Consider the following 56,910-nt stretch of genomic DNA (forward strand, 5'->3'; position numbering starts at 1 on the left):
AGTACGCCTCGGCCACGGGCAGCAGCTGGCAGGTGACCACGCTCTCCGGCAGCATCGCGCCGGGCGGCTACTACCTGGTCAAGGAAGCCGACGGTAGCGGCGGCACCACGACACTGCCGACGCCGGACGCCACCGGCACCATCCCGATGAGCGGCACCGCCGGCAAGGTGGCGCTGGTCAACAGCACCACGGCGCTGAGCGGCACCTGCCCGGCCGGCAACATCGACTTCGTCGGCTTCGGCAGCACCGCCAACTGCTCGGAAGGCTCCACGCCGACACCGGCCCCGAGCAACACCCTCGCCGTGCTGCGCGCCGTCGGCGGCTGCACCGACAGCAACAACAACGGTGCCGACTTCGCCACCGGCACGCCGACGCCGCGCAACAGCGCCTCGACGGTGAACGTCTGCGGTGGCGGCGGCCAGCCCGTGCTGAACATCGCCGACGTCGTCCAGGCCGAAGGCAACAGCGGCAGCTCGACCTTCACCTTCATCGTCTCGCTCAGCGAGCCTGCGGGTGCGGGCGGCGTCAGCTTCGACATCGCCACCGCCGACGGCACGGCCAGCGCCGGTTCGGACTACACCAGCCAGTCGCTGACCGCGCAGACCATCCCGGCCGGTTCCAGCACGTACAGCTTCAGCGTCAACGTGCAGGGCGACACCGACAACGAGGCCGACGAGACCTTCTTCGTCAACGTCGGCAACGTGACCGGCGCGCTCGCTGGCGACGTGCAGGCGGTCGGCACCCTCGTCAACGACGACATCGTGCTGCTGCCGATCCACGACATCCAGGGCAACGGCGACAGCTCGCCGCTGGCTGGCCAGGTGGTCACCACCGGCGGCATCGTCACCGCGCGCCGTAACAACGGCTTCTTCATCCAGATGCCGGACGCCGAGGCCGACGCCGACCCACTCACCTCCGAAGGCGTGTTCGTCTTCACCAATGCCACGCCGCCGGCCGCCGCCACGGTCGGCAACCGCGTGCAGGTGCGCGGCACGGTGGTCGAATACGTGCCGAGCGCCGATCCGACCCAGCCGCCGCTGACCGAAATCGGCAGCTCGCCGGTCGTCACCCAGCTCTCCAGCGGCAATGCGCTGCCGACGCCGGCCGCGCTCACCGCGACCTTCCCGGATGCCGACGGCGCCTACAACCAGCTCGAACGCCTGGAGGGCATGCGCGTCACCGCGGCCAGCCTGACGGTGAACGCGCCGACCCTGGGCAACGTCAGCGAAGCCAACGCCACCGGCAGCAGCAACGGCGTGTTCCATGCCGTAGTCACCGGCCAGCCGCGCGCCTACCGCAAGCCCGGCGTGCAGCAGCCCGACCCGCTGCCCGCCGGCAGCGGCGCCAACGTGCCGCGCTGGAACACCAACCCGCAGGTGATCGCGGTGAGCAGCAACGCGCTCGGCCAGGGCCTCGTCAATGCCGCGTCCGGCTGCCTGGTGAGCAACGCCACCGGCCCGCTCGACTACAGCTTCCGCCGCTACACGCTGTATCCGGAGCAGGCGCTGCAGGTGCAATGCAACGGCGCCGACCAGCCGAAGGCGGCGCTGCTGCCGACCGCCGACGACGTCACCGTCGCCGGCTTCAACATGCAGCGCTTCTTCGACACGGTCAACGATCCGGCCATCGGTGAACCGGTGCTCACGCCGACCGCCTACGAGAACCGTCTCAACAAGGCCTCGCTGGCGATCCGCAACTACCTCAACACGCCCGACATCGTCGGCGTGCAGGAAGTCGAGAACCTGACCGTGCTGCAGACTGTGGCCACGCGCATCAACAACGACGCCGTCGCCGCCAGCCAGCCGAATCCGGACTACGTCGCCTATCTGATGGAAGGCAATGACGTGGGCGGCATCGATGTCGGCTTCCTGGTGAAGAACGCGAGCGTCGGCGCCGCCAGCCGCGTCGAAGTCGTGAGCGTGACGCAGGAAGGCAAGGCCACCACCTGGACCTCGCCGGACGGCAGCACGAGCCTGCTCAACGACCGCCCGCCGCTGGTGCTGGAAGCACAGGCGCACTTCACCGACGGCCGCAGCCTCCCGCTCACCGTCATCGTGGTGCATCAGCGTTCGCTCAACGGCATGGAAACCGACGACGCCGAAGGCCTGCGCATCCGCGCCAAGCGCCAGAAGCAGGCCGAATTCCTCGCCAGCCTGCTGCAGACGCGCCAGACCGCGAAGCCGGACGAACACGCGCTGGTGCTCGGCGACTTCAACGCCTTCGAGTTCAACGACGGCTATGTCGATCCGATGGGCGTCGTCACCGGCCATCCCAGCCCGGACGATGAAACCGTCATCGCCGGCGACGGCGCCGACCTGGTCAATCCCGACTACGACGACCTCACCTTCCTGCACACGCCGGATCAGAGCTACTCGTATGCGTATGACGGCAATGTGCAGTCGCTCGACCACGTCATCGCCAACGCGGCGCTGATGAATTCCGATCAGCTCGAAACGGTCGAGATCGACCATGCCCGCATCAACGCCGACTTCCCGGAGACCGCGCGCAACGACGCCAACACGCCGACGCGCCTGTCCGACCACGACCCCGCCGTCGTGCTGCTGCGCCTGAAGGCACAGCAGTTCGCCGATCTCGGCGTGGCGGCGAACGTGGCACCGGGCAGCGTGCAGCCCGGCCAGACCGCGACCTTCAGTGTCGACGCCAGCAATGCCGGTCCCAACGCGGCCGCGTTCGCCGGTATCGCCTTCGCCTTCGATCACGGCGTCTCGCCGGTCGTGGCCGCTCCGGCCGGCTGGGTCTGCGGTGCGCCCGAGACCAGTCCGACGGGTACGGTGGTGTCGTGCAGCAAGGACAGCTTCGCCGCCGGCGACACGCAGACGTTCACGTTGCAAGTCCTGGCCGACGCTGCGCTTGCGGGCGGCACGCTCACGCTGGCGACGTCGATCACCTCGCAGACGCCGGACACGAATGCAGCCAACGACAACGCCAGCACCGTGCTGACCGTCGAACTGCCGCCGACCGCCGACCTCGCGCTGAGCATCGGTGGTCCCGCCACCCTGCCCAGCTCCACGTTCAGTGCGCAGTACACGCTGACGCTGAGCAACGGTGGACAACTGGCGGCGGCGCAACCGACGCTCTCCATCTCCGGCAACACGCTGGTGACCACCTCGACGCTCGTCGCACCCGCCGGCTGGACGTGCACCAAGATCAAGAACGGTGCGCGCGCGGTCAGCTTCTCCTGCAGCAGCGCCAACGCGTTGGCGCCGGCCGCCAGCGTCGGCTTCACGCTGAAGACGAACGTCAAGCCGACGCCCGCCGGCGGCGTGGTGACCGTGCAGGGCACGGCCGCGACGACGACCACCGACTCGGATGCTTCGAACAATTCGGCGACGTTCTCCAGCACCGTGAACTGACGTTGTGAACTGAGGTTCCCGGCGCCGCGCAAAGCGGCGAAATGTGACAAAGGGCGCGGCGCCATCGCCGCGCCCTTTTTTGTCAAGTCCCATCGGCAACGACACTCCGTGCCACGCGACGGCTCGTGCCGCATTGCGCAATGGGCGTTAACACACCTGCGGTTATCATCTTTCGGACCCGGCGCCGCGAATCCTCACGATTCCCCCGACGCTCAGCCAGGTCCGACGTCCATCACACGTCGGCCCCAGCCGTCCGGAACGCCATCTCGCATCCCCCGATGCCCTGGCGCCCCGAGCCATCTCCCATTCCAGAATGTTCAGAATGTCCAGGATGCCGATGCGATGACAATCGCCGCCCAATTCGAAATCGAATACCTCCAATACCTCGGCCCCGACGGCAAGCTCGTCGCCGAACCGCCGGCCGCGTTCGCCGATGCCAAGACGCTGCTGCCGCTGTTCAAGCAGATGCTGTACGTGCGCACGTTCGACAGCAAATCGATCGCCCTGCAGCGCACCGGCAAGCTCGGCACCTACGCGTCCTGCCTCGGACACGAAGCCACGCACGTCGGCATCGGCGCTTCGATGAAGCCGGAAGACGTGTTCGCACCGAGCTACCGCGAATACGGCGCGCAGTTCATGCGCGGAGTGAAGCCGCGTGAAGTCTTGCTGTACTGGGGCGGTGACGAGCGCGGCAACGATTTCGCCGGGCCGCGTCACGATTTCGCCTGGTCGGTGCCGATCTCCACGCAATGCCTGCACGCCGCCGGCGCGGCGCTGTCGTTCAAGCTGCGCAAGGAAGCGCGCGTGGCCGTGGCCTGCTGCGGCGACGGCGGCTCATCGAAGACCGACTTCTACGCCGCGCTCAATTCCGCCGGCGCCTACACGCTGCCGCTGGTGTTGTGCGTGATCAACAACGGCTGGGCGATCTCGGTGCCGCGCTCGGCGCAGACCGGCGCCAAGACGCTGGCGCAGAAGGGTATCGCCGGTGGCCTGAATTCGTTCCAGGTCGACGGCAACGATCTGATCGCCGTGCTCGAAGGCATGCGCCGCGCGACCGAGCTGGCGCGCAGTGGCGGTGGCGGCAGCGTGATCGAATTCCTCACCTACCGTTTGCACGACCACACCACCGCCGACGACGCCCGCCGCTATCGCAACGACGCCGAAGTGAAGGAAGCCTGGACGCGCGATCCGGTCACGCGCCTGCGCACGTATCTCACCGCGAAGAAGCTGTGGGACGAGGCCGCCGAAAAAGCCTGGACGGAAGAATGCGCCAAGGCGATCGATATCGAGCTCAACGCCTACCTGGAAACGCCGGTGCAACCGGTGGAGGCGATGTTCGACTATCTCTACGCCGATCCGCCCCCGGATCTGCTCGAACAGCGTGCCGCCGCCATTGCACTGGAGAAGCGCGCATGAACGTCATGACCGAAGCCAACAACAAGGCCGCCGCGCAGTCGGCGACGCCGGTTGCGATCACGCTGATCGAAGCGATCACGCAGGCACTGGCCTACGAGATGCGCAACGACGACAGCGTCATCGTGCTCGGCGAGGACGTCGGTGTGAACGGCGGCGTGTTCCGCGCCACCGCCGGCCTGCAGCAGAAGTTCGGACCCGAGCGCGTGCTCGACACGCCGCTGGATGAAACCACCATCGCCGGCCTCACCGTCGGCATGGCGGCGATGGGCATGAAGCCGGTCGCGGAAGCGCAGTTCGACGGCTTCATGTATCCGATGGTCGATCACATCGTCTGTCACGCCGCGCGATTCCGCTATCGCACCCGCGGCCGTCTGCACTGCCCGATGGTGTTGCGCGTGCCGTGGGGCGGCGGCATCCGCGCGCCGGAACATCACAGCGAAGCCAACGAAGCCATCTTCACCAACGTGCCGGGTTTGCGCGTGGTGTTGCCATCCTCGCCCGCGCGCGCCTACGGCCTGCTGCTCGCCGCGATCCGCGATCCGGATCCGGTGATCTTCATGGAACCCAAACGCATCTACCGCCAATACAAGGAAGTGGTAGCCGACGACGGCGAAGCCTTGCCGCTCGATGTCTGCTACGTGCTGCGCGACGGCAGCGACATCACCCTCGTCACCTGGGGCGCGCAGGTCAAGGAAACGCTGGAAGCCGCCGACAAGCTCGCCGGTGAAGGCATCAGCGCCGAAGTCATCGACGTCGCCACACTCAAGCCGCTGGACTTCGCCACCATCGCCGAATCGGTGTCCAAGACCGGCCGCTGCGTGATCGTGCACGAAGCGCCGCGCACCGCCGGCTTCGGCGCCGAGATCGCCGCGCGGCTGGCCGAGGAATCGATGTACGACCTGCTGGCGCCGGTCGAGCGCGTCACCGGTTACGACACCCACATCCCGCTGTTCCGCCTGGAAATGAAATACCTGCCGAGCGTCGACAAGATCGTCGCGGCGGCCAAGCGCGCGCTCGCGGCATAACAAACAGAAGCACACAACCATGGCATCGGACATCGTCAATCTCGCCCAGAAGCTCGCCAAGTTCTCCGAACACTGGTCGCCCCGCGTCGTCGCCGAGATGAACGACTACCAGTTCAAGCTGGTGAAACTGCAAGGTGATTTCGTCTGGCATCAGCACGAGGACACCGACGAGGTGTTCATCGTCGTGAAAGGCGAGATGCAGATCGGATTCCGCGATCGCGAAGTGACGATCCGCGAAGGCGAACTGTTCGTGGTGCCGCGCGGCGTCGAGCACATCACCCGCGCGCAGGAGGAATGCCACGCGCTGATCATCGAACCGCGCGGCGTGGTGAACACGGGCGATGCCGGCGGCGCGTTGACCGCCGCCAACGATGCATGGGTGTGAACGCATGGCAATCAAGCGCGCACGCGTCGTTCTCCAGCATCGCGCGCCGGAACGCCCTGCGATCCGCGTCAGCACCGGCGATACGGTGACGCTGGGCGAACGCGACACCGATTGGCCGCAGTTCGTCTGGACCTCGCTCGTCAGCGGTCTGGGCGGCTGGATCCCCAGCATGCTGTTCGACCGCGACATCGGCGAGGCGGTGGCGCAACAGGATTACGACACGCGCGAGCTGGATGCCGATCCCGGCGAGGTGCTCACGCTGCATCACGAAATGGCCGACTGGTGGTGGGCCGAGAACGCACAAGGCGCGAGCGGATGGATTCCGGCGCGCGCCATCGAATTCATTGACTGAACCCTTAAACGCATGAGCACGACCGTAGAGGACACCATGGCCGACCAGAAAACCTTCCTCCTGCCCGATCTCGGCGAGGGGCTGCCGGATGCCACCATCGTCGAGTGGTTCGTCAAAGTCGGCGAAGTCGTCCGGCTCGATGAACCGCTGGTCTCGATGGAGACCGCCAAGGCGGTGGTGGAGGTGCCCTCGCCGGTGTCCGGCAAGGTGCTAAAGCTCGCGGGCAGCGCCGGCGATGTGATCGTCACCGGCACGATGCTGGCGGTGTTCGAGGTCGACCCGAATCTGCCGCAGCGCTCCGAAGGACAGGACACCGGGCACCACCACGGCGCCGGCAGCCATGCGCCGAGTGGCGACGACAAAGTCGTGACCTCGGATGAAGGTGGCGCGATCAGCGATGCCGCGCAGCCCGCGCCCAAAGGCACGCCCGCCAGCGAACCCGCTCAGCGCGAGGACAGCGGCACCGTGGTCGGCGCGATGCAGTCCTCGGACGCGGTGCACAGCGAACAGGCCGTGGCCGTGGGCGGTGTGAAGGCGATGCCGGCGGTGCGCGCGCAGGCACGCAAGCTCGGCGTCGATCTGACGCGCGTGCGCGGCAGCGGCCCGGACGGCGTGGTGACGATGGATGACGTGAAGCGCGCCGCCGCCGATGGCAGTGCCAAGGCTGGCGCACAAGCACCGGCTGCGCCCCGCGCCGCCGCGAACGGAAATGCACAAGCGCCTTCGGCGGCACCTGCTCGCAGCCTCGACAACCGCACCGCCCTGTCCGCCTCCGGCAAGCCCATGCGCACGCAGCCGCCGGGCGTTTCGGCCAGCGGCCAGCCCGAGCAGCTCAAGGGCGTGCGCCGCAACATGGCACGCGTGATGGCGGACGCGCACAGCAAGGTCGTGCCGACCACGCTCAGTGACGACGCCGACATCCATGCCTGGACGCCCGGCAACGACGTCACCGTCCGCCTGATACGCGCGATCTGCGCGGCCGCGCGCACCGTGCCCGCGCTCAACGCCTGGTTCGACGGCGACAAGCTCACCCGCACGCTGCATCCGCAAGTGGACATCGGCATCGCCGTGGACACCGACGACGGCCTGTTCGTGCCGGCACTGCGCAATGCCGACGTGCTCGACGCGCGCGGCGTGCGCGAGGGCGTCAACCGATTGCGCGCCCAGGTCGAGGACCGCAGCATTCCGGCCAGCGAACTGAGCGGCTACACCATCTCGCTTTCCAATTTCGGCATGTTCGCCGGCCGCTACGCCACGCCGGTGATCGTGCCGCCGACGGTGGCGATCGTCGCCGCCGGCCGCAGCCGCCACCAGATCACGCCGGTGATCGGCGGCTTCGAATCGCACAAGGTCATTCCGCTCTCCCTCACCTTCGACCATCGCGCCTGCACCGGCGGCGAGGCGGCGCGCTTCCTGAAGGCGATGCTGGACGATCTGGCGCTGCCGCAGTGATGGGCGCCCCTTCCGCACTGCATGGCCTGACCCCGACACTGCGCACATGGGACATGCCGGGATCGATCGCGTTCTACACCGACACGCTCGGCTTCGCGCTCGATGCCGGTGGAATCGAGGACGGCTGGGCCGCGCTCAGTCGCGACGGCATCGAGATCATGCTCGCCGCGCCGAACGCGCATGAGGGTGACATCGCGCCCGCGTTCACCGGGTCGCTGTACCTGCGCACCGGTGCGGTCGACACCTGGTGGCGACGCCTGAAGGATGCCGCGCGCGTCTGCTATCCGCTCGAGGATTTCCACTACGGCATGCGCGAATTCGCCATCTACGACAACAACGGCTATCTGCTGCAATTCGGGCAGCCGCTCGCCGCTCCCACCAAACACTGACACACAGGAGCACCGACATGTCGCATCACAGCCGCCTGTCCACTTTCGTGCTCGACTGCAACGTCGATGACCTCGCTCCGCACGTCGAGTTCTGGAGCAAGGCCCTGGGCAAGGGCGTCGTCAGCGCCGACCAGGACGGCGACGGCAAATACGCCGAGCTGAAGACCGAGCGCGATGAACCGATCCTGCTGCTGCAACGGGTCTCGCATCCTTCGCGCATCCATCTCGACATCGAAGCCGATGACGTGGACGCCGAAGCCGCGCGCCTGGAAAAACTCGGCGCCAAGAGAATCGAGAAGGTCCACACCTGGTGGGTGATGGAAGCGCCCAGCGGCCACCGCTTCTGCGTGGTGCGCCAGCAGCGCACGCCGTTCGGCCCGCATCTGAACACCTGGGACGATTGACCTTCTGCTCTCTGCTCCGCGCGGTATTCAGCGCCGCGCGCGATCGAGCCAGACTTCCAGCCCCTGCGCGTTGAGTTCGATATCGATGGGCAGGATGTCAGATACCGTCGCCACCACATCGGCGACGCCATGGCGTCGCGCACGATCGCTGTAATACCCCGTCAACGCTTCCACCAGTCGCGCGTGGCGATCGGCGTTTCCATCGCAGGCGCGAGCGATCGCCGTCATCGCGTCGACCTGCTCAATCAACTCCGCACCCAGGCGCTGCACCTCGGTCACGCGACCGAAATGCGTGACGTACACGGCCTCCGGTTGCTCCGCCAGCATGCGCCGGATCGAAGCCTGCATCACCTCGGGCTCGAACTGCACCGGCGAACTCGTCGGCAGCACGAACGCACCTTGCGTCGTGTCGAACTCGCGATACGACAATCCGAAGATGTCGCCGCTGAACCAACTGCGGCCGCGCGCATCCCACACCGCCAGATGATGCCGCGCATGGCCCGGCGTATCGACGCACAGTAACGGCCGGCCGGCGAGATCGACGACGTGGCCGTCGTCCGCGACAACCACACGCTCGGCCGGCACCGGAATCAGCTCGCCATAGCTGCGCGCGAATTCGGCCTCGCCGTACACCGCCTTGGCGCTGGCGATCAGGCGCGCCGGATCGATCATGTGCGGCGCGCCGCGCGGATGCACCACCAGCCGCGCGTTGGGCAATTCCCGCAGCAGCGCGCCGGCGCCGCCGGCATGGTCGAGATGCACGTGGGTGAGGATCAGCCAGTCGACCGTCTCGCGCGGCACGTCCTGCGCCGCCAGCACGGCCAGCATTCGCGGCACGCAATGGTTGGTGCCGCAATCGACGATCGCCGCGTGACCGGCTTCCTTGATCAGATAGGCCGCGCAGAACTCGGGCCGATGGAAGCCGGTGTCGATCGTGAAGATGCCGTAATGTCCGGTCATGTACTCTCCCGGCGCGTCGTCGTGCGCTTGCAATGGATGCCCGCAGGATACCGGCATCGAACGGGCAAAGAGAGGCCCGGCAAGCCTGGGCGACCCTGGCAGTTCGCGTTGTTGTCCGTTCGCGTTGTTGTTGTCCGAGTTCTCGCAACGTCCATTCCATGAGGGGATCATTCGCATGAGAGGCATCGTGAAGCATCGCATTCGTCGATTGTTCGGGCTGGTCGCGGCCCCATTTATCCTGGCGTTCGTCCTGCCCATCGCCACGGCGCAGGCCGCGCCCAATTTCCAGCTGCCGTTCCCGTGCGGCCAGACCTGGGTCGGCAGCACCTGGGACGGGCATAGCCCCGCCTACGCCGTCGATCTCAATCGCGGTCCGAATCCGGACTCCGACCTCGGCGACACCGTCGTCGCCTCCTACGGCGGCACCGTCAAGACCTCCACGTATTCCACGACCACCGGCTACGGCAACTACATCGTCATCGACCACGGCGGCGGCTGGGAAACGCTCTACGCGCATCTCAACTCGCGCTCGGTGTCGGCGGGCCAGAGCGTCAGGATCGGTCAGAAGATCGGCACGGTCGGCAACACCAGCGCCAAATACAACCTCGCCCCGCATCTGCACTATGAACAGCGCTATGGCGGCACGGTGAAGAAGATCGTATGGAACGGCGTCGCCATTCCCTACTACGCCAAGCAGAGCTACACCAGCCACAACGCATGCAGCAGCGGCACCGCCTCGGGCACCGTGAACACCAGCGGTGCCAATCTCAACGTGCGCTCCGGCCCCAGCACGACCTACAGCATCGTCGGCTCGCTCGCGGACGGCGCGCAGGTCACGATCTATTGCCAGATCGCCGGCCAGTCCGTCACCGGCACCTACGGCACCAGCAATCTCTGGAATCGCATCGGCACCGGTCGTTACATTCCCGATGTGTACACCTATACGGGCTCCGACGGACGCGTCGCACCGGATTGTTAACCGGCAAAAAAACAGCAAATCGCGTGTACAAACAACGCCGGTCACACACGTGGCCGGCGTTCGTGCTTGTAAGGTGCCCACCGGAATGGCGACCATAGGCACTTCGGGCCACCCGAGGCACAGGATCGCAGCGACATGACAGGACTTCGACTCGGCATCGCATTGCTCGCCGCCGCCATCGCGGGCGGCATCGCCGGTGCGTGGATTACCGGTGCGCGGCATGAACGCGTTGTCGTCACCGCCGGGAAAACCGAAGTGCGGACGAACACGCAACTCCCCGCAGCGCCCGCGGATCTGTCCGCATCCGCCACCCCACCCGTCTTCGCACCGTTGACCGAGGACGGCAAGGATTTCGGCGAGGATGCCGATCGCGCCAAGAAGGATCCGGCGTTCCTGCGCGAGCTGATCAAGCGTTATCTGAACGAAGCCGATTTCGACGCGCGCGGCGCACTCCTCGCCACCCTGCAGAACGTGGCCAACGACGATGTGCTGCGCCTGGCGCAACAGCTTCTCGCCGATCCGGCCAGGCATCAGGACGGTCTGGCGCTGCTGCGCGTCTTCCCACTCGACAAACCCGAGGCGCGCTCACTGCTGATCTCGGAAATGCAACGCGAAACCGATCCCGCGCAACTGCGGCAGCTGGTCGACATGCTGACGCCAGCCGTCATGTCCACCGACGATTCGGCGCCCGTCCTCGAACGCCTCGCGGCGCTGCGCCGCAACGCCGACCCCAACGTGCGCGCCAGCAGCGTGACGCAGACCATCCAATGGGACAAGAGCGGAAACCTGGAAGACGTGCTGTACACCGCGCTGCTCGACCCCTCGCCGCAGGTGCGGCAGGCGGCGATCGGCGCCGCCGGGGTTTCCAGCGTGCGCTCCGAGCGTCTGAAGACCGTCCTGCTGGACACCCTCAGCAATCCGCGCAGCGGGACGGAGGAGCGCAACGCCGCGCTGTTCACGCTGCAGAATTTTCCGCTCACCCGTGACGAGTACGCCATCTACAAGCAGGCGTCGATGGCCGCCAACGCCAACGCTTCCGAGATCACGTACTGAACATTCCTGGTGGGAACCGGATCGGGCCGCAGAGGATCAGGCGCGCTTCAACCAGCGCCAGCGCACAATCAACGCCAACGTGAGCACGGCCAGGAACGCACCATAACCGAGCGAGGTCGCCAGGACCTGCCGCCAGATGCGCCCCGCACTGGCATCGGCGATCGCCTGCGCCCAATGGATCGTGACCAGGAACGCAATCACCGACAACGCGATCGCGCCCAGATCGAACAGCCTGCGCGCAGCATGGCGCGGCTGCCGCGGATAGATCCAGTACAACGCCGTCAGGATCAGGAACCACGGCAGGAACAGGATCAGCGCGAGATTGCTCTCGACCAGGGCGCTCATGCCGCGTCTTCGGCGAACCCCGCCAGCGCGGCGACCACGTCGTCGATCATCGCGTCCTCCACGAGTTCGCCCAGCGACACGCCATCGAAACGCAATTCCCGCGAGCCTTCCACCGCCGCGATTCCGGCGCCGGCGCCTTGCTTGAGCCGCGCGATCAATTGGCCCGCATCGCGCGCCGAGGCATGACCGGCGCTCTGCAACAGCAGCCGGCCGCCGGCATCGACGAGCTTGAAATAGAAGCGACCGTCGCTCTCGCGATACTGCTTGAACTGCGCCGCCGCTGCGCTCTGCTTGCCGGTCGCCTTGCGCTCGCTGGCCACCTGCGCCAGATCGCGCAGCCCCACCGCTTCGCGCAACTTCCGCAGCAACGGTGTCGCGTGCTGCGCGCGCAGGCGCTGCGCGCCCTCGCGCAAGAGCTGCTCGATCTTCTGCGGCTCGGCGATCAGCGTCTCGTAACGCTCGCGCAGCGGCGCGACTTCCGCGTCGATGCGCTCGAACAGCCGCTGCTTGGCATCGCCCCAGCCGATGCCGCGCTCGAACTCGCGCCGGAACGCCGCGGTTTCCTCCACACTCGCGAAGGCCTGGTACAACTGGAACACGTTGGAGCTGTCGGCATCCTTCGGTTCGCCCGGCGCCTTCGAATCAGTGACGATCGAGGCGATCAGCTTCTGCAGCGTCGCGCGCGGCGAGAACAGCGGGATGGTGTTGTCGTAGCTCTTGGACATCTTGCGGCCGTCGAGGCCCGGCAGCGTCGCCACCTGCTCGTCGATCACCGCTTCGGGCAAAGTGAAGTATTGGCCGTACAGATGGTTGAAGCGCTGGCCGAAATCGCGCGCCATCTCGATGTGCTGCACCTGGTCGCGCCCCACCGGCACCTTGTCGGCGCCGAAGATCAGGATGTCGGCGGCCATCAGCACCGGATACATGAACAGTCCGGCGGTGATGCCGGCATCATCGTCCTCGCCATCGAGGCGATTCTTGTCGACGGCGGCCTTGTAGGCATGCGCGCGGTTGAGGATGCCCTTGCCGGCCACGCAGGTCAGCAGCCAGGTGAGTTCGGGAATCTCCGGGATGTCGGATTGCCGGTAGAACCAGACCTTGTCCGGATCGAGCCCGCAGGCGAGCCAGGTGGCGGCGATCTCCAGCGTCGAACGCTGCACGCGTTCGGGCGTCTGCACCTTGATCAGCGCGTGCAGGTCGGCGAGGAAGTAGAAACTCTCGGCATAGGGCGCGCGCGAGGCGGCCACCGCCGGGCGGATCGCACCGACGTAATTGCCCAGGTGCGGCGTGCCCGAGGTGGTGATGCCGGTGAGGATGCGGGTCTTGCGGCCGGAAGCGGCCGTGGGGATCGAAGCGGACATGCCGCGAAGTTTACCCGTTGCGCGGCGGGCCTTCGCACTCGCCGAAGAGACTGAAGCGTCATTGAAACCGGGACAACCCCGTTCCCGGCGGACATCCGTTGGCCCTGTCACCTCCCCGGAGACATCGCCATGATCCGCAAACTGCTGTTGCTGACCGCCGCCCTGTTCGCCGCCTCCGCCTGCGCGCCTCTGTCGGCGCGGCCGCTGGTGGACATCTCCGTCATCGATCGCGACGACGGCCAATGGCTACCGCAGTATCGCGCCCGCGGCGACACCTGGGTGCCTGGCATCCCCGGCCATCGCTACGCCGTGCGGCTAACCAATACCAGCGCCGAACGCGTCCTGGTCGTGCTGTCCGTCGACGGCGTGAACGCTGTCAGCGGCGAGGACGCCGATCCGGCGCAGGCCGGCTACGTGCTCGCGCCGTGGCAGAGCACCGAGATCGCCGGCTGGCGCAAATCAATGGACGACGTCGCGCAGTTCTACTTCACCGATTTGCCCGACAGCTACGCCGCGCGCACCGGACGCCCCGACAACGTAGGCGTGATCGGTATCGCCGTGTTCCGCGAACGCCGTGCCTACGTCGTGCCGCTACCGGCACCGGTCTATCGCGAGAACGAGCGTCGCGAAGCCAGCGCGACCGCCGAAGCGCCAAGGGCCATGGACGAAGCACAGCCCTACGGCCAGAGCAAGCAGCGCATCGGCACGGGCCATGGCGCGCGCGAATGGGCGCCGGTCAGCCGCACGGAATTCGTGCGCGCCAGCAGCCGGCCCGCGCAACTGGTGCAGTTGCGTTATGACGCACCCGATCGATTGGCCGCGCTCGGCATCCTGCCGCGACCGACCCGGCGCTGGGCACGCGAGGACGAACCTCAGGCATTCCCCGGCGGCTTCGTCGCCGATCCGCCGAGCTGGTGAGCATGGCGTGCAATGACAAAGAGGCCGGCGACGGCCGGCCTCTTCTGCCTCGGATCGGAGAGCTCAGTTGAGCGTTTTCTCGAAATCGTGGATTTCGCGTTCCGCGCGATCGCGGTCCCAACCGTACTGTTCCTGCAGTTTTCCGGCCAGATACTTGCTGTCACCCACGGCGACATCGAACACATCGTCGGTAAGTTCGCCCCATTTGGCCTGGGCCTGGCCTTTCAGCTGCGTCCATTTTCCAGCAATGATGTCTTTGTTCATGGCTCGACCTCTTCTTTCGCTGGCGACAGAAAATTCTGTCGCGCCTCAAGGATGGGCGCCTGCGCCTTCACGACACATCAAGATTGCGTTGCGATCGAGTGACTGTTTGAACGGTTCATGTGCATCTCACGACTTCGCTAACAAATCGATGACATCCACTGCTCAATTCCAGGGTTTCGCTGCAGATTCGACGCCGAGCCGCGCCATCAGCGCGGCGAGGGGAGCAACCTCGCAAGGATGCGTTCGCAGCGAGCGGGCCGGCCCAATGGCCGGCCCGTTTTTATTCTCGAGATCGTTGATGCCTCTCTTCATCCGATCACGGATCACGATCGAATCATCAAGAGCATGAAAACAAACGGGCCGGAAATCCGGCCCGTCTGGTCACGCCTGACAAAACGCTCGAATTACTTCGAGTCGGTGCCCCCGGTTTTATCGGCACCCTGCTCGATCTTCTCGCCGACCTTCTGTACATCCTTGCCCGCACCCTTGATGGTGTTGCAAGCGGACAGCATGCCAACCGAGAACATCGTCAGCAGCATCAGGACAATCAAACGCTTCATGAGGCTCTCCTGTGAATAATATGTGGGCCACGATTAGTCTGCGTCCCACAGGATGAATGAAAGCGCACCTTGGCGTGAAAGCCAAGTGGTCGGGAGCCGCGCATCACCGATGCCCTATCGACGCCGGCTCCGAACGCCCGGCCAAGGTTGGCCGGGCGGGACGATCCGAAGCCAATCACACCGCACCCTGGACGGCAGGCCCGGCACTTCTGGCTTAGTCACGCATCAACGTCGATTTTCCGAACAGGCTTTCCACCAGGTCCACGACCAGCTTGGCGGTGCGGTTGCGCCGGTCCAGCGCCGGATTGACCTCGACGATGTCCAGCGAGCCCAGGCGCCCAGTGTCGGCGATCATCTCCATGATCAGCTGCGCCTCGCGATAGTTCACGCCACCCGGCACGGTGGTGCCGGTGCCCGGCGCGATGCTCGGGTCGAGGATGTCGACATCGAAGCTCACGTGCAGGTGCGTGTCCTCGTCGACGCCTTCCAGCGCTTCCTCCATCGTCCGCTTCATGCCGACTTCGTCGATGTAGCGCATGTCGTAGATGTCGAGCGCGTGCTGTTTCACCAGACGCTTCTCTTCCTGGTCGACGGAACGGATGCCGATCTGGCGGATCTGCGCGGGTTCGATCGCGGGCACGTGGCCGCCGATTCCGGTGAGCGCGTCCGGCCCGATGCCGCACAGGCAGGTCACCGGCATGCCATGGATATTGCCCGATGGCGTGATCTCGTGCGTGTTGAAGTCGGTGTGTGCGTCGAGCCAGAGGATGCGCAGTTTCTTGCCGGTCGCGCGGCAATGGTTGGCGACTGCCGCGATGGAACCGATCGCCAGGCAATGATCGCCGCCGAGCAGCACCGGCATGCGTCCCGCCTGCAGTTCCGTGTTCGCCGCATCGAGCACGGCCTGGTTCCAGGCGACCACTTCCTCGAGATGACGATAGCCGTCGACCGGCCCGCGCCAGGGATTGCGCGGACCGTCGAGATTGCCGTGATCGATCACGTCAATGCCGCGTGCCGCCAGCGCTTCCGCGAGTCCCGCGACGCGCAGGGCTTCAGGCCCCATCGAGGCCCCACGCGTGCCGGCGCCCACGTCGGTGGGAACGCCAAAGATCGATACGGGCGGATATTGGCGATTCATCGTCATCACACTCCGGAATAGCGCGACGCCCGGCGTCACGACACCGGGCGAACGGGTTGTTTCGGTGCAGTGCAACGAACGCGCGCGAACCATGTCCGATCACGCACGCCGCTGATGCAATGCACCAAAGGCACGGCGCGAATTCTAACATCGATACACTGGATACCCGGGACGCAAGGCGTTTTCCGGCCTTCACCGCCCCGGAAAATCAACGGGATCCGACATCAGTCCATGCACATCGAACGCCTGACACGATCGAGCACCACGCCATATCGCGACCTCATGCTCCAGGCGCACGCGCACGAAAGCGATGCCTTCATCTCCACGCACGCGGAACGCGCCCTGCTTCCCATCGAGTGGTGGGAGACGCGCATCGCCGGCACGCACGGATCGAGCATCACTTTCGGCGCTTTCGCCGAAGGCATGCTGATCGGTTCGGCCGGCATCAGATTCGAAGCAAGAGAACGCGAGCGTCACAAGGCCACGCTGTTCGGCATGTATGTGTCGCCGCCGCATCGCAGTGGCGGTGCGGGGAGAGGTCTGGTGCAGGCCGTGCTCGATTGCGCGAAAGAGCACGAACATGTCGCCGTGATCCAGCTCGCGCTCATCGAGGGCAATCTCTCGGCACAGCGCCTTTACGAATCGTGCGGCTTTGAGACGTTCGCGGTTGAACCGATGGCCTTGCGCATGGGAACAAGCTACCGCCCACTGATCCACATGTGGCAGCGGCTGCGTTGACGGATCCGATGCATCAACATGATGCACTTGCCCGAACGCGCCGCCTGCTTCGCACGGTTCACCACGCGTTCGATCTGATTCGGAAAGTGGTGCCGGCACCCGGATTCGAACTGGGGACCTACCGCTTACAAGGCGGTTGCTCTACCAACTGAGCTATGCCGGCATGTTGCTGCTCATGCGAGGGGCCCGTGGGCCAGCCTGCCTGTGGCCATTCTACGCGATCGCGGGCCGGCGTCGGATTCCGTAGTGGAGAGACGGGATGGCCGGCCTGCCGCCCGCTTCCGTGCCGGTCGAGACAGGGCGCAGAATATCGGACGCTCTCGCGGGAATACGAAGTCAGCCCGCTGCCCAGTTGAATATGGAGATTCACGCATGCTTTTCGACCGTCGGGCGCCTGCCCTGAAATCGCGCCAGCCGCTGGCCTGGCTCGTTCTGCTGTTCGCGCTGTTCGTCATGCCCGCGGCGCTGGCTTCGGGCGACCTGTTCTCGTTCTCCGCCGAGGGGGATGACGAGTACTTCCAACTCCAGCTGATCGGGCGCGAGGATCCGGGCATGATCATGCTCAGTTGGAGCAGCAGTCCGGGCTCGAGCTCGCTCCCGGCCAAGTCCTACACGATCGAGATGGATCGGCCCCGGAAGACACTGACCGTCCGCTACAAGAATCCCGGCAATTTGTCCGCGCCGCCCTCCTTCACGCTCAAGGTGAAAGGCGACAAGGGCACTCTGGAAACCGACGGGCACGAACTCTCTGGCGGCGCCGATTGGGGGCCGTTCTAGCCGCGAGCCAAGACAGGGGCCGCCTTCGGCCGACCTGCTTCAGGCGACTACGGCACCTTGGCGCAGTCGATCGCATCGGCGCGGGTGGCGCCGGCGACGCGACGCGCGGCGTTCGCCTCGAATGCGGTGGGCGCGAGGACGTCGATCCAGATCTGCGCCTCGGCACCGCCGCCGAGCGGTTCGGCACGGGCATCGGTGAAACCGGCGGCATGCAGGGCGGATTCGCGATTGCGCGCGGCGCGCTCGCTGCCGTAGCGGCCGAGCGCGATCACGCTGCTGGCATCACCGTTGGCGGTGATGAAGAAATCGTCGAACCCGGCCGCGGCGATGCGCGAGGCCACCGCCTGCGCGGCGTCGCGGTTGCCCGGCACCGCCATCGTCACGCGCCAGCCGCGCGCTGTTGGTGTGGAGGCGCGTTCGCGCAGGCGCATGACCTGCGATTGCAATTGCGCGCGTGCTTCCTTCGCCTGCTCGGCGTTCTCGAACGGACCGAAGGCGTAGCAGCGCGCCGCGGCGGGTGCGGGCACTGCCGGTGGCGTTGGTTCGGCGGGCGCTGGCGTCGCCGGTGCTGGCGCCGGGATCTGCGTTTGTGGCGCGGCAGCGACGGCGGGCTGCACTGGCGGCGTTTCCACGGCGGGCGGCGACGTGGCGGCGGCGGGTGCGGGTATCGGCGTCGGCGTCGATGTCTTGGCGATGGCGGCAGGCGCGCCCTCGCTCAGCAGACGCAACCGCGTCACGCCTTCGGGCTGCACGATCGGCGCTTCGCCGGCGTCGTCGCCGCGCGCCACCCACCAGATGGCGACGCCGAGATTCAGGACGATCAGCAGGATCAGCAGGGCACGGATGAGCATGGGCAGATTCTATTGATTTGGCATGCCGAAGGAACGGCGGCGCCTGGTGTCAACGCCCGCCGGCCGTTTCCCTGACCCAGACCGCCAGCCCTTCCAGCACCAGCGACGGCGCGGCGGCCGCCCGCGGCAGATGCGCGAACAGGGCCTCGCTGCCGCCACCGTGCACCAGGAGCTGCGGGGGTTGCCCGAGCAACTGCTCGGCCGCGTGCAGGCTGCGTTCCACCAGCGCCAATGCCGCGCCGTCGCAGCCGGAGGCCAGCGCATCATCGGTGTCGTCCGCGAATTCGGTGTAGTTGCCGCCCTGCTCGGGCAGGTGCGCAGCGCGCGCGTGCAGGGACGCGCGCATGAGCGCGGGCGAAGGCGCGATGCGGCCGCCGCGATGGCGGCCATCGCCGTCGAGCAGATCGATGGTGAGCGCGGTGCCGATGCCGGCCAGCAGCGTCGGCACCTTGTCGCGCGCGCGCGCCGCGAGCAACGCGAGGAAGCGATCGACGCCCAAACGTTCCGGATTCGCATAAGCAATCGTGACTTCGCCGAAACGGTGCTGCGTGCGCGCGAGCGAGATGCGCCCGCAGCGCTGGGTCAACGCATCGAGCAAGGCGACGCGCAACTCGGTGCGCGCCACGCTGGACACGTAGGCGGCCTCGAAACGTCCGGGCAATACCGCGGCCCAGTCCGCGCCGAACGCGTTGCCATCATGCGGCAGATGCACGACCTCGCCGATGCCGCCGTCCTCGCGCAACGGCGCGCACTTCAGTCGTGAATTGCCAAGATCGAACAGCCAGATGCTCATCGCGTGCGCACGCTCACTTCGCCTGCATGAAAATTGCGCTCGCCCTCGGGCAGACGGACGCGCAGCGCGCCATCCGCGGCGAGACCAAGCGCGACACCCGCGTGGGTGATGGCATGCGCGTCGGCGCCGCCACGCACGACCACCTCGCGTCCGGCCAACGCATCGAATGCGGCATGCCGTGACAGGAAGGGCGCCAGCCCTTCGCGATCGAACAATACGAGGGCCGGCAGCAATTGCGTCAGCAAGGCCGCGGTGATGCGATTGCGATCCGGTGCCTGCGACGTCAGCGCAGCGAGATCGATCCACGGCTGGTCGATGTCCGATGCACTCGCCACCGGCATGCGGACGTTGAGTCCCAACCCGATCACCGCGCGCACCGGACCGGCATGCTCGCCGCCACCCTCGACCAGCAGGCCGCCGAGCTTGCGCCAGCCCGCTGCATCCCCCGCCGCCCCGTCGTCGACAATGACCAGATCGTTCGGCCACTTCAGGCGCACGCCTTCGATGCCGAGCGCCTGCAAGGCCTCGGCCGCAGCGACGCCGGCGACCAGGCTCAAGCCTCCCAGGCGCGCCAGCCCACCCTCGAAGCCGCGCATCACCGAGAGATACAGATTCGCCGCCAGCGGCGAGGCCCAGCTGCGCCCGCGCCGTCCGCGTCCGCCGGTCTGGCGTTCGGCCAGCAGCACTTCCGCCTTCCCGGCTTCCGGCGCCGGCCGGCGCAGCAGTTCGGAATTGGTGGAATCCAGCGACCAGGCGACTTCCAGCGCCGCCACGTCGTCGCGGACGGCCTCGGGCAGCGCCGCCAGGATCGTGTCCGCCTCCAGCAGCGACACCGGCTGCGCCAGGGCATAGCCGCGCCCAGGCTGCGCATCGATCGCCACGCCGGCCTCGCGCAGCCCCTCGATGCGTTTCCACACCGCCGCCCGCGTCTGCCCGCTCTCGTGCGCCAGCGCATCGCCCGTGGCAGGGCCGGCGATCAGGCGTTCGAGCAAGGCGCGCTCGAGGAAGGCACGTTCCGCGTTCATCCCGCAATTATGCAGTGCGCCCTGAGCTGGGAGCCTTCCTGGGCGGCCGGAGCGGCGATGGGGCCGCCGTTCCCGGAACGGCCGCGCCTCCCGGAGCACGATCGCGACGCCCGTCACGCATCGCGTTTTTGCCGCTCCGCAGCATGCCTTCTTCTGCACGTGCGCGAATCTCAGGGTATAGTCACCTGTCGACCTCGGTTCTTCCAGGATCGGAATACCGCCATGTCCCCCCGCCTCGCCGCCTGCCTGCTGCTGTTCGGCATCAGCTTCCCGCTGATGGCGCAAGAAGCCCGCCGCCTCAGCCCGAACGGCAGTGGCGCCTGCATCGACACGCCCGCGCACAACGACGAAGACCGTGCGCCGGCCACACCCGCGGCGGGCAACAAGCCCGCGCCGGTCCGCAAGGTCGGCAAGACCAAGCCCGTGGTGCCGCGCGAATCCGGCGACATCGGCGACGTGCGTCCGCCGCGCTGGCACAGCTTCCTGCCGGGGATGTTCCGCTGAGGTTCGACGCGGGCCGCGCAGCGCTCGCGACGAAACACCGGCTCGATCGAGATTTCATTGATTGGCCGTGCGCAAGCTGATCCAGCGCCTGTTCGCAGGCACAACACCCGAACCGCCCTCCGCTGAACTCTGGCGTGAGGTGCGCGCACGCGTGCCGTGGATCGCCACGCTCGATGCCGAGCGCGATCAACGGCTGCAACTGCTCGCGGCGCGTTTCCTGCGCGACAAGACGATCACACCGGTCGCCGATCTGTCGCTCGACGAGGCACAGCGCGTGCTGCTCGCGGCGCTGTGCTGCCTGCCCTTGCTGGAATTCGGCGCCGAGGGCCTGCACGGCTGGTCGCAGCTGATCGTCTATCCGGATGCGTTCCGCGTGAACCGCACGCACGTCGATGCCGCCGGCGTGCTGCACCAATGGGACGACGAGCTGATCGGCGAGTCCTGGGAAAGCGGCCCGCTGATCCTCTCCTGGGCCGATATCGAAGCCGATCTCGACGAACCCGATGCCGGCTTCTGCGTCGCCGTGCACGAGATGGCGCACAAGCTCGACGCGCTCGACGGCGTGCTCGACGGAACGCCGCCGCTGCCGCGCACGTGGCAGAAGCAGTGGGCGCGCGATTTCCAGCAAGCGTTCGATGCGTTCGCCGATGAAGTCGACCGTGGACGCGAGACCGCGATCGACCCGTATGCGGCGGAGGCGCCGGAGGAGTTCTTCGCTGTCTGCAGCGAATATCACTTCAGCGACCCGCAAACGTTGCGTGCCGCGATGCCGGAAGTGGCGGAGCATTTGCGGAAGTTCTATGGAACGTTCGCGCTCGGCGAACGATAAACTTCTGCCCGTCATTCCCGCGGGCTACAAGCCCGGCGGCAACGTCACCTCGAAGCGCGCCCCGCTCAACTCCGACGAACGCCCCACATCGAGCACGCCGCGATAGCTGCGCACGATGTCCTGCACGATCGCCAGACCGATGCCGTGCCCCTGCACGCGCTCGTCGCCGCGCACGCCACGCTGCAGAACGTGGGCGATACGATCCTCGGGAATGCCGGGGCCGTCATCATCCACCGCCAGGATCAATCCCGGACGCCGGCCGGCCGAACTCGCGCCCGCCTGCACCGTGAGCAGCACGCGCGACTTCGCCCACTTGAAAGCATTCTCCAGCAGATTGCCGAGCAGTTCCTGCAGATCGCCCGGTTCGCCGTGGAAGCGCGCACTCGTGTCGATCTCGAATTCGCAGATCACGCCCTTCGCCGCGTAGATTTTCTCCAGCCCGCGCACGATCTGCTCGGCATGCGGCTCGATCAGGACCGGTGCCGCGAACAGCTTGTGGCCACCGGACGCGGCACGGCCGAGCTGATAGCCGACCATGTCGTTCATGCGGCGCAATTGCGTGGCGACCTCTTCGCGCAGCTCCGCCTCGCTGGCATCGCCGTCCAGGCGCGTGCGCAGCACCGCCAGCGGCGTCTTCAGGCTGTGCGCGAGATCGGACATGGTGTTGCGCTGGCGCTCGAGGTTCTCGCGCTCGCTTTCGATCAGCGCGTTGATGCTCTCGGTGAGCGGTGCCAGTTCGCGCGGGTGCTGGTCGCTCATGCGATTGGCCTGCCCGCGCTGCACGCTCTTCAGTTCGGTGACCACGTTGTCGAGCGGACGCAGGCTCCAGCGCAGGATCAGCAGCTGGAACAGCAGCAATGCGAGACCGGAAATGCCGAGGCCGGTCCACAACGCGCCGCGAAACAGACGAATCTGCCGCGCCAGCGTGCCCTCATCCTCCATGATGTAGACGCTGTAGGGGATTTCGACCTCGCCGCCGCTGTCGGACTCCTGCACGTAGGTCAGGCCGATGCCGTAGCGGAACACCTCGCCGCGCGTACCGTCGGTATTGGTGATCTTGATCGGCCCACGGAACTCTTCCTGGTTCGGCCCCAGCATGTCCACGTCCGGCAATTGCGGCCCGCGCGTGGACATCGACTCCCAACGCAGATCGCGCGAGATGATTACCGCATAGAGTCCGCTGCCCGGCCGGTCGAAGCGCGGATCGGGCGGCACTTCCGGAACATAGATGTCGCCGCTGCGAAAGAACTCGATATCGGCGACGTACTTGATCGCGTAGGCGTGCAGGCGATCGCGCTGCAGCTGTCCCGCCACGTTGACGAAGGCGAGATAGAGCACGTAACCGGTCAGGGCGAGGAAGGCGACCAGGACCACGCTCGCCGTCAGCAGCTGGCGAGCCCGCAGCGAACGCGGACGCCAGGCCGGCAGCAGGGGTTTGCGGGGAGTCACCATGCGCTCTACCAGTCTACCGGGCTGGACCCAGGTGCGAACACGCCGCGCGCACCGCCACATGGAAGCGACACACCAAACGCGGAGCCATGCGTTCTGGGGAAAAGCCCCCTTGAGTTAAGGGGGCGCCGCGACAGCGGCGGGGTTATGGCGCCCACGGGCCTGGGACCCAAAGCTTGCTCGGCAAACTTTGGGGAGCTGTCGTCGGCACGCCGACAACGGCTCAGCTTTCGCCGCTGCGCGGAATCGCGAAGCGATAGCCGCGACCGCGCACGGTCTCGATCGGCTTGAGGGCACCCTCGGGATCGAGCTTCTTGCGCAGGCGGCCGATGAAGACTTCCAGCACGTTGGAGTCGCGGTCGAAATCCTGCTGGTAGATGTGCTCGGTCAGGTCGGCCTTCGAGACCAGTTCGCCGGCATGCATCATCAGGTACTCGAGCACCTTGTACTCGTAGCTGGTGAGGTCGACGTTGGCGCCGTTGACGGTCACCGTCTGCGCGGCGAGGTCGAGCACCACGGCGCCGCATTCCAGCGTCGGCTTGCTCCAGCCGGCGGCGCGGCGTACCAGGGCGTTGATGCGCGCCAGCAGTTCCTCGACGTGGAAGGGCTTGACCAGATAGTCGTCGGCGCCCTGCTTCAGACCGTCGACCTTGTCCTGCCAGCTCGAGCGCGCGGTGAGGATCAGCACCGGGAACTGCTTGCCTTCGTCGCGCAGCGCCTTGACCAGCTCCATGCCCGACATCTTGGGCAGGCCGAGGTCGATGATGCCGACGTCGAAGGGAACCTCGCGGCCCATGTACAGGCCTTCCTCGCCGTCCTGCGCGGCATCCACGGCGAAGCCTTCACGCTTCAGTCGCGCGGCAAGGGTCTCGCGCAGTGGGGCTTCGTCTTCGACGAGCAGAATTCGCATCGGCTACTCCATTCTGGCGGCGGTTGCGGGGGCAACGCCCGGATCGGTGTGGCTTGTTTCCAAGCTTGGAAGCTCAATCGTCATCGTCGCGTGTAGGCGACAGACGACGCGGCTGTTGCGGATCATCCATATAGGTGCGGACACGTCCGCGTTCGTCCATGATTTTAATGCGATTGACCTCGCGGCCGTCGTACTGCATGCGTTCGGCGCGCAGGATCTGGCCACCCGGGGTGGTGCGCTCGGCGTTGCGGACCGAATTCGACAGCGTGTCGTCGCGACGCGACGGCCGCACCTGCGGCCCCATGCGGCCACGATCCGGCATCCCCTGCATGCCCGATGCCGACATCTCACCACGTCCACCTCCGCGTCCGTCGCCGCCACCACGACGATCCTGCGCCCACGCGCCGCCCGACGCCAGCACGGCGCAGACGACGAATATCGACAGTAGGCGGAGCGACCGGATCATGGGCAGCGGCAATTCCTTCGTAGGCCGGCCCTTGGGGAGCCGACGGCGGATTACGGTTTTGGACGATGATTCTCAAAATTCGGCGGTGAATCCGTCCTTAACTTTTTCTTTGCGTGATGGCCCTCATTCAGATGAGGCCTTGCCGGAGGCCCAAACGGTCCGGCAAAACCACATCGGAAAGACATCCCTGCGGCGCCGATCCGCCAGCGGATCAGGCCGATCTCCAGGGTGCCCTCAATAGATTTCGGCCACGCAACAGCGCAGGGAACCGCCCGCCGCCTCGATCGCATCGAGCGCCACGCCGCGCACCGCGAACCCGGCCGCCGCCAGCGCGGAACGGTTGGCGGGCGTGAGGCCAGCTGTGGCAGCTTCGCTCATCCATACCACATCTTCGGACAATGCGATGGCATTTCCGGCGAACGCCTGCTTCTCCCGGGATGACAGCAGCACCGCGTGCGGGGCGTAGAACGCCGCGATCGCCTCCACCACGGCGGCATCGGCGAAGCCGTCCGGGCACAGCAGGGCCGCACGGCCGGCCAGCACCGCCAGCACTACATTGGTGTGGTACTCCCCCGGCGCCAGGTCGAACAACAAGGTCGCCCGCAGACCGAAGGCCGCGTGCATCAGTGCCGCGCCGGCCTCGTCACAGCGCTCGGACAGGCCGCAGAAGCCAAGACCGCGCGCACGGTCGATCACCAGGGCGCCGGTCAGCTCGCAGGGGTGCGGCTGGTCCGAGAGGTCGATCTCGGCATAGCCCAGGGTGTCGCGGAAGAACCCGCGGATGTCGGCACGTCCAGCCTCGCGCTGGCGGACCGGGTGGCGCATGCGGCCGACGATCAGGCGCGGCGGCGCCTGCGCGGGCGCGCGCGCATCCGCCCGCGCGGTGGCGAAGACATTGTTCGGGAACAGCGCGTCCGGTGTGTCGTCCGCGCCCGGAAAGCATAGCGTGGGCACCGAAGCCGACAGCGCCCGCTGCAGATCGCGATGCTGCCGCGAGGCGCGCGTGGCATCGAAGGCCTCGGCCCCGGCCATGTAGCGGTTGTCGCTGGCCGACTGCGCGGCATGCGCGAACCCGTCGGGGGCCACCAGGAAGGCCGCCTTCGCGGTCGCCGGCCCGAAGTCGGCCGCGCTGGCGCGCACGATGCGCAGAAATTCGGCGCAGTCGCGGGTGATCAGGCCGGCGGACATCAAAGAATCCGCCGGCATCAGGCCGCGATCCGCGCGGAACCTTCCGTCATCGACAGCGCCGTCTCCACCAGCGACCAGTCCGCGCCCGGCCGGTGCGCACCCTCGCTGAGGATCTGCCGGAACGCGCGTCCACCACGCTCGCCATGGAACAGGCCGAGCACGTGGCGGGTGAGATGCTTGAGCGGCATGCCGCGCGCGAGTTGCGCCTCGGCATACGGGCGCAGCGCGCGCAGCAGTTCCGCGCGCGGTTTCGGTTCGGTGCCGGACAGCACGGCGTCCAGGCGATGCAGGACATAGGGCTCGTGATAGGCCGCGCGGCCCAGCATCACGCCGTCGGCGTGCGAGAGATGTTCGATCGCGGCATCCACCGCCGCGATGCCGCCGTTGACGATCACGGTCAGGTCCGGCCGCTCGCGCTTGAGCGCGTATGCCCATTCGTAGCGCAGCGGCGGCACCTCGCGGTTTTCCTTCGGCGAGAGGCCCTTCAGCCAAGCGTTGCGCGCATGCACCACGAAGACGCGGCAGCCGGCGGCCGCGACGGCATCGATGAAGGCACGGAACACCTCGTAACGCGTTTCGTCATCGACACCGAGCCGGCATTTCACCGTGACCGGCACCGGCTTCGGCAATCCCGCGACCGTCTCGATCATGGCGGCCACGCTTTCGGCCACCAGATCGGGCTCGCGCATCAGACAGGCGCCGAAGCGCCCGGCCTGCACGCGATCCGACGGGCAGCCGACATTGAGATTGATCTCGTCGAATCCATGCTCGACGCCGATCCGCGCCGCCTGCGCCAGCAGCGGCGGCTCACTGCCGCCCAGTTGCAGCGCCACCGGATGCTCGATGGCATCCATCGCCAGCAGCCTGGACCGATCGCCATGGATCACCGCGTTGGCATGCACCATCTCGGTGTACAGCCGCGCGCCGGGTGCGAGCAGGCGGTGGAAGACGCGGCAATGTGTGTCGGTCCAGTCCATCATCGGGGCGACGGAAAGCAGAAAATCACCGGAGCCGTAAGGCTGGCGGACCCTAGATCCTTCTACAGCAATGGTTTCTGGCTGATTCATTTCTACGAAATTTTCGGGGGTTTCCGAGCATTTCGACGCTCGAAGTGCTACGTGGATGCCACACAAATACGTATATAGCAACATGGGGAACGATCACTGCACGCCGCCGCAAGGACGGCAGCACAGCTCAGCTGAAGCTACGTCGATTCTGGCATTCAGCTCACTTTCTAATTCACGAGTTCGCGACTTGACGCTTGAGCGCCAGGGCGCTCAACCAGCCTGAGGCGGAAGTGGAAGTGGCGCTGGTGGCGCTGGCGGGGGAGCTAGTTTCTTCTCCACCTTTTCCAGATTGTCGATAACTCTGTATTCGAGAACCTTATAGTCATCGAGATACATGGATTCCTTCTTCTCGCCTGCCAGATCTTGGTCGACTGCCTTACCCTGACTGTTCTTTCTAGCAGCCCCCATCTGGAACAATCGCGCGAACTTGACTGGAGAGACCCCCTCAAAATGCCGAAAGTGGACCAAGGAGTAGTTCTGATACTCAGGCTTTGGCTCCAGCTCTTGAAGGATTGCATCATCGTGCAAATCTGCGGCGAGACTCTTTTCATAGGGCTCGATAAATACAACTGAAGCGATACCCGCAGCCACGATGTGGCGAGCACAGTTGTGACAGGGATACACAGTGGTGTAGAGCGTGGCTCCAACGATTCCTTTCGCTCCAGTTCGCGCCACCCCAACAATCGCATCCATTTCAGCATGGACTGCTCTGGAGAACTCAATCAGCGCACCTACTCGCGTGTTTTTGCGAATGGCGGCCGTTATCTTTGTTACTTGATCTTGCTCGAAGCCCTCTTTCGAGAGCACGTCAGCTATCTCGGAGCTCAACTTGTCTTTGTGCTTGTCGTTGTAGCAAAGGCCACCTTTATGGATGCATCGTTGATCTCCGGGCCCCGGCTCATACAGCCCACCACCACCTTTCGGGACGTCGTTGCACCCCGTGGATATGACGTTACCCGCGTCATCGACGATGGCGGCGCCAACCTGTCTAGACAGGCACGCGGATCGCAAGCCGGCACTGAAAGCGGCATACATTCCACGCTCTTCCGCACCAGGGGAAACCCGTGGGTCTCCATGAACCAGCGCGAGGAATCTATGCAGTGAAGTCAAGAGGTCAGGCAAGTTCTTCTTGGAGTTGTTGATGAAATAGTCAGCATGAAGCAAGGTCTTCTCTAGCTGTTGACCGTCACTGTCTACCTCTTTTCGATCTCGATCAATGAGCTTTTCGGCCTCAGGCGTACTCATGCCTAAGTCTTTTAGGAATGCCGTTCTCTGATCATGCGAACTCAGAACGCCAACCATATAGAAGAGGTCATCGTAGATTGCACGCAGCAAACGAACCTCACGCGGGTGTTTCAGCTGATCAACGATGTAGGCGACCCGTCGAGGCTCGATCTCATCCAACGCAACTGACGGGTGCTGACTGGCTCGGTGCACCGAGATTTGCTTCACAGCCAACTGTGCAGCCATGTCTTCGCCCAATGCTCCGCGAAGCTTGTTACCCATCCCCTGCAGCCTCCAAATCCGTTGGAAAGCTGCACTTCCGGAGACAGGTTCCTCATCCGGCAAGTTCAACTTGGAGACTTGCTGGGCAAACAGATCACTCAGCTTCACATGCACTGGCGTGTATTGGCGATCTCTAAGCGCCTTCTCAAGCTGCTCCCTGACGATTGGCAAACCTGCACCCACAGGCCCACTCAATGCGATAACAAGCTCTTTGGAGAGCCGCTTAGAAATGTAGCCGTGAGCGTCACTGCTAGATCCCATAGCACTCGCACCACCCGCACTTGGGGTGGGTACCGGCTTTAGATTAGTGCTCAAATGGCTGCTCCCCGCGCCACAAAGCGTTAGAGCTAGCTTAGCGTCCTGGCAAGCGACTTGCGAATTCAAGAATTCGCTTTAGCGCTTCACTCTCGCCCTTAGGCTTAGATGGGAACTTGATGATATCGGCCTGCTTTCGACTGGCAGTCTGAAAGGGCAATTCCATTTGGCGAATCAGTCCGCTCACAGAGGCATCTAATGCTTCGGTATTTCGATGCTTCTTGCTCATGCGGCCTCCGGTAGACGTCAAATTGTAACGGGTCGGATCGCGCCAGTCGCGACTAGATTACGTCATTTCAGTCCAACGGCACGCGTGATCGAAATCACTCTTTACGATCAAACGTCACTGAGCACACAAACCGGACGTTGTGACGAGCAGTGCTACGTCAAGGTTCGGCTTCATCCTAACATATTGATTTGTATCAATAGTGTTGACATGTCGGCCCAGTCCATCATCGAGGGCGACGGACAGGCATTGCATCGCGGCAGTGATGGCGGGGGAGGCGGTCATGCGCCTCTATAGTACGGCCCCCCGTCCAGCGCTCGTTCGCGCGGGCTCTACTTGCGGAATTGGCCATGAACCGGCCAACCCCTTGAATCGGGGCACATCAAGGCGTGCAGGACACGACCCGCTCCGCCTGATCCGCCGTCCCCAGCGCGATGCGCGAGACCGACAGTTCCAGCGCGGTATCGGTTTCGATCGACCACAGACGGTCGAGTCGGCGCAGGTCCGCGCCCGCGTCGGCGAAGCATTTCAGGGGGATGCCGACGCGCGTCCACTGCCCAGGCGTCAACGCCGCCAGGGTGGCGCGCAGCGGGAGGCGGGCGCCGCAGTCCTGGCCGCAGCCGACGCCGATCCAGATGTCGCCGGCCGGGGCGGCTTCGATTTTCAGCGTGGTCAGCAGCAGCACGTCGCCATTGCTTTCGCGGGTGAGGTCGAGCGGCGTTTCGGCGACGACGGCCGCGCGGCCCCAGGCGCCACCCGACCAGACGAAGCGGCGCGCATCTTCCTGGATCTGATGATCCTCGCTGCGCACACGCAGGCTGCCGTTTTCCGTCGCGGCGGGTATCGCATCCAGCTTGTGCGAGCGGCCGTCGGCTGTCTCCAACTGCATCTTCAATCCGGATTGCGGCTTGCCGCGCGCGTAGTAGACACCACTCGACGCCTGAGCGGCGGTGACGCCCGACACTTCCGACAATCGCGGCAGATCACCATCGTCGCCGTAGCGAAGCCCGTAGCCGAAGGCGAACTGCGGCCGATAACCGCGCCGGCCGACATTGTTGCGGTACTGCGCGGCAGTGCGCGGCCAGGAGAAACTCAGTTTTCCGGTGAAGTCGTACTGCACACCGCCATCGGGCTTGCGCAGCAGCAAGTCGGCGATACCGCCGCCTTCCGTTCCCGGCAACCAGGCGGCGATGAAGGCATCGGCGGCGTTGATCTCGCGATTCACCCAGAGCGGTCGTCCGCTGAGGAACACCGCCACGACCGGGATGCCCTCGCCTTTCAACCGCTTGATCAGCTGCAGGTCGGCATCGTTGCCGGGCTTGTACAGCAGGGTGGCGAGATCGCCGCGGAATTCCGCATACGGGTCTTCGCCGAACACGACGATTGCGACATCGGGTTTGTATTCGTAACGACCATCGACGGACAACGTCGCGGTGCCACCCGCGGCGCGCACCTGCTGCGCGATGCCTTCGAAGACCGTGTCGGCGTTCGGATAATCGGCGCGTTGGGTGCCCGTGCCTTGCCAGTTCAGGGTCCAGCCACCGGATTGCTTGCCGATGTCGTTCGCGCCATCACCCACCACCAGGATCTGCTGTTTCGGATGCAGCGGCAGCAGGCCGTTCTGATTCTTGAGCAGCACCAACGATTCGCGCACCGCCTGTCGCGCCACCGCGCGATGCTCGGGCGCGCCGAGCAATTCGAATCTGCCGCCGAGCGGACGTTGCGAGGGCTTGCCCGCCTCGAACAACCCGAGCCGGAACTTCACCCGCAGGATGCGGCGCACGGCATCGTCGAGACGCTGCGATGGGATTTCGCCCGACTTCGCCGCTGCCAGCGTGCTGTCATACAACCCTTTCCAGCTATCCGGCGCCATCGCCATATCGAGGCCCGCGTTGAACGCGGCCGGACAACGCAGCTTGTCGCAGCCCTGCACCTGCGCATGGGCGTTCCAATCGCTGACCACGAAGCCGCCGAACTGCATCCGCCCTTTCAGCACATCGATCAGCAACGGCCGGTGACCCGGCATATGCACACCGTGGACGCTGTTGAACGAGGCCATCACCGTTTGCGCACCGGCGGCGATCGCTGGCGGATAACCCGCTGCATGCACGCGCATCAGTTCGGTTTCGCTGACGCGCGTATCGCCCTGGTCGCGGCCGTCGACGGTGCCGCCATCGCCGAGGAAATGCTTGACCGAGGCGATCACGTGCGTGCCGTCGAGGAATTGCGGCGTACCCACCTTGCCCTGCAACCCTTCGACCATCTTGCCGGCGAAGCTGGCCACGACGTCGGGCGATTCCGAATAACCTTCGTAGCTGCGCCCCCAGCGATCGTCCCGCGGCACCGCCACCGTTGGTGCGAATGCCCACTCCATGCCGGTGACGCGGGTTTCCACCGCGGTCACCTCGCCGATGCGGCGCACCAGTTCCCGATCGCGCGTCGCGCCCAATCCGATGTTGTGCGGGAACACGGTCGCGCCTACGACGTTGCTGTGTCCGTGCACGGAGTCGATGCCGAACAGCACCGGGATCGCATGACCGCCGTCGCGCGTGTCCATCGACGCTTCGTAGAAGGCATCGGCCAGCGCCAGCCATTCCGCTGGCGGCGCATTGTATTTGCCGCCGGGATCGGAACTGCCGCCGGCCAGGATCGCGCCGAGGCGGTACTTGCGCACGTCTTCCGGCGTGAGGCTGGCGATGTCGCCCTGGATCAGCTGGCCGACCTTCTCCTCGACGGTCATCGCTTTCAGCAATGTATCGACACGTGCTTCCAGCGCCGCATCGTGCGGAAACGGCCAGACCGGCGCAGGCCAGCGCTCCGGATGGAACGTGACCGCAGGCGCACCGCCGCCCGATGCATCTCCGGCACCGCTCGTTGCTCCAACCGCCACGAGCAGCGCCAGCGCGACCAGTGCCGGTCGCATCAGAAATACAGGCCGAAGTTGACGCCGTACGTGCGCGGAGGCAGGTATTGCGACACCCACAGGTACGGACCGGTGCCATTGCCGGACGGATCGAAACGACCGGCCGCGGTCCGTGTCTTCTCATCACTGATGTTCTGCATGTACAGCCCCGCCCACCAGCGCTTGCCCGGCTCCTCGTAGCGCAGCGAGAAATCGCCACGGCCGTAGGACTTCTGCTGATCTTCCCGGCCGAGGTTGAACACGCTCAACCAGGTTTCGGTTTCGTAGTGGCCGGTCAGGCGCGGCGTGAGGGTGCCGCCATTGCCGAGATGGAAATCGTGTTCCCAGATCAGCGTCATCGCGAAGTCGGACGCATGCGGCAACTCGTTGCCGGACACGTTCATGCAGCGCTGGATGCCCGACTCAGGCGCGCAGGTCGGCAAGCCCTGGTAATCGTTGCTGCCGGCGTACAGCAGCGTACCTAGGTCCTTCTTCGGAATGCCCGAAACGGTCAAATGCACGCGATCGTTCTCGCCGAGCAAGGCGGACAGCTCGCTTTCGTAACCCCACACCTTGGTGCTGCCCTGCACGTTGGAGAAGCCCAGGCCGCGATTGCCGTCGGGGAAGGTGATCGGCGCGGACAGCTGGAAGTTCTTGAAGTCCATGTAGTAGATGGCGCTGTTCCAGGTCAGGCGTCCTTCCAGAAAGCTGAACTTGCCGCCGATCTCGTAGTTGGTCAGTTCCTCGTGCTTGTAGGTCGCGCCGCCGTCCTGCAGGCCGCCGGATTTGTAGCCGGTGGAGATGCTGGCGTAGAGCAGTCCGTTCTCGCCGACATCGAAATCACTGCGCGCCAGCCATGTCACCTGGCTGTGGCTGTACTCGCCGTCGTTGACCGTGGAGATGTTGAATCCGTTTTCGGGACTCGGGTACGTACCGGGAGAAATCGGCACCTGCGGCACGTCCGGGTTGTAGGCCCAGCCCCAGCCGCGGCCGCCGACGTTCTTCTTCTTGTCGTCGGTGTAGCGCGCGCCGGCGGTCAGGCGCCAGTTCTCGTTGACGTTCCAGGTGGCCTGACCGAACGCGGCGTAGGAATCCACCGTTTCCTTCGGCTGGATGAACGAGCCTTGCCAAGCGACCGTGCCTTCCTGGGTGCCGTTGAAGATCGGGATGTCGAACCGGATCGAATTCTTCTCGGCCGCGTAGTACAAGCCCACGATCCAGTCGATGGTCTGCTCGCCAGTCGAGGACAGATTGAGCTCGTGGCTGGTGCTCTTGTACTCGGAATCGTTGGTGCGATCTTCCTGGAACTGCGCGGGACCGCAGGCGAAACAGGTCGGCACCAGCACGCCGCTGTCCTGATCGTAAGTGGAGCGGCCGTCGAACTTGCCGAAACCGGCGATGTAGGACAGCCGCAGCCCATCGTTGATGTCCCAGTCCATGCGGCTGCGCAGGGCGTAGGAATCGCGCACGATGTACGGCGCGGTGTCGATCAGCGCCGACCAGAAATCCTGACCGGCACGCGGACGCTGCATGAGGTTCATGCTCGGCGTGCCGCGATCGCGGAAATATTCCAGCGCCAGGTTCCAGCTGAAGGCATCGTTGGGCTGCCACAGCGCGCTCACGCGCGCGGCGGACTGGTCCTGGGCGCTGTACTTGTCGCCGTCGGTGACGTACTGGTTCGGATTGATCGGCCGGAACGTGGCGGGATCGCCACCAGTCGCCGCATAGGCGGTACGCTGCGCTTCGACCGACGGAAGTTGTCCAACCGGGTCCTGATAATCGACGTAGCCGTCGTGCTGCTCTTGCGCAAAGGCGACACGCATCGCGAAGGTGTCGCTGATCGGCAGGTTGACCATCGCGCGCGCGCCGACCGCGTTGTAGTTGCCGACGCTGAGCTGCGCACTGCCGAAATAGCTGCCGATCTCCGGCTTCGCAGTGCGGAAGTTGACCGCGCCGACCGTGGAGTTCCGGCCCCACAGCGTGCCCTGCGGGCCACGCAACACTTCCGCGGCTTCCACGTCCAGCAGCAGACCAGCGGCCGCTTCGGCGCGCGGCGAGTACACGCCGTCGACGAAGATCGCCACTTCCGGATCGGCGTACTCGGTCTTGGCCTGATCGTTGCCGATGCCGCGCAAGGTCATGGTCACCACGTCGTGGTCGCCCTGCCGCGTCGCCTGCATGCTCGGCACCAGCTTGGTGATGTCCTGCACGGTCATCACCCGCTCCTTCTCGAGCGTCTCGGCATCGAGCGCGCTGATCGCGACCGGCGTTTTCTGCAGCGGCGTCTCGCGCTTCGTGCCGGTGACGATGACGGTGTCGAGCGTCTTCGCCGCGCTTGCTTGCGGCGCACTTTCCTGCGGCGCGGGAGCCGCTTGTGTCTGTGGTTGCGCGGCATCCGCGGCCTGCGCCTGGCCGGCGGGCCCGGCCAGGGCATCAGTGGATGAAACGAGCGCGACGAGAATCGCGCCATACAGCGCGTGCGAACGGTACACCATGTCCCTCTTCCCTCCGGTTCGGACGCTCCCGTCTCCCGGCTCTTTTTCGACAGTACCCTGCCGCTGGCCGGTGTGGAGCGGAGCGAGTGATACGGCAGAATGGCAGCGCTGTCAATTACAAAATGACAGCGCTGCCAATTTGTGCCGGCGGTGTCACATTGACGCTCCCAGGCATGCGTAGATGCCGCACCGCAACAACGAATTCGCGCGGTATTTCGTATCGCTCCAGACGCCGACGTGATCGCATTCGCCCGCAGCTGAGGCACCGGCCGGCATCGCCGCGTGCGATAACATGCCTCGCCACCACCGCCCCACGGAAACGCATTGATGCGCGCCAGAATCGAAGACGTCGCCCAGGCCGCCGGCGTCTCCATGAAAACCGTCTCGCGCGTCTTCAACCACGAACCGAACGTGCGCGAGAAAACCCGGCTGAAGGTCGAGGCGGCGGCCCAGGCGCTGAACTATCGTCCGAATCCGTCGGCGCGCAGTCTGGCCGGAAATCGTTCCTACCTGATCTCGCTGGTGTACGACGACCCGGCCGCGGCGTCGAGCTACGTCATGGAGATCATCGTCGGCATGCTCGCGGCCTGCGAGCGCCAGCGTTACAGCGCGATGCTGCGTCCGCTGGAATATTCCAATGCCGACCACATCCGCGCGGTGGAGGAATCGATCGCGCAATATCGTCCGGACGGCCTGATCCTGGTGCCGCCGTTCGCCGACGACGTCAAGCTGCTGCATCGTCTCGACGCGCTCGGCGTGCGCTACGCCACGATCTCCGCAAAGGCCAAGCTCGGCCATGCGCGCATCGGCACCATTCTTGATGAGCGCAAGGCGGCGGCGGACATGATCGCTCACGCGGTCGAGCTCGGTCACCGCCGCATCGCCCACATCGCCGGCCCGCCGCCGCACGGCGGACGCGCCTGGCGGCTAGCCGGTTATCGCGACGGCCTGCGTCGTGCGGGCATTGCCTACGATCCCAAGCTCGTCGTCGATGGTGGTTTCACCTTCGACGACGGCGTCGCTGGTGCAAAGCAGCTGCTCGACCTGAAGCATCCGCCCACCGCGATCTTCGCCGCCAACGACGACAGCGCCTGCGGCGTCATGCACGAGGCGTTCGAGCGCGGCATGCGGATTCCGCAAGACCTGTCGGTGTTCGGTTTCGACGACACGCCGGCCTCGCGCCAGATCTGGCCGAGCCTGACGACGGTGCGGCAGCCGTGTCGCGAGATGGGCTACATCGCCGCGGAGCAACTACTCGCCGCGATCCGCGATCCGCAGGCGGGCGCGCTCGTGCGCGTGCCCTACGAGCTGAAGATCCGCCAGTCGGGCGGACCGGTGCCGGTTTCGGCGAAGCGGCGCTGAGCAACGCCGCCGCGAACGCCGCACGCTTCGGTCAAATCTCCATGCCTGTCACGACAAACAGGGTCCCGGTCGGCTTCTGGCAGATCTGGAACATGTGCTTCGGCTTCATGGGGCTGCAGTTCGGCCTCGCGCTGCAGAACGCGAACGTCAGCCGCATCTTCCAGACCCTCGGCGCCAGCATCGACGACATCCCGGCGCTGTGGATCGCCGCGCCGCTGACCGGGCTGCTCGTGCAGCCGATCATCGGTTATTACTCCGATCGCACGTGGGGGCGGCTTGGGCGGCGGCGGCCGTATTTCCTCGCCGGCGCAATCGTCGCCGCCTTGGCGCTGATCGCGATGCCGAATTCGCCGACGCTGTGGAGCGCGGCGTTGCTGTTGTGGATTCTCGATGCCGCGATCAACGTTTCGATGGGGCCGTTGCGCTCCTTCGTCGGCGATCAACTGCCATCGTCGCAGCGGCCCGCCGGCTACGCGATGCAGACCTTGTTCATCGCGGCGGGCGCCGTCATCGCCAGCCTGCTGCCCTGGCTGCTCGCGCGATTCGGCATCAGCAACCTTGCCGCCGCCGGAGAGATTCCCGATACGGTGAAGCTTGCGTTCTATCTCGGTGCCGCCGTCCTGTTCGGCACGCTCGGCTGGACCGTGCTATCCACGCGCGAGTATCCGCCCGATGCGCTTGCCGCATTCGAGGATGCGAAACCCGCCACGCCCGCGCCATCGTTGCCGGCACGCGTGCGGTTCACCGGCGCGTGTTGGTGCGCGGCCGGATTGGCGGCCTTTATCGCCATTTATCTCACGCGGGCCGATGCGCGACTGCACCTCCTCGCCGCCGGCTTGTTCGCCTACGGCGCGATACAGCTGATCGCCGGCTACAGCCGTGCGCGCAATCCGCTCACCGCGATCATCGCCGATCTGCTGACGATGCCGGTGACCATGCGCCAGCTCGTGCCGGTGCAGTGCTTTTCCTGGTTCGCGCTGTTCGCGATGTGGATCTACACGACGGCGGCGGTGACCCGCGTGCATTTCGCCACCGATGACACGCGTTCGGCCGCCTACAATGACGGTGCCAACTGGGCCGGCGTGCTGTTCGCCGCCTACAACGGTTTCGCCGTTCTCGCGGCGATGCTGATTCCTTGGATGACGCGCCGGCTTGGCCCGCGCCTGAGCCATCTGATCAATCTCGTCCTGGGCGGCTGCGGTCTGCTGTCGTTCCTGCTGATCCGCGATCCGCACTGGCTGTTGTTGTCGATGGTCGGCGTCGGTTTCGCCTGGGCGTCGATTCTGTCCTTGCCCTATGCCTTGCTGTCCGACAATGTGCCGGCGGAAAAGATGGGCGTGTACATGGGCATCTTCAATCTGTTCATCGTGATTCCGCAGTTGCTCGCCGCCAGCGTGCTGGGTTTTCTGTTGAAGACCTTCTTCGGCAATGCGCCGATCTTCGCGCTGCTGATCGGCGGAGTCAGTCTGCTGCTGGCGGCGCTTTGCGTCCTGCGTGTCGGCAAGCCTGCGGAATACGACGCGACGCGGTAGCGCGCCTCGGCCAGATGGCCTTCACGGCTTGGCGGCTTGCTTGCGATAGACGATGAAGATCACCAGATCCTCGCGCCCCAGCTGCTTCAACGCATGACTGTCGCCCTTGCGGGTGAGGATGGCGTCGCCGGGCCCGACTTCGCGCGTCTCGCCTTGCAACGTCAGCTCGCCCTTGCCGGTGAGGATGTAGTAGATCTCGTCCTTGTCGTTGGTGTGGGCGCCGATCGTGGCACCCGGATGTAGCGCGCGCTTGCGGAAGACCAGGTCGAAGCCTTCGGCTTGCTCGAAGAACGGGTACGCCGTGGTCTTGCCGAGTCCTTCGTGCGGTCCCGGCTGCTCGATGGCGATGTCGCGCTCATTCTGCACGTAGGAATCCGCGCGCGTCGGCTTGGCTGTCGATTGCGCGAGCGCATCCGCGGCGAACAGCACCATCACGAATAACGAGAACAGCAGCAGGAGCAGCCGCCATTTCTGATCGATGTGCGTCGTTTCGTCCATCGTCATCCCCTCATGGAGCATCATTTCGTGGAGCATCACTTCGTGGAACTGTCAGCGCGCCAGCCAGCCTCCATCGACGGCCAGCACCGCGCCATGCACGTAATCGGACGCCGCACTGGCCAGGAACACCGCGGCACCGCCCAGATCGGCCGGGTTGCCCCAGCGGCCTGCTGGAATGCGTTCGAGGATCGCCTTGTTGCGCGTTTTATCGTTGCGCAGCGCCTCGGTGTTGTTGGTCGCGAAATAGCCGGGCGCGATCGCGTTGACGTTGATGCCCTTGGCGGCCCATTCGTTGGCCAGCAGGCGGGTGATGCCGAGCAGTCCCGACTTGCTGGCGGTATAGGACGCCACGCGGATGCCGCCCTGGAACGACAGCATCGAGACGATGTTGACGATCTTGCCGCCGCGTCCATCCGCCACCCACGTGCGCGCCACCGCCTGCGAGAGGAAGAACACGCTCTTCAGATTGACGCCCATCACCGCGTCCCAGTCTTCCTCGCTGAAATCGAGCGCATCGTTGCGGCGGATGGTGCCGGCGTTGTTGACCAGGATGTCGATGCCGCCCAACACGTCGCGCGCTTTCGCCACGATGTCGGCGCCGTTCGCGCCATCGCCAAGATCCGCTTCGATCCAGGCGAAGCGGCGCCCGAGCGCGAGCACCTGCGCTTCGGTCTCGGCCGGCGCGCTGCGCCCGATCGCACCGACGTCGGCGCCGGCCTGGGCGAGTGCGAGCGCGATGGCCTGGCCGAGGCCGGTATTGGCGCCGGTCACCAGCGCTACCTTGCCGCTGAGATCGAACGGGTGCGTCATGCGCTTGCTCCTGGCGGGGCCGGTGTCATTGCAGCTGGCAGATGTCGAGCTGATGCATGTCGGTGTAATCGAGGTTTTCGCCGCCCATCGCCCAGATGAAACCGTAGCTGCTGGTGCCCGAGCCCATGTGGATCGACCACGGCGGCGACAGCACGGCTTCTTCGTTGCCGATGACCAGATGGCGCATGTCGGCCGGATCGCCCATGAAATGCATCACGCGCTGGTTTTCGTCGAGGCCGAAATAGAAGTAGACCTCGGAGCGGCGATCGTGCAGATGCGGCGGCATCGTGTTCCAGACGCTGCCGGGCTTGAGCAAGGTCACGCCGAGCAGCAGCTGGCAGGATTTGCAGGTGGCCGGAACGATGTACTGATAGATGGTGCGTTCGTTGGATGTTTCCAACGCGCCGCGCTCCAGCGGTACCGCCTGGTCGATCGAAAGATGCTTGGTCTCGTGACGCGCGTGCGCGGGCGTGGAGAACAGGTAGTACTTGGCCGGCGCCGCGGCATCGATCGATTCGAAGCGCACGTCTTCGCTGCCCATCGCGACGTACAGGCCATCGCGCGGCTTGAGCACATAAGCGGTGCCGTCGACGGTGACGCGCCCGTCGCCATCACCGACGTTGACCACGGCCAGCTCGCGCCGCTCCAGAAATGACTTGCCCGCCGCCGACGCCGGCTCGGTCTGCGCGGGCAGCGACAGCGCGGCTTTCACCGGCGCCGCGCCGCCGACCACGATGCGTTCGTAGTGGGTGTAGTTGAGGCGGATCTCGTCCGCGGCGAACAGTTCGCGCACCAGGTAGCGATCGCGCAGCTGTTCGTTGGTGGCGCCGGCCAGGGAGTCGGGATGGGTGGCGTGGTAGGTCTTGCGGTACATGCACGGGGCTCCGGTCGCGCGGGGTCGATGGTGGGCATCCATCGCCGGGGAGAAGGGTCGGGCCGATTCTAGCCCGACTGGTAACCGGTGTCATTTCGCATTGCAAACAGCCTTCTCGGTGCGGCCAAGCGCCGCTTCAGGGAGGCGGCTGACAGGAGTCGCGGATGACCAGGTGCGGATGCACGCTGTTGGCCGCCAGCATCGAGGCCGAGACGGCGTCTGGCTGCAGCAGCATCGAGGCGGCGATGCGGCCCATGTCGCGGATCGGCAGGCGCACCGAACTCAGCGCCGGCCACAGCCGCGAAGCCAGCGGGCTGTCGTCGAACCCGATCACCGACAACTGCTGCGGAATGCTGATGCCGGAGCGCAGCGCGACCTTGTACACGCCGGCCGCCATCTCGTCGTTGCCGCAGAAGATCGCGGTGGGGCGGCGATTGCCCGCGAGCAGGCTCTCGGCGGCGGCGACACCGGATTCGAAGGTATAGCCGGCCTCGATGATGCGCGATTCCGGCAGGCTGATGCCGCCCTTGGCCAAAGCCTCGACGAAGCCCGACGTGCGCTCGTGCGCCGAACGGTAAGTGCGCGGGCCGGTGATCAGGGCGATGTCGCGGTGGCCCAGTGATTGCAGATAGTCGGCGGCTTCGGCGGCGCCCTGACGGTCGTGAGTGACGACCATGCGCGAAGCCTCGTCCAGCGCCACCGCCGCGATGCGCGCATAACGGCAGTCGATGCCCACCAGCATGTCCGCCAGCGCCTGATCCTCGGACACGCGCGGTACCAGCATCACGCCGTACAGCTTCTGCTGCTGCACGAAACGGCGCACACCCTCGATGTAGCCGGGGCTGCGGCTGTCGCAGGGATGCACCACCAGTTCGAAGCCGGAATCACGGATCGCATCCAGCGCGCCGTATTGCATGTTGACGATGTACTGCGCGGTCGGGTTGTCGTAGACCATGCCGATCAGGAACGACTTGCGGAACGCCAGGCCCCGCGCCATCGGATCGGGCACGTAGCCGACTTCCCGCATCAGCGTTTCGACCTTCTCGCGCGTGTCCTGCCGCACCAGCGGCGAGCGGTTGATGATGCGCGAAACCGTTTTCTTGGACACGCCCGCCAGCCGCGCGATGTCGTTGATCGTCGCCACCTTGTTGCCGATCGCGGCTGGCGTCGCGGCGATGGCCGGTGCCGGCGCGGATTCCTTCGATGTCTTGCGCGGTGGCATGGTGGCGGGATGTTCCTCCGTATAGCCGATTTTAGCCCGACGGCTCGTTCCGGGGCCGCACTTCAATCCAGCGCATAGGCTTCAATCCAAGGCACAGGCTTCAATCCAAGGCACGATAGCGGAAATCGCGGACGTGCACGCGCCCGCTGCCGGCGGCGTAGATCGCCGGCTTCAATGCCAGGAAGCCGCCGGCGACGTTGTGGTGGTAGCCGGAGACTTCCATCTGGACGCCGTACTTCTGCCAAGTCTTGCCGTCCCGGCTGTGGTGGAGGGTGACGATGTGGCGGTCGTTGGTCAGGCGCAGCCAGAGCCGGCCACCCTTGCCCGCCGGCAGCCGCGCCGGCCGCTCCTCGCCGTAGCGGTGCAGGACGAAAGCCTCGCCATTGCTGCCAAGCCCAGCGTAGAGCCGATCGTTGTAGAACAGCAGGATGCCGCCGATGGCGTTGGGTTCGATCTCCAGCGCCACCTCGATCTGGTAGGCCTGATCGGTGGCGATCACCGTGAGCGGCGAGGCATCGCGCGGCGACGTGCCCTTGCCCTGCACCGTCATCACGCCGTCGCCGAAGGACAGCCGCTTCATCTCGTCCGGGCCAGGATCGAAGAACGCCCATTGCGGCCCAAGCCGGCCACCGCGGAAATCGTCCGACAACGCCAGCCCGTGCCGGCCAACCGACTCGCCCGCGGGTTTCTTCAACGGCTGCCCGAGGGTGCCGCCCTTGGCGACGAACCAGCCGTCGCCGGTCCATTCGATCGGTTCGAGCAAGGCCTGCCGGCCCAGCGTCCAGAAGCCGTGTTCATAGCCGTGGTAAAGCATCCACCAACGACCACCGATGTCTTCCACAAGCGTGGCATGGCCGCGCGACCACCAGGGTTCGGCGGCGCTGGCCGTGCGCGTGATCGGATTGTGCGGCGAGTTCTCCCACGGGCCGTGGATCGAACGCGAACGCGCGCTGATCACCATGTGACCGGTTGGCGGCCCGGCGGTGCCGCCAACCGCGGTGGTCATGTAGAACCAGTCGCCGTGGCGGGTGATCTTGGGACCTTCCTGCGAGTAACTCTCCACATCCCAGCTTTCCGGATATTTCCAGCCGTCGTAAACATGCTTCACCTCGCCGACCATGCGCAGGCCATCGTCGGACAGCTGCACGTAATCACCGCCGCTGAGGAAGAGATAGCGCTTGCCATCCTCGCCGACCGCATGGCCCGGATCGATGTGCTTCGGCAGCCCGATGTCGATCGGCTCGCTCCACGGGCCGCGAATGTGATCGGCCCAGACCACGAAGTTGCCGCGACGCTCGCCGGTGCGCGCGGGAAAATAGATGTAGTAGCGGCCGCCGTGCCTCACCAGATCCGGCGCCCAGATCGAACCGACGTTTTTGCTGATGGCGTGGCCGATCGGCTCCCAGTTGACCAGATCGCGCGAATGCCACAGTGGCAAACCAGGATAGGCGGTGAACGAAGACAGCGTGAGGTAATAGTCCTCGCCGTCCTTGAGCACCGACGGATCAGGGTGATCGCCGGCGAACACCGGATTGAGAAAGGTGCCGTCGCCAAGATCCGCCTGGCGCTGATGCTCGATGCCGCGTTTCCACTGTGGTGTCCCGGCACTGGTTTGCGCGGCGGCGAAGACGAGCACCACCATCGACAGGCGCCCGACCCACATCGGGAACGATCGTTTCGTCGAATGCATCCCTACCCTCTCACGAACCCGCCGCAGCTGCTTACTTCAGCAACGCCGGCAACCACAACGACAGTTGCGGCACGAACGCCACCACCAGCAGCACCGCCAGCGACGACAGCCAGAACGGCCAGATCGTGCGCAGACATTCGCCGATGCTGATCTTCCCGATCGCGGTGCCGACGAACAGCACCGAGCCCAGCGGCGGACTGATCAGGCTCAATCCACCCTTGAGGATCAGGATCACGCCGAAGTGGATCGGATCGATACCGATCGCCTTCGCCAGCGGCAGAAAGATCGGTGTGCAGATGATGATCATCGGCGCCAGATCCATGAAGGTGCCGAGCACCAGCAGGATCAGGATCATCAATAGCAGCATCAGGTTCTTGTCGGTGGTGATGCCGGTCAGCAGCTCGACCGAAGCGGCGGGCACTTGCAGATACGCCAGCAGCCAGCCGAACGCGGCGGCGGACGCGATCACCAGCAGGATCATGCCGGTGGTGCGTCCGGCATGGCCACAGGTGGCGACGAAGTCGCGCCACGACAGGCTCCGGTACACCAGCCCCGTGATCAGCAACGCATAGACCACGGCGATCGCCGCGCTTTCCACCGCGGTGAAGATGCCGGCGCGGATGCCGACGAAGATGATCGCCACCAGCAGCAGCCCGGGCAGCGCGGAAACGAAACGCCGCGCCACGGCCGCGAATCCCGGAAACACCTCCACCGCATAACCGCGACGGCGCGCGATCAGCCATGTGGTGAACATCAGTACCACCGTCATCAGCAGCGCCGGAATGACGCCCGCGGCGAACAGATCGGCGATCGAGATGCTGCCGCCGGCCGAGGCCGAATACAGGATCAAGTTGTGCGAAGGCGGCACCAGCAACGCCACCAGTGCGGCGGTCATGGTGACATTGACGGCGAAATCGCGATCGAACCCGCGCTTGACCATCTGCGGAATCATCGCGCCGCCCACCGCCGAGACATCGGCGATCGCCGAACCGGAGACCCCGCCGAAGAACAGCGATGACAGCACGCTCACCTGCCCCAGACCACCGCGCATGTGGCCGACCAGCGACGAGGCGAGCCCGATCAACCGTTCGGAAATGCCGCCACGCAGCATGATCTCGCCGGCGAAGATGAAGAGTGGAATCGCCAGCAGCGATGCCGACGCCGCACCGGTCGCGGTGAGCTGCGCCACCGCGATCGCGGGCAGATCGAGATACAGCAAGGTCGCCAGCGACGCGGCGAACAGCGAGAACGCCACCGGCACGCCCAGCACCAGCAGACCGAGGAACACACCGAAGAGGATCGTGATCGCCATCGTCAATGTCCTTGCGCGGGCGCGCCGCCCGCAAACAGGCGGTGCAATGCGAACACCGCGATCAGGACGCCGCCGATGCACAGCGGCAGATAGAACGTGCCTTCCGGAATGCGCGCGCCGGCCATCGGCACCTCCCAGCTGTCGGCGGTCAGACGCGCCCCCCACCAGGCCAGCAGCGCGCCGGTGACGGCGACGATCGCGCGACTGAGCGCGTGCATCACGCGGCCGATGCGCGGCGGTGCCGCCTGCCGCGCGATGAAGAACCCGAAATGCGATTCCGCGCGCACACCCACCGCCGCGCCGAACATCATCGCGGTGTTGAGCAGCAGCAGCGCCACCGGCTCGGTCCAGTCGGGCGAAGCGTTCAGGACATACCGCGCGAACACCTGCCAGGCCTGCACGGCGGCCATCGCCAGCAGCGCGCCACCGGCGATCCACGTCGCCAGCCGCGCCAGATGATCGAGCCAGCCGGGCGAGGCTTCTGGTGTTTCAGCGGCTAGCCGCGGTTGTTCTGTTTCGTTCACCGACCCCTCCAGGCGATGTTCGTGTGGATCACCACGCTCAGGCCGTGGCGCGGATGTCTTCGTAAAGTTTCGCCAGCACCGGATCGCGCAGATATTCGTGCGCAACAGCTTCGGTGGCGCGTCGCATCGCCTCGCGATCGACTTCATTCGCCTTCACCGCGGATGCCAGCACCGCATCGCGCGCGGTCTTCTCGGCCTGATCCCACAGGGCGCGCATGTACGGCACCGATGCCGACGCCGCTTCGCGCACCAGTTCGCGATCGAGCGGCGTGAGCGCCTGCAGCGCCGCGCGCGACATCAGCAGCACGTCCGGCGTATAGGCATGCCGCGATTCCGACCAGTAGTGCGCCACCTCGAAGTGACGGCTGGACTGGAAGCTCTTGATGTTGTTTTCGGCGCCGTCGATCAGATGCGTCTGCAGTGCCGAGAAGATTTCGCCGAACGGCAACGGCGTCGCGTTGGCGCCGAGCGCGTGGATCAGGCGCACGAAGATCTCCGACACCGGCACGCGCAGCTTCAGGCCGCGCAAATCGGCGGGCTCGTGGATCGGACGCTTCGTGTTGTATAGGCTGCGCGATCCGGAATCGTAGAACGCCAGCCCGACCAGATCGCGCCGCTCGAAACCGGCCAGCAGCGACGCGCCAAGACGCCCGTCCAGCGCGCGACGCAGATGCGGCGTGGAATCGATCAGGAACGGCAGCGACAGGATGCGCGTGGCCGGCACCGAATCGTTCATCGTCGCCAGATAGACGCGCGTCATCGCCAGCGCGTTGAAGCGCGCCAGATCGACCGTGACCGATTCGCGGCCAAGCTGGCCCGAGTGATACACCAGCGTGTCGAGACGGCCATCGGTGCGCTCGCGCAGATAACGGCCGATCCAGCGCACCGCCTCCACGGTCGGATAGCCGTCGACATGCACATCGGCCGCGCGCAGCAAGGTTTTCCCCGGCGCGGAGAACGCATGCGGCACGATCGCGCCCGCCAGCGAGCCGAGGCCCATCGCGATGAAACGGCGACGCGCGATCACGCCAAGCTCCTCGGCCGCGCCGGCACCGCCTCGCAATGGATCGTGCCGATGCCGGGGAATTCGACGCGCGCGCGCTGTCCGGCGCGGATGTCGTGGATGCCGGTCGCGGCGCCGGTGGACACCAGTTGCCCCGCCTTCAACGGCAAGCCGCGCCGGGCGCAACGCGCCAGGGCGAAACGCAGCGCCGCCAGCGTGCCGCCGCTGATCGAACTGGCGCGGCCGGTGCCGACCGAACGGTCATCGATGAAGGTCTCGCACAGCAGCGCATCCTCGGTCTGATCGCGCCAGTCCGGAATCGTCGGACCCAGCACCAGGCCGGCATTGTTGCCGAAGTCCGAGACCACCACCGCCGGCCCCCACACGTTGATCATCGCCATCGGACTGCCCGCCAGCTCGATGCCGATCATCAGCGCGTCGACCAGGGCGGCGGCCTCGTCCTCGCTCCACGCGGTCTTGTGCGCGGGCGCGTCGGCGCCCAGGCGGAACACGAACTCGGCCTCGACCGCGGCGAATCCGCCCTCGATCACTTCAAAGCGCGCCGGCGTACCGGGGTCGAAGGTCTGGATCGCATCGGCGAAGATCGGCCCGACCAGGCGCTCCTCGCCCATCCGCCCCAGCCATTCGTCCGGGATGCGTCCCACCTTCCAGCCCGCCACCGTCGACGGCCACAGCTCGATCGCCGCGTCCTGGCTGGCGTAGCCCGCGTCCATCGTCTGCGGACGGGTGCCCGGGTAGATCGGCAGGGATTCGGCCCTGAGCCGTGCGCGCACCAGGCGCCGGGCGATCTCCCGGCTTTCGCCGTCATCCCCTGCCAAGACGATCCGATCCATCCCCACCCCGTCTCCCGTTCGCAAAATCCGCATGGGGCAGTTGTATAGGAAACCGGTGTCATTGACAATCTGCGGCGCACCGTAACGATGGCGGTCGAACTCTGGAGGGAGGGATGGACATGCTTGGAAAGGGGAAAGGCCGTGCGTGGCCGGCGCTTGGCGTGGGCTGGCTGATCGGGTTGGCGCTCTGCCTGTCCATGCCCGCCGCGATCGCGGCCAGAAAGGCCGCCGCCACCGCCGAAGGCGCGCTCGCCTTCCCCGGCGCGCAAGGTTGGGCCGCACGCACGCCTGGCGGACGCGGCGGCAAGCTGCTACGTGTGACCACGCTTGCCGCCGAAGGCCCCGGTTCCTTGCTGGAAGCGTTGTCGACTCCTGGCCCGCGCACGATCGTGTTCGAGGTCGGCGGCGTGATCGATCTGCAGCGCAAGACGGTGAAGATCACCGAACCCTACCTCACCATCGCCGGCCAGACCGCGCCGCAGCCGGGCATCACCTTGATCCGCGGCGGCATCGACATCGCCACGCACGACGTCGTCATCCGGCATCTGCGCGTGCGGCCTGGCAGCACCGGCCTCGGCAAGATGGCGGGCGTGGATTTCGATGCCATCTCCACCGTCGCCGCGCGCGATGTGATCATCGATCATTGTTCGCTGACCTGGGCCACCGACGAAAACCTCTCCGCCTCCGGTCCGCGCTTCGCGGCCAGCGCGAACGACGGCAAGAACTTCGCCGAAGCCACTTCGCATCGCATCACTTTCAGCAATAACCTCATCGCCGAAGGACTGGCCCACTCCACGCATGGCAAGGGCGAGCATTCCAAGGGCACGCTGGTGCACGACCATGTGCGCGACATCCTCATCGTCGGCAACCTCTACGCGCACAATTACGAGCGCAATCCCCTGTTCAAGGGCGGCGCACGCGGACAGGTGCTCAACAACCTGATCTACGATCCCGGCCAGCGCGCGGTGCACTACAACCTGATCGCCGAGGAATGGATCGGCCACACTTATGAACCCGGCGAGATGATCCTGCGCGGCAACGTGATGCGTGCAGGCCCGTCCACGGAGACATTGGCGTTCTTCATGATCGGCGGTTCCGGCGATATCGATCTGTACGCTGAGGACAATCTCGCGATCGATCGCATCGGCCGGACCGTGCCGCAACAAGGCAGCTACACCACCACGCCGGTCAAGGTGAATGCCCTCGGGAAGGCGCCGCCGCTGCCCTTCGGCGTGCAACTGCTGCCTTCGGCGCAGGTGCAGGACGCCGTGGTCGCCAACGCGGGCGCGCGCCCGTGGGATCGCGATGACGTGGACCGCCGCATCCTCGCCGATGTGATCGAAGGACGCGGCAAGATCATCGACAGCGAGGAAGAAGTCGGTGGCTACCCGAAGCAAAAGGAAACGCGGCAGGCTTTCGTTCCATCGGACTGGAACCTCGACAGCATGGAACCATTGAAGCCCCTGCAGCGACGCGACCCCCTGCGCTGACTGGAGCACGTGCGAGATGGACAGCGAGAACCGCCGCCGCTTCCTGAAATCCTCCGCACTGCTCGGCGCCGGTTTATGGCTGCCGGCATTGACAACTCGCGCGGCCACCACCGAACCCCTCGCCACCACGAGAAGCGGACGCGTGCGCGGCTATCTCGACCGTACCGTGCACGTGTTCAAGGGCATTCCCTACGGTGCCGACACCGCATCGCGGCGTTTCATGCCCACGCTACGCGAAACATCATGGGACGGCATCCGCGATGCCACGCGACATGGCGCCGCCGCGCCGCAGCTCAAGACAGAGGAAGCGATCAGCGAGGATTGCCTGTTCCTCAACGTCTACACACCAGGTCTGCGCGACGACGGCAAGCGGCCGATCCTGTTCTACATCCACGGGGGCGGCTACAACAACGGCTCAGGCAGCAGCCCGCTCTACGACGGGGTCAATCTGTGCCGCCGCGGCGACGTGGTGGTGGTCACCGTCAACCATCGCCTCAACGCTTTCGGTTATCTGTATCTGGCGCAGTTCGGTGAACCGGATTTCGCCTGGTCGGGCAATGCCGGCCAGCTCGATCTCGTGCAGGCGTTGCAGTGGGTGCGCCAGCATGCGCACGAGTTCGGCGGCGATGCCGCCAACGTCACCGTGTTCGGTCAATCCGGCGGCGGCGCCAAGATCGCCACACTGATGGCGATGCCGGCCGCGCGCGGCCTGTTCCATCGCGCAATGACGATGAGCGGACAACAAGTCACCGCCGCCGGTCCGCGCGCCGCCACGCAGCGCGCGCAGCTTTTTCTGGATGCATTGAAGCTGGCACCCAAGGACGCGGCCTTGATCCGCACCTTGCCTGTCGAACGCCTGCTCGAAGCGACCCAGGTCCGCGACTTCTCGCGAATCGAGGACACCTCGCTGTATTTCGGCCCGGTAATGGACGAACGATCACTCCCCCGGCATCCGTTCTGGCCCGATGCGCCGCCACAATCGGCCCACATTCCGCTGGTGATCGGCAACACCCGCGACGAGACTCGTGCCTTCCTCGGCAACGACCCGTCCAATTTCGCGCTGACCTGGGAACAACTGCCGGAACGTCTGCGCACGCAGCAATATGCGGACATCGATCCAGACGTGGTGATCGCCGAATATCGGCGCCTGTATCCCGGCTACACGCCTTCCGACGTGTTCTTCGCCGCGACCACGGCCGGCCGCTCCTGGCGCGGCGCGATCGAGGAGGCGGAAGCGCGGGCGAGGCAGAACGCGCCGACATGGGTCTACCAGCTCGACTGGGGCTCGCCGCTGGATGGCGGCAAGTTCGGCGCCATGCATACGCTCGACATTCCGCTGATGTTCGACAACATCCGCCAGCCTGGCTCGCGCACGGGCGACGGCGCCGACGCGCAGCGGCTCGCAGACGCGATGAGCGAAAGCCTGATCGCGCTCGCGCGCACTGGCAGCCCAAACCATCGCGGCTTGCCGACGTGGAAGCAATACTCGCTTAAGCACCGAGAGACGATGCTGTTCGACGTGCGGCCCCGACTCGAAAACGATCCGCGCGGCGGCGAGCGCAGGCTCTACCAACGCGTTCCGTTCCTTCAACGCGGCACTTTCTAGAGCTTCCCTGCTCGCGGATCCGTCACGGCTGCAACGACTGCTTCAGCGGCAGATCCGACGCACGCAGCCCAGCCGCCACCGCCTCGGCCATGCGTCTGGCGCCTTCCGGCGAGAAATGCGTGTCGTCTTCGACGCCTTGCGGATAATTTGGATTTTCGCCGGGCTTTACCCACAGGTACAGCGATTTGGAACCTTCGTCGCCCGCCTCGCGCAGGATCGTCTCGCTGCTGGCCAGCAGATCGATCAGTGCAACCCGCCGTTCCTTCGCGACCTCACGCACGATGCGTGGATATTCGCCATGGCTCGGCTGCAACGCCCCGCCTTCGAACTTGCGCCGCGCCACCGGCGTCAGCAGGATCGGCGTCACCTTGCGCGCACGGACGTCGTCGACGAAGCGTTCGAGATTGCGCCGGTAATCGGCGGGCGGCGTGTAGCGATCCTTCTTCTGCACCGATGCGTCGTTGTGCCCGAACTGGATGAATACGTAATCACCAGGACGGATGTAATCGATCAACGCCTGCCAACGCCCTTCCTCGATGAAGGTCCGCGTGCTGCGGCCATTGCGAGCTCGATTGTCGACGACCACCTCGCCCGGCAGGAATTGCACGCCGAGGAATTCACCCCAGCCGGTCTCCGGGCGCTTGGTCTTGAGCTTCTCGGCGATCGTCGAATCTCCCGCCAAGAACAAGGTCACCGGCTGCTTGGCGATGACGGTCGCGGGTGAAACCGCATCACCGGCAGCCGCCAGCAGAGGCGACAACGCCAAGCAAGCGACCGCGAACAGTTTTCTCATGCGAGAACACCTCTGAATTCATGCACGCTGGCAACCGCCTTTGCAGGGGCGAATTTATTCGCCCCTGCAGGCAATCCGATCCACAGCTCAGAACTTGTAGCGCACTCCGAGCATGTACTGGCGCCCGGTATGTGTGTACACGACCGGCCGATCGGCCGCCGAGTCGATCCACTGATCATTCCACTCGTCAGTGAGATTGGTCCCTTCCAGGCTGAGTTGCCACTGGTCGGTCAATTTCCAGGACAAGGAAGCATCAACCGTAGTCGTACCCTTCGTACCCTCCACGTCGTTGTTGCCTGGCCCGACCGGCAGTGCATTGGTACTGTTGCGGCCCGGCGCAGTGGTCAGATAGTCGTCGCGCACTGTGGCGGATACGCGCGCGGAAAGCTTCTGACCCTCGTAGTAAAGCGTGGTGGCGTAGGAATGCTTGGATAGCCCAAGCAGGTCCGTCTTGATCGTGGGCACCCCGGTGGAGGTGGTGTACTGGATTTTCGAGTCGACGTAGGTATAGCTGAACTGCACGCCGAGATTGGACCACAGGCCCGGCAGGAACTTGAAAGGCTGCTGGTAATTCAGTTCCACGCCCTGCAGCGGCCCGCCTTCGGTATTGACCGGGTAGTTGTACTGAAACTCATCTGTCGGCAGCGCCGTGGTGCCTTCGAGCAGCGCGGGGTCCAGGCCGGGGATGGTATTGAATACCCGGTTCTCGCGCGTGGTCTGCACAAAGGTGTCGATATCCTTGTAGAAAAGACCGAGTCCGAGCAGGGCGCCTTCGTCGAAATACCACTCGAAGCCCAGATCGTAGGTAGTGGCACGGAACGGATCCAGGAACGGATTGCCAGCGGTGATAGTGCGATTGCCACCGCTGACGTTGACGGTAACGCCGGAACCGATGTTGCCCAGACCAGGGCGCGCCATCACCTTGGCCGCGGCGAAGCGGATCAGGAAATCAGGAGTGACTTCGGCCACCAAGTTCAGCGAAGGCAGCGTATCGCTGTAATCGCGCCGGATCGACACGGGCACCAGCGTGCTGCCCACCACGCCGACACCGTCGGAAATCTGCTCGGTCTTGACGTGTCGCACGCCGATATTGCCCGACAACGGGATTGAGCCGAGGTCCAGCGAGAAATCGCCTTGCAGATAGAAACCACGATTCTTCTCGGTGACCTTGCGGTTGTTGCCGGCCACGCCGGAAATCCGATCGGACACGGCGAACAGGCCGCTGTTGCTGTAGATGTCGAGCAGGCTGTTGTAGGCATCGATGTCCGGCACCACCCAGCGTGACGGATTGCCGCTGACGTTGATGCCCGCCAGTTCGACCTGCTTGTTCAGTTGGTCGCGCTGCTCCTGCGTGAGCGTGGGGACTGACGTCTCGCTGGCACGCCGCCATTCGCGGCTGCTGAACTGATATTCCTTTGCTTGCACCCCGGCCTTCAGCGTCAAGTAGGGCGATACGGTCCAGGCGAAATCCAATTGCCCCGTATCGTATGTGTTCTTGACCCACTGCGGCCGCAAACGAATCTCGGCCAGTGTCCAGCCGTTGGGATCGTTGACGTCGACGCTGCCGTAGTTGAACGAAGGCAGTCGACTGTCGCCACGGTAGTCGTAGCTGTAGCCCTGCGCGTTGAGCTTGTCCATGATCACGGTGGTCTGGATCGGATTGTCGTGCTCCGACTCGGAATGCCCGACCAGGCCGCTGATCTTGAAGTCGTCGTTGAACCTGTGCTCGCCCGACAGATTGATCTGCTGGAACTTTGTGGATAGCTCGTCGTAGCGAGATTCCGAGCGGATGTCGACGTTGTCGAACACGCCATAGACCAGGTTGCCGTGACCATCCACCTCGCCGTCGCGCACGATCGTCGCGGGTTTGCCGGAGCCGGAACGACTGAACGACACCGCCTCGATGTAGTCCTCCGTTCGGGTCGCATCGAACTTGGCGTACATCATGTCCAGCGTGAACAGGGTGTTGTCGCCTGGCTTGAACTGCAGCGACGAAGTCACGCCCAGGCGCTGCTGGTCGTGCCGCATCACGCCGTAGCGCGGGATGCGCGGATGGAACGTGTCGTCCGCGAGCGCGGGGGTGAACGGCGAGTCGGGATCGAAGCCGCCGTTGGCCGTCGATGGATCCCAGCGCACGGTGCTAGACCCTTCCTCGATCAGTTTGCGATCGGTGTACGCCACCGACAGCAGCGCTCCGAACCGGCCATCGGCCCACGTATTGCTGATCAGTGCCGACATGCGCGAACTGCCGTCGTCCGACAGATCGTTGTAGCCTGCCAGCGCGCTGGCGCTGAAGGTGAAGCCGCCGTAATCGAACGGACGTGCCGTGCGCAGATCCACGGTCGCGCCCAGCGAGCCTTCCTCGATTTCGGCCGAAGGCGTCTTGCGCACGATCAATTGACTGAACAACTCCGACGCGAAGGCGTTGAAGTCGAATCCGCGACCGCGGTTCGCGCCCCCCGAACTGTCGGTGCCGCCCGTGGTGGTCAGGGCTTCGAGACCGTTGAGGCGCACGCGGGTGAAATCCGCGCCGAGGCCACGCACCGAGATGTTGCGGCCCTCGCCCGCGTCACGCGCGATGGTCACACCAGGCACGCGTTGCAGCGATTCGGCCAGATTGAGATCGGGGAACTTGCCGATGTCCTCGGCAACGATGGCATCGACCACGCCCTTCTCGCCGCGCTTGATGTCCAGCGCCTTTTCCAGGCTGGCACGGTAGGTGGCCGTCGCCACCACGGTTTGCATGTCCTGGATGTCTTCCTGCCCGGAGGCGGCCGGCTGCTGCGCCGCCGGCGCCGCCGCATCACCCCCGTCCTGTGTCGTGGCTCCCGCGGCGGGTTCGGCCGCCTGTTGCGCGAGCGCTGCTACCGGCTGCATCTGCAGCGCCAGCCCAATGGCCAGCGCAAGCATGGTAACCGGTGTCTTTTTTCTCTCGAAAACCGTCTGCATTGATCCCCTCCCAAGAAATCAGCCCGCTCTCGCGGCGGTCTTGACTGGCCAGTCTTGCTTGCTATGGTGTCCCGGTACGGCAAAAATGACACCGCTGGTCAAAACCTATCAGAAGGTTTCGATCTAGGCATGCTGCGGTGCGGAATGGCGGGCGGGACCAGTCGGGGACGAGAGAGGGCGGACATGCCGAAAAGCATCCTATGTTTTGGTGAATTGCTGTTGCGTCTGGGCGCTCCGGGCCGCGAACGGCTGCTGCAGACGCCGTGGCTGGAGGTCCACGTCGGCGGCGCCGAGGCCAACGTCGCCGTCGCGCTGGCCAGGCTCGGCCATGCCGCGGCGGTCGTCAGCATCGTCCCCGACAACCCACTCGGCGCGGCTGTCGTGGGCGAACTGCGCCGTCATGGCGTGGACACGACGCGGGTGCGCACGGGCGCGGGCCGGCAGGGACTGTACTTCCTCGCGACGGGCGCGCTGCAACGGCCGAGCGAAGTGCTGTACGATCGCGCCCATTCCGCCTTCGCGCTCGCTCCGGCGGAAAGTTACGACTGGCCAAACCTGCTGGCCAGCGTCGATGCCCTGCACGTCTCCGGCGTCACGCCCGCGCTCGGCAACGCCTGCGCCGACGCCACCTTGTCCGCCGTGCGCGCGGCGCGGAAGCTCGGCCTGCACGTTTCCTTCGACGGCAATTTCCGCCAGAAACTGTGGGCGGAACGACGCGACCAGGCGCCCATGGTGCTGCGCGCGATCATCGCCGAAGCCGATATCGCGCTCGCCGATCATCGCGACATCGCGATCGCGCTCGAACTGGCGCCGAACGGAAAAACCGCGGCCGAAGCCTTCGCCGACGCCGCGCGCGCCGCTTTCGACGCCTTCCCGCACCTGCGAAGACTCGCCACGACACTGCGCACCCAGCACAGCGTGGACCATCACTCGCTGACCGCGTTGATGGCCACCCGCGACGGCGCTCTGCTCACCGCACCCGAGTACTCGCTCTCGGCCATCGTCGACCGCATCGGCGCCGGCGACGCATTCGCGGCCGGCGTGCTGCATGGTCTGCACACGGACATGTCCGATCAGGCCGCGCTGCACTTCGGGCTGGCGTCGGCCTGCCTCAAGCATTCGCAGCCCGGCGATTTCAGTCTGTCCGATGAAGCCGAGATCGCCGCCGTGGTGGCGGAGCGCGGATTCGACGTGCGGCGCTGATTGGTGCCCGACGTGAAGCGTCTCGCGCCATGAAACCGCGCCGCCGCTCGTAACCGATTGAAAGGCAAAACTCTCGACTCGGCTCGTTCGATCCAAACGTGACGGCAGTCGGGATTTCCCGAATTGCCAGCGAAACAAACCGTCCGGACGGTTGAGAACCGACCGTCTGGACGGTATTGTTCCGCCATGACACCTCCCGCCGACAACTCGCAAGACGCCCTGCTCGACGCTGCCGTCACCATCGTCGCCCGCCAGGGCATCGCCAATCTCACCCTCGACGCGGTCGCCGCCGAAGCCGGCCTGAGCAAGGGCGGCCTGTTGCACCACTTCCCGAGCAAGGACCGTCTGGTCGAAGCCCTGGTGCGGCGCAACGCCGAGAATTCGCGCCGCTACTACGACGAAGCCTACGAGCGCACGCCGGAAGGCCCCGGACGCATGGTGCGGGCGATGCTCGATCACTGCCTGTCCGACCTGGATAGCTGGAGCGAGGAACTGCAGCGCAATTCCTCAGTCTGCTTCGCCGCGCTCGCGCAGAATCCGAGCCTGATCGAGCCCATGCGCGCGGTCTACAGCGATCTGCAGCGACGCGTCGCCAACGATGGCCTGCCACCAGGCGTCGGCGAAACCGCAGCAGCGGCCATCGACGGACTGTGGCTGTACTGGGTGCTCGGACTGGTCCCAGTGAACGAATCACTGCTGGTCCGGGTGCGCACGGCGCTGGAACAGATGCTCGCGAGCACGGTGCCCGATTTCCCGGCACGCCTCCCGACACGGTCCCCGGCTCGAGCCGCGCAGGAAAAGCCAGCCGCGCCACGCAAGGCCGCGAAGAGGTCCTCGGACAAACGCTCGTCCCCCAAGAAAACTCGTCACTGACCAACGCCCTTGAGGTCGCCGTCCATGAATCGTCGTCTCGCTCCCCTCTGGTTGCTCGTGGTCGTCATCGCTGTCGGCCTCGGGCTCGGCGCATGGAAATTCGTCTCGCTGCGCGCGGCCGAGGCCGCCGCGGCCAACCAGCCCGAACCGATCGAATCGGTTACCACCGCTGTCGCGAAGCAATATCCGTATCGCCAGAACGTCACCTCGATCGGTACGGTCACTGCGCTGCGCTCGGTGACCTTGCGCAACGAAGTCGCCGGCACGGTGCGCAGGACCGCGCTCACGCCAGGCCGGATCGTCGAGGCCGGGACAGTGCTGGTCGCGCTCGACGTCGCCGTCGAGGAAGCCGAACTGAAAGCCCTGCGTGCCCAGGCGGCGCTGGCGCAGAGCCGGCTCGAACGCGTGCAGCGCATGAATCAGCAGCGCGCCATCTCCGACATGGAATACGACCAGGCACGCGCCGAACGCGACGTGGCGGTGGCGCAGATCGCCCGCACCGAGGCCGTGATCGCGCGCAAGACCATCCGCGCGCCGCTTCGCGTGCGCGTGGGCATCGCCGATGTGCATCCGGGGCAGTTCCTGGACGAAGGCACGCAGCTGACGACACTGCAAGGCGTCGATGACGCCACGCACGTGGATTTCACGGTCGCGCAGCAGATCGCATCCGGACTGCATCCGGGGACAAGCGTGGACATCGTCTCCGGTGACGCGCCCGCGCTGACCGCCGAAATCATCGCGATCGACTCGCGCGTCGATCCGTCCACGCGCAACGCCACCGTGCGCGCCCGCGTCGAACACGCCGCGAACGTGCTCGCACCCGGCGCGTCCGTGCGCGTGCGGATCGCCTTCGGCGAATCGCGCGAGGCCGTCGCCGTTCCGGTGAGCGCGTTGCGCAAGGGGCCGTCCGGCGATCACGTCTTCGTCCTGGCGGCCGACAAGCAAGGCAAGACGCGCGCGCAACTACGCCCCGTGCAAGTAGGCACGACGCGCGCGCATGAGGTGGTGATCGACAAGGGGCTCGCCGCCGGCGAGAGGGTCGCCGCCTCGGGCGCCTTCAAATTGCAGGACGCGATGCTCGTCGCCGTGATGGATGCGCCGAAGAATACGCAAGCCCAGGCAAGCGGCACCCGCTGATCTTCAACGCTTCGCACGACCAGGTGTCTTCAAGAGAGTTCGACATGCGCGCGTTCACCGACATCTTCATCAAGCACCCTGTTCTCGCCGTGGTCGTCAACCTGGTGCTGGTACTGGCAGGCTGGCGCGCGCTCGGCGCGCTGCCGCTGCAGCAGTATCCGCAGATCGAAAGCTCGTCGGTGGTGATCACCACCACCTACTACGGCGCCAGCGCGGAAACCGTGCGCGGCTTCCTGACCACGCCGATCGAGCGCGCGGTCTCGGCGATCGGCGGCGTCGACAACGTCGAGTCAACCAGCCGCGCGGGCGTGAGCACAGTCACCGTGCGCATGAAGCTCAATCACGACAGCACCAAGGCACTGGCCGAAGTGACCGCGCGCCTGCAACAGGTGCGCTCTGAATTGCCTTCCGAAGCCGAACCGCCCGTTGTGGAAGTACAGCGCGCCGATCGGCCCTACGCCACGTTCTACGTCAGCTTCGCCTCGAACCAGCGTGATCTTCCGGCCATCACCGACTGGCTCGCGCGCACATTGCAACCGCAACTGTCCACGCTCGCTGGCGTGCAGCGCGTGACCATCGAAGGCGGCCGCCAGCTGGCGATGCGTGTCTGGATCGATCCGGATCGGCTGGCCGCGCTCAATCTCTCGCCGGGCGATGTGCAGGCGGCGCTGCTGCGCAACAACTACCTGGCCGCCGTCGGCCAGACCAAGGGCGACCAGATTCAGATCAACCTGCTCGCCAACACCGACCTGCGTTCGACCG

At 65.6% G+C, this 56,910-nt stretch carries 52 protein-coding genes and 1 tRNA gene (2 of these 53 running past the window's edge); 23 read left to right on the forward strand and 30 right to left on the reverse strand.

Translation table 11 applies throughout. The annotated features are described in order from the left end of the window. The 8 genes from AC1RNP_RS10725 to AC1RNP_RS10760 all read left to right on the forward strand — a co-directional run. Nucleotides 1-3,374, forward strand: partial view of a lamin tail domain-containing protein gene (locus AC1RNP_RS10725; protein WP_493051235.1) — the 3' portion only. 208 nt of this gene lie to the left of the window's left edge; only the last 3,374 of its 3,582 coding nucleotides appear in the window; the start codon falls outside the window, past its left edge; its stop codon occupies nt 3,372-3,374. 342 nt (nt 3,375-3,716) lie between these two features. Beyond that, the gene (gene pdhA, locus AC1RNP_RS10730) at nt 3,717-4,790 is read left to right on the forward strand and encodes a pyruvate dehydrogenase (acetyl-transferring) E1 component subunit alpha (protein ID WP_493051236.1); all 1,074 of its coding nucleotides are present in this window, start codon (nt 3,717-3,719) and stop codon (nt 4,788-4,790) included. Beyond that, a complete protein-coding gene (locus AC1RNP_RS10735; RefSeq protein WP_493051237.1) occupies nt 4,787-5,815 on the forward strand; it encodes an alpha-ketoacid dehydrogenase subunit beta in 1,029 nt (342 codons plus the stop codon). The genes pdhA and AC1RNP_RS10735 overlap by 4 nt, the downstream gene beginning before the upstream one ends. 19 nt (nt 5,816-5,834) lie before the next feature. Continuing rightward, nucleotides 5,835-6,200 carry a cupin domain-containing protein gene (locus AC1RNP_RS10740; RefSeq protein ID WP_493051238.1) on the forward strand — a complete coding sequence of 122 codons (366 nt, stop codon included), beginning with the start codon at nt 5,835-5,837 and terminating at the stop codon, nt 6,198-6,200. A 4-nt stretch (nt 6,201-6,204) separates the two neighbouring features. After that, nucleotides 6,205-6,552 (forward strand): SH3 domain-containing protein, encoded by a 348-nt coding sequence (locus AC1RNP_RS10745; RefSeq protein WP_493051239.1) that lies wholly within the window; start codon nt 6,205-6,207, stop codon nt 6,550-6,552. A gap of 36 nt (nt 6,553-6,588) precedes the next feature. Further along, nucleotides 6,589-8,004, forward strand: a complete 1,416-nt coding sequence (locus AC1RNP_RS10750; RefSeq protein WP_493051302.1) for a dihydrolipoamide acetyltransferase family protein — start codon at nt 6,589-6,591, stop codon at nt 8,002-8,004. Continuing rightward, nucleotides 8,004-8,393 (forward strand): VOC family protein, encoded by a 390-nt coding sequence (locus tag AC1RNP_RS10755; protein WP_493051240.1) that lies wholly within the window; start codon nt 8,004-8,006, stop codon nt 8,391-8,393. The genes AC1RNP_RS10750 and AC1RNP_RS10755 overlap by 1 nt, the downstream gene beginning before the upstream one ends. A 17-nt stretch (nt 8,394-8,410) precedes the next feature. Beyond that, nucleotides 8,411-8,797, forward strand: a complete 387-nt coding sequence (locus AC1RNP_RS10760; RefSeq protein ID WP_493051241.1) for a VOC family protein — start codon at nt 8,411-8,413, stop codon at nt 8,795-8,797. Nucleotides 8,798-8,824: 27 nt separating this feature from the next. Here the strand turns inward: AC1RNP_RS10760 and AC1RNP_RS10765 are convergent, their stop codons facing one another. Then, complete coding sequence (locus AC1RNP_RS10765) at nt 8,825-9,757, reverse strand: MBL fold metallo-hydrolase (RefSeq protein ID WP_493051242.1); 933 nt, start codon at nt 9,755-9,757, stop codon at nt 8,825-8,827. Nucleotides 9,758-9,932: 175 nt separating this feature from the next. Here AC1RNP_RS10765 and AC1RNP_RS10770 point away from each other — a divergent pair, with 175 nt between their 5' ends. Continuing rightward, a complete protein-coding gene (locus AC1RNP_RS10770) occupies nt 9,933-10,736 on the forward strand; it encodes a M23 family metallopeptidase (protein ID WP_493051243.1) in 804 nt (267 codons plus the stop codon). 135 nt (nt 10,737-10,871) lie between these two features. Beyond that, nucleotides 10,872-11,789 (forward strand): HEAT repeat domain-containing protein, encoded by a 918-nt coding sequence (locus tag AC1RNP_RS10775; protein ID WP_493051244.1) that lies wholly within the window; start codon nt 10,872-10,874, stop codon nt 11,787-11,789. Between the two features lie 36 nt (nt 11,790-11,825). Here the strand turns inward: AC1RNP_RS10775 and AC1RNP_RS10780 are convergent, their stop codons facing one another. Both AC1RNP_RS10780 and AC1RNP_RS10785 read right to left on the reverse strand, forming a co-directional pair. Next, entirely contained in the window at nt 11,826-12,134 is a 309-nt protein-coding gene (locus tag AC1RNP_RS10780) for a hypothetical protein (RefSeq protein ID WP_493051245.1), read from the reverse strand. Further along, entirely contained in the window at nt 12,131-13,495 is a 1,365-nt protein-coding gene (locus AC1RNP_RS10785; RefSeq protein ID WP_493051246.1) for a tryptophan--tRNA ligase, read from the reverse strand. Before AC1RNP_RS10785 ends, AC1RNP_RS10780 begins: the two co-directional genes overlap by 4 nt. Nucleotides 13,496-13,624: 129 nt before the next feature. Between AC1RNP_RS10785 and AC1RNP_RS10790 the strand changes: the two genes are divergently transcribed. Then, entirely contained in the window at nt 13,625-14,413 is a 789-nt protein-coding gene (locus AC1RNP_RS10790; protein ID WP_493051247.1) for a hypothetical protein, read from the forward strand. A 63-nt stretch (nt 14,414-14,476) separates the two neighbouring features. Here the strand turns inward: AC1RNP_RS10790 and AC1RNP_RS10795 are convergent, their stop codons facing one another. From AC1RNP_RS10795 to rocF, 3 genes are all read right to left on the reverse strand, one after another. Further along, the gene (locus tag AC1RNP_RS10795; RefSeq protein WP_493051248.1) at nt 14,477-14,677 is read right to left on the reverse strand and encodes a CsbD family protein; all 201 of its coding nucleotides are present in this window, start codon (nt 14,675-14,677) and stop codon (nt 14,477-14,479) included. A gap of 404 nt (nt 14,678-15,081) precedes the next feature. Next, nucleotides 15,082-15,237: an entericidin A/B family lipoprotein gene (locus tag AC1RNP_RS10800; protein WP_226467773.1), complete on the reverse strand. Its 156-nt coding sequence runs from the start codon at nt 15,235-15,237 to the stop codon at nt 15,082-15,084. A 214-nt stretch (nt 15,238-15,451) separates the two neighbouring features. Further along, on the reverse strand, nt 15,452-16,375 hold the full coding sequence (gene rocF, locus AC1RNP_RS10805; protein ID WP_493051249.1) for an arginase: 924 nt from the start codon (nt 16,373-16,375) through the stop codon (nt 15,452-15,454). Nucleotides 16,376-16,657: 282 nt separating this feature from the next. Between rocF and AC1RNP_RS10810 the strand changes: the two genes are divergently transcribed. Beyond that, on the forward strand, nt 16,658-17,113 hold the full coding sequence (locus AC1RNP_RS10810; RefSeq protein ID WP_493051250.1) for a GNAT family N-acetyltransferase: 456 nt from the start codon (nt 16,658-16,660) through the stop codon (nt 17,111-17,113). An 87-nt stretch (nt 17,114-17,200) separates the two neighbouring features. Here AC1RNP_RS10810 and AC1RNP_RS10815 read toward each other — a convergent pair. Beyond that, nucleotides 17,201-17,276, reverse strand: a tRNA-Thr gene (locus AC1RNP_RS10815). A gap of 209 nt (nt 17,277-17,485) precedes the next feature. On the opposite strand from AC1RNP_RS10815, the gene AC1RNP_RS10820 reads away from it, so the two are divergent. Further along, nucleotides 17,486-17,890 carry a hypothetical protein gene (locus tag AC1RNP_RS10820; protein ID WP_493051251.1) on the forward strand — a complete coding sequence of 135 codons (405 nt, stop codon included), beginning with the start codon at nt 17,486-17,488 and terminating at the stop codon, nt 17,888-17,890. Between the two features lie 47 nt (nt 17,891-17,937). On the opposite strand, the gene AC1RNP_RS10825 is transcribed toward AC1RNP_RS10820, so the two are convergent. From AC1RNP_RS10825 to birA, 3 genes are read right to left on the reverse strand one after another with little or no spacing between them, the layout of a single operon-like run. After that, nucleotides 17,938-18,741 carry an SPOR domain-containing protein gene (locus AC1RNP_RS10825; protein WP_493051252.1) on the reverse strand — a complete coding sequence of 268 codons (804 nt, stop codon included), beginning with the start codon at nt 18,739-18,741 and terminating at the stop codon, nt 17,938-17,940. Nucleotides 18,742-18,790: 49 nt separating this feature from the next. Continuing rightward, nucleotides 18,791-19,534 carry a type III pantothenate kinase gene (locus AC1RNP_RS10830; RefSeq protein WP_493051253.1) on the reverse strand — a complete coding sequence of 248 codons (744 nt, stop codon included), beginning with the start codon at nt 19,532-19,534 and terminating at the stop codon, nt 18,791-18,793. Then, nucleotides 19,531-20,559 carry a bifunctional biotin--[acetyl-CoA-carboxylase] ligase/biotin operon repressor BirA gene (gene birA / locus AC1RNP_RS10835; RefSeq protein WP_493051254.1) on the reverse strand — a complete coding sequence of 343 codons (1,029 nt, stop codon included), beginning with the start codon at nt 20,557-20,559 and terminating at the stop codon, nt 19,531-19,533. The genes AC1RNP_RS10830 and birA overlap by 4 nt, the downstream gene beginning before the upstream one ends. Nucleotides 20,560-20,781: 222 nt before the next feature. Between birA and AC1RNP_RS10840 the strand changes: the two genes are divergently transcribed. Together AC1RNP_RS10840 and AC1RNP_RS10845 are read left to right on the forward strand one after the other, a co-directional pair. After that, entirely contained in the window at nt 20,782-21,063 is a 282-nt protein-coding gene (locus tag AC1RNP_RS10840; protein WP_493051255.1) for a hypothetical protein, read from the forward strand. A gap of 76 nt (nt 21,064-21,139) precedes the next feature. Then, nucleotides 21,140-21,892: a M90 family metallopeptidase gene (locus AC1RNP_RS10845; protein ID WP_493051303.1), complete on the forward strand. Its 753-nt coding sequence runs from the start codon at nt 21,140-21,142 to the stop codon at nt 21,890-21,892. Nucleotides 21,893-21,916: 24 nt separating this feature from the next. Here the strand turns inward: AC1RNP_RS10845 and AC1RNP_RS10850 are convergent, their stop codons facing one another. The 9 genes from AC1RNP_RS10850 to AC1RNP_RS10890 all read right to left on the reverse strand — a co-directional run bounded on the left by AC1RNP_RS10850 (nt 21,917) and on the right by AC1RNP_RS10890 (nt 34,416). After that, nucleotides 21,917-23,296, reverse strand: a complete 1,380-nt coding sequence (locus AC1RNP_RS10850) for an ATP-binding protein (RefSeq protein WP_493051305.1) — start codon at nt 23,294-23,296, stop codon at nt 21,917-21,919. Between the two features lie 268 nt (nt 23,297-23,564). Next, complete coding sequence (locus AC1RNP_RS10855) at nt 23,565-24,251, reverse strand: response regulator transcription factor (RefSeq protein ID WP_493051256.1); 687 nt, start codon at nt 24,249-24,251, stop codon at nt 23,565-23,567. A 73-nt stretch (nt 24,252-24,324) separates the two neighbouring features. Then, complete coding sequence (locus AC1RNP_RS10860; RefSeq protein WP_493051257.1) at nt 24,325-24,717, reverse strand: hypothetical protein; 393 nt, start codon at nt 24,715-24,717, stop codon at nt 24,325-24,327. Between the two features lie 234 nt (nt 24,718-24,951). Beyond that, nucleotides 24,952-25,905 (reverse strand): arginine deiminase-related protein, encoded by a 954-nt coding sequence (locus AC1RNP_RS10865; RefSeq protein ID WP_493051258.1) that lies wholly within the window; start codon nt 25,903-25,905, stop codon nt 24,952-24,954. A gap of 17 nt (nt 25,906-25,922) precedes the next feature. Next, nucleotides 25,923-26,903: a tRNA dihydrouridine(20/20a) synthase DusA gene (gene dusA / locus AC1RNP_RS10870; RefSeq protein WP_493051306.1), complete on the reverse strand. Its 981-nt coding sequence runs from the start codon at nt 26,901-26,903 to the stop codon at nt 25,923-25,925. 279 nt (nt 26,904-27,182) lie between these two features. Continuing rightward, complete coding sequence (locus AC1RNP_RS10875) at nt 27,183-28,661, reverse strand: anti-phage dCTP deaminase (RefSeq protein ID WP_493051259.1); 1,479 nt, start codon at nt 28,659-28,661, stop codon at nt 27,183-27,185. A gap of 169 nt (nt 28,662-28,830) precedes the next feature. Next, nucleotides 28,831-29,022, reverse strand: a complete 192-nt coding sequence (locus AC1RNP_RS10880; RefSeq protein WP_493051260.1) for a hypothetical protein — start codon at nt 29,020-29,022, stop codon at nt 28,831-28,833. A gap of 379 nt (nt 29,023-29,401) precedes the next feature. After that, on the reverse strand, nt 29,402-31,942 hold the full coding sequence (locus tag AC1RNP_RS10885) for a glycoside hydrolase family 3 protein (RefSeq protein ID WP_493051261.1): 2,541 nt from the start codon (nt 31,940-31,942) through the stop codon (nt 29,402-29,404). Continuing rightward, nucleotides 31,942-34,416, reverse strand: coding sequence for a TonB-dependent receptor (locus tag AC1RNP_RS10890; RefSeq protein ID WP_493051262.1), 2,475 nt, complete (start codon nt 34,414-34,416; stop codon nt 31,942-31,944). The genes AC1RNP_RS10885 and AC1RNP_RS10890 overlap by 1 nt, the downstream gene beginning before the upstream one ends. Nucleotides 34,417-34,743: 327 nt before the next feature. Here AC1RNP_RS10890 and AC1RNP_RS10895 point away from each other — a divergent pair, with 327 nt between their 5' ends. After that, on the forward strand, nt 34,744-35,778 hold the full coding sequence (locus tag AC1RNP_RS10895) for a LacI family DNA-binding transcriptional regulator (protein WP_493051263.1): 1,035 nt from the start codon (nt 34,744-34,746) through the stop codon (nt 35,776-35,778). A gap of 41 nt (nt 35,779-35,819) precedes the next feature. After that, nucleotides 35,820-37,310 carry an MFS transporter gene (locus AC1RNP_RS10900; protein ID WP_493051264.1) on the forward strand — a complete coding sequence of 497 codons (1,491 nt, stop codon included), beginning with the start codon at nt 35,820-35,822 and terminating at the stop codon, nt 37,308-37,310. 21 nt (nt 37,311-37,331) lie between these two features. Here the strand turns inward: AC1RNP_RS10900 and AC1RNP_RS10905 are convergent, their stop codons facing one another. The 9 genes from AC1RNP_RS10905 to AC1RNP_RS10945 all read right to left on the reverse strand — a co-directional run bounded on the left by AC1RNP_RS10905 (nt 37,332) and on the right by AC1RNP_RS10945 (nt 46,097). After that, entirely contained in the window at nt 37,332-37,808 is a 477-nt protein-coding gene (locus tag AC1RNP_RS10905; RefSeq protein ID WP_493051265.1) for a cupin domain-containing protein, read from the reverse strand. Nucleotides 37,809-37,859: 51 nt separating this feature from the next. After that, complete coding sequence (gene kduD, locus AC1RNP_RS10910; protein ID WP_493051266.1) at nt 37,860-38,618, reverse strand: 2-dehydro-3-deoxy-D-gluconate 5-dehydrogenase KduD; 759 nt, start codon at nt 38,616-38,618, stop codon at nt 37,860-37,862. Between the two features lie 25 nt (nt 38,619-38,643). Continuing rightward, entirely contained in the window at nt 38,644-39,492 is an 849-nt protein-coding gene (gene kduI / locus AC1RNP_RS10915) for a 5-dehydro-4-deoxy-D-glucuronate isomerase (RefSeq protein ID WP_493051267.1), read from the reverse strand. A gap of 136 nt (nt 39,493-39,628) precedes the next feature. Then, a complete protein-coding gene (locus AC1RNP_RS10920; protein WP_493051268.1) occupies nt 39,629-40,714 on the reverse strand; it encodes a LacI family DNA-binding transcriptional regulator in 1,086 nt (361 codons plus the stop codon). Between the two features lie 100 nt (nt 40,715-40,814). Then, a complete protein-coding gene (locus tag AC1RNP_RS10925) occupies nt 40,815-42,356 on the reverse strand; it encodes a family 43 glycosylhydrolase (RefSeq protein ID WP_493051307.1) in 1,542 nt (513 codons plus the stop codon). A gap of 79 nt (nt 42,357-42,435) precedes the next feature. Continuing rightward, the gene (locus tag AC1RNP_RS10930; protein ID WP_493051269.1) at nt 42,436-43,716 is read right to left on the reverse strand and encodes a TRAP transporter large permease; all 1,281 of its coding nucleotides are present in this window, start codon (nt 43,714-43,716) and stop codon (nt 42,436-42,438) included. Nucleotides 43,717-43,718: 2 nt separating this feature from the next. Then, the gene (locus tag AC1RNP_RS10935) at nt 43,719-44,240 is read right to left on the reverse strand and encodes a TRAP transporter small permease (protein WP_493051270.1); all 522 of its coding nucleotides are present in this window, start codon (nt 44,238-44,240) and stop codon (nt 43,719-43,721) included. Nucleotides 44,241-44,277: 37 nt separating this feature from the next. Beyond that, entirely contained in the window at nt 44,278-45,267 is a 990-nt protein-coding gene (locus tag AC1RNP_RS10940; protein WP_493051271.1) for a TRAP transporter substrate-binding protein, read from the reverse strand. After that, nucleotides 45,264-46,097: a 2-keto-4-pentenoate hydratase gene (locus AC1RNP_RS10945; protein ID WP_493051272.1), complete on the reverse strand. Its 834-nt coding sequence runs from the start codon at nt 46,095-46,097 to the stop codon at nt 45,264-45,266. The genes AC1RNP_RS10940 and AC1RNP_RS10945 overlap by 4 nt, the downstream gene beginning before the upstream one ends. 119 nt (nt 46,098-46,216) lie before the next feature. Here AC1RNP_RS10945 and AC1RNP_RS10950 point away from each other — a divergent pair, with 119 nt between their 5' ends. Together AC1RNP_RS10950 and AC1RNP_RS10955 are read left to right on the forward strand one after the other, a co-directional pair. After that, complete coding sequence (locus tag AC1RNP_RS10950) at nt 46,217-47,587, forward strand: pectate lyase family protein (protein ID WP_493051273.1); 1,371 nt, start codon at nt 46,217-46,219, stop codon at nt 47,585-47,587. A gap of 16 nt (nt 47,588-47,603) precedes the next feature. Continuing rightward, nucleotides 47,604-49,193 carry a carboxylesterase/lipase family protein gene (locus AC1RNP_RS10955; RefSeq protein WP_493051274.1) on the forward strand — a complete coding sequence of 530 codons (1,590 nt, stop codon included), beginning with the start codon at nt 47,604-47,606 and terminating at the stop codon, nt 49,191-49,193. A 22-nt stretch (nt 49,194-49,215) separates the two neighbouring features. Here the strand turns inward: AC1RNP_RS10955 and AC1RNP_RS10960 are convergent, their stop codons facing one another. Both AC1RNP_RS10960 and AC1RNP_RS10965 read right to left on the reverse strand, forming a co-directional pair. Further along, on the reverse strand, nt 49,216-49,986 hold the full coding sequence (locus tag AC1RNP_RS10960; RefSeq protein WP_493051275.1) for a rhamnogalacturonan acetylesterase: 771 nt from the start codon (nt 49,984-49,986) through the stop codon (nt 49,216-49,218). An 87-nt stretch (nt 49,987-50,073) separates the two neighbouring features. Next, nucleotides 50,074-52,935, reverse strand: coding sequence for a TonB-dependent receptor (locus AC1RNP_RS10965; RefSeq protein WP_493051276.1), 2,862 nt, complete (start codon nt 52,933-52,935; stop codon nt 50,074-50,076). A 183-nt stretch (nt 52,936-53,118) separates the two neighbouring features. Here AC1RNP_RS10965 and AC1RNP_RS10970 point away from each other — a divergent pair, with 183 nt between their 5' ends. The 4 genes from AC1RNP_RS10970 to AC1RNP_RS10985 all read left to right on the forward strand — a co-directional run. Next, a complete protein-coding gene (locus tag AC1RNP_RS10970; protein ID WP_493051278.1) occupies nt 53,119-54,138 on the forward strand; it encodes a sugar kinase in 1,020 nt (339 codons plus the stop codon). 186 nt (nt 54,139-54,324) lie between these two features. Next, nucleotides 54,325-55,011 carry a TetR/AcrR family transcriptional regulator gene (locus tag AC1RNP_RS10975; protein ID WP_493051279.1) on the forward strand — a complete coding sequence of 229 codons (687 nt, stop codon included), beginning with the start codon at nt 54,325-54,327 and terminating at the stop codon, nt 55,009-55,011. 24 nt (nt 55,012-55,035) lie between these two features. Further along, nucleotides 55,036-56,148, forward strand: coding sequence for an efflux RND transporter periplasmic adaptor subunit (locus AC1RNP_RS10980; protein WP_493051280.1), 1,113 nt, complete (start codon nt 55,036-55,038; stop codon nt 56,146-56,148). Nucleotides 56,149-56,192: 44 nt separating this feature from the next. Next, on the forward strand, nt 56,193-56,910 hold the 5' end (the start) of the coding sequence (locus AC1RNP_RS10985) for an efflux RND transporter permease subunit (RefSeq protein WP_493051281.1). 2,390 nt of this gene lie beyond the right edge of the window; the window shows 718 of its 3,108 coding nt (coding positions 1-718); its start codon is at nt 56,193-56,195; its stop codon lies off the right edge, out of view.

This window comes from Luteimonas sp. GW821-FHT14E02 (assembly GCF_058803905.1).

Excerpts from the sequence above, each read along its gene's own strand:
- pdhA (WP_493051236.1), top strand. The coding sequence starts at position 3,717 with ATGACAATCGCCGCCCAATTCGAAATCGAATACCTCCAATACCTCGGC.
- AC1RNP_RS10735 (WP_493051237.1), top strand. The coding sequence starts at position 4,787 with ATGAACGTCATGACCGAAGCCAACAACAAGGCCGCCGCGCAGTCGGCG.
- AC1RNP_RS10740 (WP_493051238.1), top strand. The coding sequence starts at position 5,835 with ATGGCATCGGACATCGTCAATCTCGCCCAGAAGCTCGCCAAGTTCTCC.
- AC1RNP_RS10745 (WP_493051239.1), top strand. The coding sequence starts at position 6,205 with ATGGCAATCAAGCGCGCACGCGTCGTTCTCCAGCATCGCGCGCCGGAA.
- AC1RNP_RS10750 (WP_493051302.1), top strand. The coding sequence starts at position 6,589 with ATGGCCGACCAGAAAACCTTCCTCCTGCCCGATCTCGGCGAGGGGCTG.
- AC1RNP_RS10755 (WP_493051240.1), top strand. The coding sequence starts at position 8,004 with ATGGGCGCCCCTTCCGCACTGCATGGCCTGACCCCGACACTGCGCACA.
- AC1RNP_RS10760 (WP_493051241.1), top strand. The coding sequence starts at position 8,411 with ATGTCGCATCACAGCCGCCTGTCCACTTTCGTGCTCGACTGCAACGTC.
- AC1RNP_RS10765 (WP_493051242.1), bottom strand. The coding sequence starts at position 9,757 with ATGACCGGACATTACGGCATCTTCACGATCGACACCGGCTTCCATCGG.
- AC1RNP_RS10770 (WP_493051243.1), top strand. The coding sequence starts at position 9,933 with ATGAGAGGCATCGTGAAGCATCGCATTCGTCGATTGTTCGGGCTGGTC.
- AC1RNP_RS10775 (WP_493051244.1), top strand. The coding sequence starts at position 10,872 with ATGACAGGACTTCGACTCGGCATCGCATTGCTCGCCGCCGCCATCGCG.
- AC1RNP_RS10780 (WP_493051245.1), bottom strand. The coding sequence starts at position 12,134 with ATGAGCGCCCTGGTCGAGAGCAATCTCGCGCTGATCCTGTTCCTGCCG.
- AC1RNP_RS10785 (WP_493051246.1), bottom strand. The coding sequence starts at position 13,495 with ATGTCCGCTTCGATCCCCACGGCCGCTTCCGGCCGCAAGACCCGCATC.
- AC1RNP_RS10790 (WP_493051247.1), top strand. The coding sequence starts at position 13,625 with ATGATCCGCAAACTGCTGTTGCTGACCGCCGCCCTGTTCGCCGCCTCC.
- AC1RNP_RS10795 (WP_493051248.1), bottom strand. The coding sequence starts at position 14,677 with ATGAACAAAGACATCATTGCTGGAAAATGGACGCAGCTGAAAGGCCAG.
- AC1RNP_RS10800 (WP_226467773.1), bottom strand. The coding sequence starts at position 15,237 with ATGAAGCGTTTGATTGTCCTGATGCTGCTGACGATGTTCTCGGTTGGC.
- rocF (WP_493051249.1), bottom strand. The coding sequence starts at position 16,375 with ATGAATCGCCAATATCCGCCCGTATCGATCTTTGGCGTTCCCACCGAC.
- AC1RNP_RS10810 (WP_493051250.1), top strand. The coding sequence starts at position 16,658 with ATGCTCCAGGCGCACGCGCACGAAAGCGATGCCTTCATCTCCACGCAC.
- AC1RNP_RS10820 (WP_493051251.1), top strand. The coding sequence starts at position 17,486 with ATGCTTTTCGACCGTCGGGCGCCTGCCCTGAAATCGCGCCAGCCGCTG.
- AC1RNP_RS10825 (WP_493051252.1), bottom strand. The coding sequence starts at position 18,741 with ATGCTCATCCGTGCCCTGCTGATCCTGCTGATCGTCCTGAATCTCGGC.
- AC1RNP_RS10830 (WP_493051253.1), bottom strand. The coding sequence starts at position 19,534 with ATGAGCATCTGGCTGTTCGATCTTGGCAATTCACGACTGAAGTGCGCG.
- birA (WP_493051254.1), bottom strand. The coding sequence starts at position 20,559 with ATGAACGCGGAACGTGCCTTCCTCGAGCGCGCCTTGCTCGAACGCCTG.
- AC1RNP_RS10840 (WP_493051255.1), top strand. The coding sequence starts at position 20,782 with ATGTCCCCCCGCCTCGCCGCCTGCCTGCTGCTGTTCGGCATCAGCTTC.
- AC1RNP_RS10855 (WP_493051256.1), bottom strand. The coding sequence starts at position 24,251 with ATGCGAATTCTGCTCGTCGAAGACGAAGCCCCACTGCGCGAGACCCTT.
- AC1RNP_RS10860 (WP_493051257.1), bottom strand. The coding sequence starts at position 24,717 with ATGATCCGGTCGCTCCGCCTACTGTCGATATTCGTCGTCTGCGCCGTG.
- AC1RNP_RS10865 (WP_493051258.1), bottom strand. The coding sequence starts at position 25,905 with ATGTCCGCCGGCCTGATCACCCGCGACTGCGCCGAATTTCTGCGCATC.
- AC1RNP_RS10880 (WP_493051260.1), bottom strand. The coding sequence starts at position 29,022 with ATGAGCAAGAAGCATCGAAATACCGAAGCATTAGATGCCTCTGTGAGC.
- AC1RNP_RS10885 (WP_493051261.1), bottom strand. The coding sequence starts at position 31,942 with ATGCGACCGGCACTGGTCGCGCTGGCGCTGCTCGTGGCGGTTGGAGCA.
- AC1RNP_RS10890 (WP_493051262.1), bottom strand. The coding sequence starts at position 34,416 with ATGGTGTACCGTTCGCACGCGCTGTATGGCGCGATTCTCGTCGCGCTC.
- AC1RNP_RS10895 (WP_493051263.1), top strand. The coding sequence starts at position 34,744 with ATGCGCGCCAGAATCGAAGACGTCGCCCAGGCCGCCGGCGTCTCCATG.
- AC1RNP_RS10900 (WP_493051264.1), top strand. The coding sequence starts at position 35,820 with ATGCCTGTCACGACAAACAGGGTCCCGGTCGGCTTCTGGCAGATCTGG.
- AC1RNP_RS10905 (WP_493051265.1), bottom strand. The coding sequence starts at position 37,808 with ATGGACGAAACGACGCACATCGATCAGAAATGGCGGCTGCTCCTGCTG.
- kduD (WP_493051266.1), bottom strand. The coding sequence starts at position 38,618 with ATGACGCACCCGTTCGATCTCAGCGGCAAGGTAGCGCTGGTGACCGGC.
- kduI (WP_493051267.1), bottom strand. The coding sequence starts at position 39,492 with ATGTACCGCAAGACCTACCACGCCACCCATCCCGACTCCCTGGCCGGC.
- AC1RNP_RS10920 (WP_493051268.1), bottom strand. The coding sequence starts at position 40,714 with ATGCCACCGCGCAAGACATCGAAGGAATCCGCGCCGGCACCGGCCATC.
- AC1RNP_RS10925 (WP_493051307.1), bottom strand. The coding sequence starts at position 42,356 with ATGGTGGTGCTCGTCTTCGCCGCCGCGCAAACCAGTGCCGGGACACCA.
- AC1RNP_RS10930 (WP_493051269.1), bottom strand. The coding sequence starts at position 43,716 with ATGGCGATCACGATCCTCTTCGGTGTGTTCCTCGGTCTGCTGGTGCTG.
- AC1RNP_RS10945 (WP_493051272.1), bottom strand. The coding sequence starts at position 46,097 with ATGGATCGGATCGTCTTGGCAGGGGATGACGGCGAAAGCCGGGAGATC.
- AC1RNP_RS10950 (WP_493051273.1), top strand. The coding sequence starts at position 46,217 with ATGCTTGGAAAGGGGAAAGGCCGTGCGTGGCCGGCGCTTGGCGTGGGC.
- AC1RNP_RS10955 (WP_493051274.1), top strand. The coding sequence starts at position 47,604 with ATGGACAGCGAGAACCGCCGCCGCTTCCTGAAATCCTCCGCACTGCTC.
- AC1RNP_RS10960 (WP_493051275.1), bottom strand. The coding sequence starts at position 49,986 with ATGAGAAAACTGTTCGCGGTCGCTTGCTTGGCGTTGTCGCCTCTGCTG.
- AC1RNP_RS10965 (WP_493051276.1), bottom strand. The coding sequence starts at position 52,935 with ATGCAGACGGTTTTCGAGAGAAAAAAGACACCGGTTACCATGCTTGCG.
- AC1RNP_RS10970 (WP_493051278.1), top strand. The coding sequence starts at position 53,119 with ATGCCGAAAAGCATCCTATGTTTTGGTGAATTGCTGTTGCGTCTGGGC.
- AC1RNP_RS10975 (WP_493051279.1), top strand. The coding sequence starts at position 54,325 with ATGACACCTCCCGCCGACAACTCGCAAGACGCCCTGCTCGACGCTGCC.
- AC1RNP_RS10980 (WP_493051280.1), top strand. The coding sequence starts at position 55,036 with ATGAATCGTCGTCTCGCTCCCCTCTGGTTGCTCGTGGTCGTCATCGCT.